General features: G+C 70.1%; 52 protein-coding genes and 4 pseudogenes (2 of these 56 cut by a window edge). 20 read left to right on the forward strand and 36 right to left on the reverse strand.

Going from position 1 to position 57671, the window contains the following annotated elements; translation table 11 throughout:
• Positions 1-355, forward strand: the 3' portion of a protein-coding gene (locus BG418_RS08340; protein WP_188273081.1) for a hypothetical protein. 155 nt of this gene lie to the left of the window's left edge; the window shows 355 of its 510 coding nt (coding positions 156-510); its start codon lies off the left edge, out of view; its stop codon occupies positions 353-355.
• A 756-nt stretch (positions 356-1111) separates the two neighbouring features.
• Here BG418_RS08340 and BG418_RS08345 read toward each other — a convergent pair.
• The gene (locus BG418_RS08345; RefSeq protein ID WP_067156920.1) at positions 1112-1579 is read right to left on the reverse strand and encodes a MarR family winged helix-turn-helix transcriptional regulator; all 468 of its coding nucleotides are present in this window, start codon (positions 1577-1579) and stop codon (positions 1112-1114) included.
• Between the two features lie 248 nt (positions 1580-1827).
• On the opposite strand from BG418_RS08345, the gene BG418_RS08350 reads away from it, so the two are divergent.
• The 6 genes from BG418_RS08350 (at position 1828) to BG418_RS08375 (ending at position 7047) form a co-directional block, all read left to right on the forward strand.
• On the forward strand, positions 1828-2577 hold the full coding sequence (locus BG418_RS08350) for a dioxygenase (protein ID WP_398998119.1): 750 nt from the start codon (positions 1828-1830) through the stop codon (positions 2575-2577).
• A gap of 79 nt (positions 2578-2656) precedes the next feature.
• The gene (locus BG418_RS08355) at positions 2657-3592 is read left to right on the forward strand and encodes an NADP-dependent oxidoreductase (RefSeq protein WP_188273083.1); all 936 of its coding nucleotides are present in this window, start codon (positions 2657-2659) and stop codon (positions 3590-3592) included.
• 300 nt (positions 3593-3892) lie between these two features.
• Complete coding sequence (locus tag BG418_RS08360; RefSeq protein WP_188273084.1) at positions 3893-4684, forward strand: transglutaminase domain-containing protein; 792 nt, start codon at positions 3893-3895, stop codon at positions 4682-4684.
• Positions 4685-5252: 568 nt separating this feature from the next.
• Positions 5253-5750 (forward strand): RICIN domain-containing protein, encoded by a 498-nt coding sequence (locus tag BG418_RS08365; protein WP_188273085.1) that lies wholly within the window; start codon positions 5253-5255, stop codon positions 5748-5750.
• A gap of 264 nt (positions 5751-6014) precedes the next feature.
• Positions 6015-6545, forward strand: a complete 531-nt coding sequence (locus BG418_RS08370; protein WP_188273086.1) for an RICIN domain-containing protein — start codon at positions 6015-6017, stop codon at positions 6543-6545.
• A gap of 82 nt (positions 6546-6627) precedes the next feature.
• Positions 6628-7047: a nuclear transport factor 2 family protein gene (locus BG418_RS08375; protein ID WP_188273087.1), complete on the forward strand. Its 420-nt coding sequence runs from the start codon at positions 6628-6630 to the stop codon at positions 7045-7047.
• Between the two features lie 359 nt (positions 7048-7406).
• Here the strand turns inward: BG418_RS08375 and BG418_RS08380 are convergent, their stop codons facing one another.
• The 3 genes from BG418_RS08380 to BG418_RS08390 form a co-directional block, all read right to left on the reverse strand.
• Positions 7407-8117, reverse strand: coding sequence for a TIGR03943 family putative permease subunit (locus BG418_RS08380; protein ID WP_317453562.1), 711 nt, complete (start codon positions 8115-8117; stop codon positions 7407-7409).
• Entirely contained in the window at positions 8105-9121 is a 1017-nt protein-coding gene (locus BG418_RS08385) for a permease (RefSeq protein ID WP_398998122.1), read from the reverse strand. Before BG418_RS08385 ends, BG418_RS08380 begins: the two co-directional genes overlap by 13 nt.
• A 471-nt stretch (positions 9122-9592) precedes the next feature.
• Positions 9593-10528: a helix-turn-helix transcriptional regulator gene (locus BG418_RS08390; RefSeq protein ID WP_188273090.1), complete on the reverse strand. Its 936-nt coding sequence runs from the start codon at positions 10526-10528 to the stop codon at positions 9593-9595.
• Between the two features lie 333 nt (positions 10529-10861).
• On the opposite strand from BG418_RS08390, the gene BG418_RS08395 reads away from it, so the two are divergent.
• Together BG418_RS08395 and BG418_RS08400 are read left to right on the forward strand one after the other, a co-directional pair.
• Positions 10862-11287: an organic hydroperoxide resistance protein gene (locus BG418_RS08395; RefSeq protein WP_188273091.1), complete on the forward strand. Its 426-nt coding sequence runs from the start codon at positions 10862-10864 to the stop codon at positions 11285-11287.
• Between the two features lie 549 nt (positions 11288-11836).
• Complete coding sequence (locus BG418_RS08400; protein ID WP_223184541.1) at positions 11837-13009, forward strand: DMT family transporter; 1173 nt, start codon at positions 11837-11839, stop codon at positions 13007-13009.
• A 188-nt stretch (positions 13010-13197) separates the two neighbouring features.
• Here the strand turns inward: BG418_RS08400 and BG418_RS08405 are convergent, their stop codons facing one another.
• From BG418_RS08405 to BG418_RS08425, 5 genes are all read right to left on the reverse strand, one after another.
• Entirely contained in the window at positions 13198-13782 is a 585-nt protein-coding gene (locus BG418_RS08405; protein WP_188273092.1) for a hypothetical protein, read from the reverse strand.
• A gap of 797 nt (positions 13783-14579) precedes the next feature.
• Positions 14580-15344, reverse strand: coding sequence for a GDSL-type esterase/lipase family protein (locus BG418_RS08410; RefSeq protein WP_188273093.1), 765 nt, complete (start codon positions 15342-15344; stop codon positions 14580-14582).
• 50 nt (positions 15345-15394) lie between these two features.
• Positions 15395-16090, reverse strand: coding sequence for an acyltransferase (locus BG418_RS08415; protein WP_188273094.1), 696 nt, complete (start codon positions 16088-16090; stop codon positions 15395-15397).
• Between the two features lie 82 nt (positions 16091-16172).
• Positions 16173-16913: a DUF4239 domain-containing protein gene (locus tag BG418_RS08420; RefSeq protein ID WP_188273095.1), complete on the reverse strand. Its 741-nt coding sequence runs from the start codon at positions 16911-16913 to the stop codon at positions 16173-16175.
• 33 nt (positions 16914-16946) lie between these two features.
• Complete coding sequence (locus BG418_RS08425) at positions 16947-18374, reverse strand: hypothetical protein (protein WP_188273096.1); 1428 nt, start codon at positions 18372-18374, stop codon at positions 16947-16949.
• A gap of 209 nt (positions 18375-18583) precedes the next feature.
• Between BG418_RS08425 and BG418_RS08430 the strand changes: the two genes are divergently transcribed.
• Positions 18584-19834 carry an Ig-like domain-containing protein gene (locus BG418_RS08430; RefSeq protein ID WP_188273097.1) on the forward strand — a complete coding sequence of 417 codons (1251 nt, stop codon included), beginning with the start codon at positions 18584-18586 and terminating at the stop codon, positions 19832-19834.
• A gap of 70 nt (positions 19835-19904) precedes the next feature.
• On the opposite strand, the gene BG418_RS08435 is transcribed toward BG418_RS08430, so the two are convergent.
• Positions 19905-20309: a DUF1003 domain-containing protein gene (locus BG418_RS08435; protein ID WP_188273098.1), complete on the reverse strand. Its 405-nt coding sequence runs from the start codon at positions 20307-20309 to the stop codon at positions 19905-19907.
• Positions 20310-20407: 98 nt separating this feature from the next.
• Here BG418_RS08435 and BG418_RS08440 point away from each other — a divergent pair, with 98 nt between their 5' ends.
• The gene (locus tag BG418_RS08440; protein WP_188273269.1) at positions 20408-20647 is read left to right on the forward strand and encodes a hypothetical protein; all 240 of its coding nucleotides are present in this window, start codon (positions 20408-20410) and stop codon (positions 20645-20647) included.
• A 21-nt stretch (positions 20648-20668) separates the two neighbouring features.
• Here the strand turns inward: BG418_RS08440 and BG418_RS08445 are convergent, their stop codons facing one another.
• Genes BG418_RS08445 through BG418_RS08455 form a run of 3 tightly spaced genes read right to left on the reverse strand, consistent with a single transcriptional unit; the run spans position 20669 to position 22477 of the window.
• Positions 20669-21274, reverse strand: a complete 606-nt coding sequence (locus BG418_RS08445; RefSeq protein ID WP_188273099.1) for an acyl-CoA dehydrogenase family protein — start codon at positions 21272-21274, stop codon at positions 20669-20671.
• A complete protein-coding gene (locus BG418_RS08450; RefSeq protein WP_188273100.1) occupies positions 21183-21728 on the reverse strand; it encodes a hypothetical protein in 546 nt (181 codons plus the stop codon). Before BG418_RS08450 ends, BG418_RS08445 begins: the two co-directional genes overlap by 92 nt.
• Entirely contained in the window at positions 21728-22477 is a 750-nt protein-coding gene (locus BG418_RS08455) for an acyl-CoA dehydrogenase family protein (protein ID WP_188273101.1), read from the reverse strand. Before BG418_RS08455 ends, BG418_RS08450 begins: the two co-directional genes overlap by 1 nt.
• 1073 nt (positions 22478-23550) lie before the next feature.
• Between BG418_RS08455 and BG418_RS08460 the strand changes: the two genes are divergently transcribed.
• Positions 23551-23961 carry a RidA family protein gene (locus BG418_RS08460; protein WP_188273102.1) on the forward strand — a complete coding sequence of 137 codons (411 nt, stop codon included), beginning with the start codon at positions 23551-23553 and terminating at the stop codon, positions 23959-23961.
• Between the two features lie 31 nt (positions 23962-23992).
• Here the strand turns inward: BG418_RS08460 and BG418_RS08465 are convergent.
• Positions 23993-24470 (reverse strand): annotated as a pseudogene (locus BG418_RS08465) (IS5/IS1182 family transposase); the annotation flags it as partial.
• Positions 24471-24946: 476 nt separating this feature from the next.
• Positions 24947-25957, reverse strand: coding sequence for an amidohydrolase family protein (locus BG418_RS08470; protein WP_317453563.1), 1011 nt, complete (start codon positions 25955-25957; stop codon positions 24947-24949).
• Between the two features lie 206 nt (positions 25958-26163).
• On the opposite strand from BG418_RS08470, the gene BG418_RS08475 reads away from it, so the two are divergent.
• Entirely contained in the window at positions 26164-26859 is a 696-nt protein-coding gene (locus tag BG418_RS08475; RefSeq protein WP_317453564.1) for a TetR/AcrR family transcriptional regulator, read from the forward strand.
• A 26-nt stretch (positions 26860-26885) separates the two neighbouring features.
• On the opposite strand, the gene BG418_RS08480 is transcribed toward BG418_RS08475, so the two are convergent.
• Entirely contained in the window at positions 26886-27872 is a 987-nt protein-coding gene (locus BG418_RS08480) for an Lrp/AsnC family transcriptional regulator (RefSeq protein ID WP_188273105.1), read from the reverse strand.
• A gap of 83 nt (positions 27873-27955) precedes the next feature.
• Between BG418_RS08480 and BG418_RS08485 the strand changes: the two genes are divergently transcribed.
• On the forward strand, positions 27956-29587 hold the full coding sequence (locus BG418_RS08485; RefSeq protein ID WP_188273106.1) for an FAD-dependent monooxygenase: 1632 nt from the start codon (positions 27956-27958) through the stop codon (positions 29585-29587).
• A gap of 276 nt (positions 29588-29863) precedes the next feature.
• On the opposite strand, the gene BG418_RS08490 is transcribed toward BG418_RS08485, so the two are convergent.
• The 13 genes from BG418_RS08490 to BG418_RS08550 form a co-directional block, all read right to left on the reverse strand.
• Positions 29864-31120 carry an MFS transporter gene (locus BG418_RS08490; RefSeq protein ID WP_188273107.1) on the reverse strand — a complete coding sequence of 419 codons (1257 nt, stop codon included), beginning with the start codon at positions 31118-31120 and terminating at the stop codon, positions 29864-29866.
• A 323-nt stretch (positions 31121-31443) separates the two neighbouring features.
• Positions 31444-32205 carry an SDR family NAD(P)-dependent oxidoreductase gene (locus tag BG418_RS08495; protein WP_188273108.1) on the reverse strand — a complete coding sequence of 254 codons (762 nt, stop codon included), beginning with the start codon at positions 32203-32205 and terminating at the stop codon, positions 31444-31446.
• A gap of 152 nt (positions 32206-32357) precedes the next feature.
• Positions 32358-32597 carry an acyl carrier protein gene (locus BG418_RS08500; RefSeq protein WP_398998018.1) on the reverse strand — a complete coding sequence of 80 codons (240 nt, stop codon included), beginning with the start codon at positions 32595-32597 and terminating at the stop codon, positions 32358-32360.
• Between the two features lie 96 nt (positions 32598-32693).
• A complete protein-coding gene (locus BG418_RS08505) occupies positions 32694-33941 on the reverse strand; it encodes an aminotransferase class I/II-fold pyridoxal phosphate-dependent enzyme (RefSeq protein WP_188273110.1) in 1248 nt (415 codons plus the stop codon).
• Complete coding sequence (locus tag BG418_RS08510) at positions 33938-35908, reverse strand: condensation domain-containing protein (protein WP_317453565.1); 1971 nt, start codon at positions 35906-35908, stop codon at positions 33938-33940. The genes BG418_RS08505 and BG418_RS08510 overlap by 4 nt, the downstream gene beginning before the upstream one ends.
• A 10-nt stretch (positions 35909-35918) precedes the next feature.
• Positions 35919-37181 carry a beta-ketoacyl-ACP synthase II gene (gene fabF, locus BG418_RS08515; protein ID WP_317453566.1) on the reverse strand — a complete coding sequence of 421 codons (1263 nt, stop codon included), beginning with the start codon at positions 37179-37181 and terminating at the stop codon, positions 35919-35921.
• On the reverse strand, positions 37178-38866 hold the full coding sequence (locus BG418_RS08520) for a thiamine pyrophosphate-binding protein (RefSeq protein ID WP_188273112.1): 1689 nt from the start codon (positions 38864-38866) through the stop codon (positions 37178-37180). The genes fabF and BG418_RS08520 overlap by 4 nt, the downstream gene beginning before the upstream one ends.
• Before the next feature lie 5 nt (positions 38867-38871).
• Entirely contained in the window at positions 38872-41529 is a 2658-nt protein-coding gene (locus BG418_RS08525) for an aldehyde dehydrogenase family protein (RefSeq protein WP_188273113.1), read from the reverse strand.
• A gap of 366 nt (positions 41530-41895) precedes the next feature.
• The gene (locus BG418_RS08530) at positions 41896-43287 is read right to left on the reverse strand and encodes an amidase (RefSeq protein WP_188273114.1); all 1392 of its coding nucleotides are present in this window, start codon (positions 43285-43287) and stop codon (positions 41896-41898) included.
• Positions 43274-43483 (reverse strand): hypothetical protein, encoded by a 210-nt coding sequence (locus BG418_RS08535; protein ID WP_188273115.1) that lies wholly within the window; start codon positions 43481-43483, stop codon positions 43274-43276. The genes BG418_RS08530 and BG418_RS08535 overlap by 14 nt, the downstream gene beginning before the upstream one ends.
• Before the next feature lie 139 nt (positions 43484-43622).
• The gene (locus tag BG418_RS08540; RefSeq protein WP_188273116.1) at positions 43623-44555 is read right to left on the reverse strand and encodes an MBL fold metallo-hydrolase; all 933 of its coding nucleotides are present in this window, start codon (positions 44553-44555) and stop codon (positions 43623-43625) included.
• A 48-nt stretch (positions 44556-44603) separates the two neighbouring features.
• Entirely contained in the window at positions 44604-44747 is a 144-nt protein-coding gene (locus BG418_RS08545; protein ID WP_188273117.1) for a hypothetical protein, read from the reverse strand.
• Positions 44748-44825: 78 nt separating this feature from the next.
• Positions 44826-45410, reverse strand: coding sequence for a TetR/AcrR family transcriptional regulator (locus tag BG418_RS08550; protein WP_188273118.1), 585 nt, complete (start codon positions 45408-45410; stop codon positions 44826-44828).
• 188 nt (positions 45411-45598) lie between these two features.
• On the opposite strand from BG418_RS08550, the pseudogene BG418_RS39700 reads away from it, so the two are divergent.
• A pseudogene (locus BG418_RS39700) lies at positions 45599-45745 on the forward strand (TetR family transcriptional regulator); the annotation flags it as partial.
• Positions 45746-45802: 57 nt separating this feature from the next.
• Here the strand turns inward: BG418_RS39700 and BG418_RS08555 are convergent.
• Together BG418_RS08555 and BG418_RS08560 are read right to left on the reverse strand one after the other, a co-directional pair.
• Entirely contained in the window at positions 45803-46681 is an 879-nt protein-coding gene (locus BG418_RS08555) for a ricin-type beta-trefoil lectin domain protein (RefSeq protein ID WP_188273119.1), read from the reverse strand.
• 19 nt (positions 46682-46700) lie between these two features.
• Positions 46701-47681, reverse strand: coding sequence for a ricin-type beta-trefoil lectin domain protein (locus tag BG418_RS08560; protein ID WP_188273120.1), 981 nt, complete (start codon positions 47679-47681; stop codon positions 46701-46703).
• A gap of 478 nt (positions 47682-48159) precedes the next feature.
• Between BG418_RS08560 and BG418_RS39705 the strand changes: the two are divergent.
• A pseudogene (locus BG418_RS39705) lies at positions 48160-48312 on the forward strand (alpha/beta hydrolase); the annotation flags it as partial.
• 253 nt (positions 48313-48565) lie between these two features.
• Here BG418_RS39705 and BG418_RS41120 read toward each other — a convergent pair.
• The 4 genes and pseudogenes from BG418_RS41120 to BG418_RS08580 all read right to left on the reverse strand — a co-directional run.
• Positions 48566-48802: pseudogene (locus BG418_RS41120) on the reverse strand (hypothetical protein); the annotation flags it as partial.
• Between the two features lie 43 nt (positions 48803-48845).
• Positions 48846-49196, reverse strand: coding sequence for a hypothetical protein (locus BG418_RS08570; RefSeq protein WP_188273121.1), 351 nt, complete (start codon positions 49194-49196; stop codon positions 48846-48848).
• Between the two features lie 497 nt (positions 49197-49693).
• Positions 49694-51166: an FAD-dependent monooxygenase gene (locus tag BG418_RS08575; protein WP_188273122.1), complete on the reverse strand. Its 1473-nt coding sequence runs from the start codon at positions 51164-51166 to the stop codon at positions 49694-49696.
• A 340-nt stretch (positions 51167-51506) separates the two neighbouring features.
• Positions 51507-51797, reverse strand: coding sequence for a hypothetical protein (locus BG418_RS08580; protein ID WP_188273123.1), 291 nt, complete (start codon positions 51795-51797; stop codon positions 51507-51509).
• Between the two features lie 88 nt (positions 51798-51885).
• Here BG418_RS08580 and BG418_RS08585 point away from each other — a divergent pair, with 88 nt between their 5' ends.
• On the forward strand, positions 51886-52359 hold the full coding sequence (locus BG418_RS08585; protein WP_317453567.1) for a MarR family winged helix-turn-helix transcriptional regulator: 474 nt from the start codon (positions 51886-51888) through the stop codon (positions 52357-52359).
• A gap of 338 nt (positions 52360-52697) precedes the next feature.
• On the forward strand, positions 52698-54503 hold the full coding sequence (locus BG418_RS40805; RefSeq protein WP_317453568.1) for a DUF4157 domain-containing protein: 1806 nt from the start codon (positions 52698-52700) through the stop codon (positions 54501-54503).
• Between the two features lie 107 nt (positions 54504-54610).
• Here the strand turns inward: BG418_RS40805 and BG418_RS08595 are convergent, their stop codons facing one another.
• Positions 54611-55957, reverse strand: a complete 1347-nt coding sequence (locus tag BG418_RS08595) for a hydrolytic protein (RefSeq protein WP_317453569.1) — start codon at positions 55955-55957, stop codon at positions 54611-54613.
• A gap of 219 nt (positions 55958-56176) precedes the next feature.
• Between BG418_RS08595 and BG418_RS08600 the strand changes: the two genes are divergently transcribed.
• Together BG418_RS08600 and BG418_RS08605 are read left to right on the forward strand one after the other, a co-directional pair.
• A complete protein-coding gene (locus BG418_RS08600) occupies positions 56177-56899 on the forward strand; it encodes a LuxR C-terminal-related transcriptional regulator (RefSeq protein WP_188273125.1) in 723 nt (240 codons plus the stop codon).
• A gap of 140 nt (positions 56900-57039) precedes the next feature.
• Positions 57040-57671: the start of a DUF11 domain-containing protein gene (locus BG418_RS08605; RefSeq protein WP_188273126.1), read on the forward strand. 2539 nt of this gene lie beyond the right edge of the window; only the first 632 of its 3171 coding nucleotides appear in the window; the start codon lies at positions 57040-57042; its stop codon lies beyond the right edge, outside the window.

Raw genomic sequence — 57671 nt, forward strand, 5'->3', positions numbered from 1 at the left:
GCGCCAGCCCGCCGTGATGCTGCATTACCCATGCGTAGCAACGCCGCTCGGACTGCAGGCAGTCGAGATACTCAGCTTCGTTCCATGTCACGGCTCAACGGTAGACCGGTCGTCGAAGGGGCGGCTGTCACTGAAGCAGGATCATTTCTCGGAGCAGGTCGAATCCGGCTCGCCCGTAGAGCTGCCTTTTGATCTTCTTGATGCGGCACACGGTGGGGAGCGTGATGCCGAGGCGACCAGTGAGGATCTCGCCGAAGTCGCGGATGTGCCCGGCGGCCGTGTCCAGCCCGGGGCAGCGGGCCAGGACATCCTTGAGATCGGCGCGATGCTCCGCGCGCTCAGGGTCGTGGGGTGACGGGCGAGCCAGCCCGTCACCCGCCGTACCGACGCCGGCGATGGCGGTGCGCCCGGTGGGGCGGTGCGCAGAGTAGCGATGTGAGCGCGGACCATCTGGTAAGCGACGGGGGCGTACTCGGCAAGCAGTTTGCCGTGCAACTGAGTGACGTTCGTGCATCCTGCGGCGCACCGTCGCTCCAGGTAGGGCTTGCAGGGATCCTGCCTGCTGGGGCCGGGACCGGTTGTCGCGGAAGGTGCCCGGCCAGCGCGCGGCAACCGCATACCGCAACACGGTGTTGAGGCCCCAGCCCAGGTGCCGGGCGATCGCCCTGCGCGAGTGCCCCTGCGCCAGCAGCTCGTGGACCAGGGCATGCGCGGCCTTTCTTGCGCTCGGCCCGTCAGCCGACGGGATCCAAGTCGTCCTGAGGGAGGCCGGGGGCCCGACGCGTCGTCTGCTACAGCGGGTTGAAGGATGATGGGACGCACAGGCAGTCGCGGTACGCGGCGACGCAGGTCTCCACAGCGCGGCCGAGGCACCGTGGCGGAAGCGGCCGGGGACCTGATGGAGCGTCACTCGCATCGGCCGGGCGTCAAGGCGTACGCGATCTCACGCCACCCGGACTTCTCGCAATCGAACACGGGGCGACGCTCCGCGCCCCCCAAGATCTATGCCAGAACCCCGATTCCACCTACAAAGCCAGTGGTACGACGGCCGTTCACTCTCACCCTGTCGTTCTACGACACGGAAGACTCCACCTGGGGACGGCACTCAGCCTCATTCCAGTTCCTGGCGCACCGTTGCGGCGATACGCGTGAGTGCGGCTTCGAGGTGGCGGCGCTGAGCGGCGCTGAGCGGATCGAACACAAGCCGTTTCACCTGCGCCACGTGTTCCGGTGCACTGTCGGCCAGCTTCTGCCGGCCGGCGTCGGTCAGGGTGGCGAGGGTGTACCGGCCGTCGCCGGGGTCGGGGCGGCGGGTGGCCCAGTCCCGGGCCTCGAAGCGGTCCATCAGCTTCGACAGACGGGGCTGGGTGCTGTCGCAAACCCGGGCCAGGTCGCTCAGCCGCATCGTGGCGTCGTCCGCCATGGACAGCCGGGCCAGCACTCCGTACTCGAAGTTGGAGATGCCCGCGTCTCGCTGCAGTTGGCGGTCGAGGGCCGCCGGGAGGGCGATGACGACGGTGAGGAGCTCCTGCCACAGGGCCTGCTGGTCGTCGTCGAGCCAGGGTGACTGGGTGTTCATGAACCCCATCATACTTGCCCGGGCAACTCGAATCACTTGCCTGGGCAACCCAAAGTGGCCTACCTTTTCACTTGCCAAGGCAAGTGAAGGAGTTGATGCCGATGACCACCACCCGCAGCCTGGCCTCCCCGAACGGCCTGACTTCCCCCTACCCGTCGCGCGCACCGGCCGCCGCGTACGACGACCTCCTCGCCCGAGTCCTGCCACAGGCACGCGAGCAGGAGGCGTGGAACCCCTCCGACGGTCCCCTGCCCAGCCTGTTCGTCAGCCACGGGGCTCCGTTCACTCTCGACGATCCGCGGTGGCTCACCGAGCTCTTCGACTGGGCCCAGTCGATGCCCAAACCCCGGGCCGTCGTCGTCATCTCAGCCCACTGGGAACACGCACCGGCCGCGATATCCGCAGCCGCGGCCGGCACCCCGCTCCACTACGATTTCAGCGGCTTCCACCCCCGCTACAAGACCCTCCCCTACGCCACCCCGGACGCCACCGACCTGGCACGGCGCCTGACGGGACTACTGGGCCGCACACCGGTGCACGAGTTCACCGACCGCGGCCTCGACCACGGCGCCTTCATCCCGCTCATGGCCATGTACCCCGCGGCCGACGTGCCCGTCGTACAGCTGTCGATGCCCGGTCTCGACCCCACCGCGCTGCTCCGGCTCGGAACACGCCTGCGGCCCCTGCGCGAAGAAGGCGTACTCGTCCTCGGCTCGGGCTTCATGACGCACAGCTTCGCCGTCTTCCGCCAGCCGGATCTCGCCGCCCACACCACGGCCTTCGACGAATGGGCCGTCGACGCCCTCGGCCGCGGCGACGCGGACGCCCTGGCCGACTACCGCGACAAAGCACCCGGCGCCGCGGTCGCCCACCCGACGGCCGACCACTTCGTCCCGCTGCTGCTCACCGTGGGCGCCGCCACCGACTCCGCCAGCGCCGTGAGCGCCATCGACCGCATGGTGATGGGCAACTCCACCCGTTCCGTGCAGTTGACCTGAGCACCTCGACGTTCCCCACCTGCCCGCCCGATCGCCTCGCCCCTCGGCGACGGCATCAACACACCCTGGAGGAAGTGCCATGAAGGCAATGCGTTTCCACGAGTTCGGCAGCAGCGAGGTCCTGCGCTACGAGGACGTCGACCGCCCAGTTCCCGGCACCGGGCAGGTGCTGGTGCGAGTGGCGGCCACGTCGTTCAACCCGGTCGACGACCACATCCGCGCGGGTGTGCTGGCCGATATGATCCCGATCACTCTCCCGTACGTCCCGGGAATCGACCTGGCGGGCACCGTCGCTGGACTCGGCCCGCGAGTGACGGACCTGGAAGTCGGTGACCCGGTGGTGGCCATGCTTCCTCTCGACTCCGCCGGAGCCGCCGCCGAGTACGTCCTCGCCCCTGCGGAGTCCCTGGCCCCGGCGCCCCGGTCGATCGCGCTGACCGATGCCGCGGCGCTACCTCTGACCGGCCTGGCGGCCTGGCAGACGGTTTTCGAGCTCGCCGAGCTGAAACCCGGCCAGAGCGTCCTGGTCAACGGGGCGGGCGGCGCGGTGGGCAGCCTCGTGGTGCAGCTCGCCGTCGGCGCCGGAGCCCACGTGACCGCGGTGGACGCCCCACAGCACGCCGATCGCCTGCGGGGTTACGGCGCGGACCGGGTCCTCACCCCCCTCACTCTCGCCGCGGGCCCGGCCTCCGTGGGCGGCCCCTTCCACGCCGTGGTGAACCACGTACGCGTATCCCCCGACGAGCTGGCCCAGCTGACCAACTACGTCGCCGACGGCGGGGTCTGCGCCAGCACAGCCGGCCCGATACCCGAAGACACCACACGCAAGGTGCGCAGCGCCAGCCTGTGGGTCCGCAGCGACCGAACCCAGCTGACCGAGCTGGTCACCAAGGTGGACACCGGCAAGCTCCACCTCCACATCGCCGGCCACCGCCCCATCGCCGAACTGGCCACCGTGCATGCGGACGCCGGCGCCGGGCGCCTGCCCGGCAAGACGATCCTGCTCGCTCCCTGACCGCACAGAAAGACACCTGGTGGGCGGCCTCCGAAACGGCCGCCCACCCTCAGTCCTCCCCATGGCCGCCGCCGGACCGGTGTGCCGACGCACAACTCCCTGCCCCGTCCGGCCCCCGGACCATGACGATGGGCGATGATGTCGACTTCGGTCAGCGGGACGGGGCGCCGTCTCGTGCGGGCGAAGGGCGCAGGTCCGCATCGGTGGCGCGACCCGCGCCCTGCCGGGCCGCCAGTCGTACTTGAACGTGTTCAAATGAGCTGAGAGACTGGGCAGCAATCGGGACGGGAGGAGCCAGCCATGGTGAGTACGCTGCTGACGCCGCGGGGGCGGGCTCGGCAGGCCGTGGCCAGTGGCCGTGGTGCGTGCGGAGGAACGGCGCCGACGCGGATCCTCGATTGGGGACATCCGCGTGTCCGTTCTGCCGTGCGGAGTATCGGTACCGCGGCCGAGGACGGGGAGGGGCCAGCAGCGAAAGTGGCGGCCCTTCGACGCGCACACCGGTGGATCTCCGCGGGGGTTCGCGCGGTGTACTCGGTGGAGGAGGCACGGCCGGTATCTCAGGTCCTGCGGCTCGGCCGCGGCTCCTGCAGTCAGCGGATGGCTGTACTGGAAGCGGTTGCGCGGGCGTGGGGCATTCCCTCCCGGGTGCGCGGCCTGGTCGTGGACGGCGCATTCTGGTACCCGCGCTTCCCCCGGCTACGTCGGCTTGTTCCCGACCAAGTAGTGCTGGCCTGGCCGGAGTTCCGCGTCGACGGACTGTCGGAGGCCGATCACGCCGCCGCACCGTGGCTTGCAGTGTCCGAGCTCTTCGCCGGTGCCGGCGAGCCACGTGGCTGGGCCGGCGGCGGCTTCACCAACGCCGGTCCCGAGACTCTTTTCGAGGCGCTGTCCAGGACAAGCGTCGACTGGGACAAAGCCATGGCCTGCCCCGCGTCGGACGGCTCGTGTGACCTCTCGGCGTACCTGCTCACGGACCTTGGGCACTTCGACTCCCGAGACGACCTCTTCGCCCAGCACGGCCAGACCCTGTGCGGCCCGGCGAGATTCCTGGCCGAGCCCGTCCTGGGCCGACGAGCGGCCGGACTGTAGCGCCATGACGGCAACGAGATGCACCGGCGTGCTGGGACCCAGGTCTCGGGGCCCGGGTCTCGTCACGGTTACAGCTGTCGAACGACAGCCGCTTGGTGACACGGTCGTCGCCGAATACGCGCAGTGTCATCGATATCTGGATGGCGAAGTCGGCACCACGACTACGTTGCCGACCAGCCTGAGGGCGGCCGAGCTTCGGGGTGATTCCTGGGGCGGTCCGGGGCTGCTGCTGGGCGCGTGATCCCGGCTGGTGGTGCTGGAGTGTCAGGTGGGCGTGTGGGTTTCGTTTGGTGAGCCGCGTCGCGACCGGGTTGCTGTGCGCCATGGGCATCGAGCGGAACATCGGACGTCCGCGCGCCTGCATCTCCTTGGCTGCCCGAGACGTCCCGCATGGCGTCCCAAGACTCCGATCGGCCGTCTCGGGACGCAGTCGGGATGCGCTCGCTGCCCTGAGACGGCTGACGGTGCACCGCCCGCTGGTACACATTGCGCAGTGCCGTGAACGCCGCCGTGCATACCTCGCGGCGGCCGGCAACCACCTGCCCAACACACCCGGGGGAACACACCCATGCTCAAGCACCGTCTGGCCGCTGTCGCCGTCTGCGCCACCGGCCTCATGGCCACCGGCTTCACCGCCACCCCCGCCAACGCCCTCAGCACCGAGGGCCATCAGATCAAGCTCCAGGACAACCTCTGCCTGGACATCCCCGGCGGCAACGCCGTCATCGGCGCCCAGATCCAGCAGTGGGGCTGCAACGGCACTCCCGCACAGCAGTGGAACTTCGTCCACGTCGACTCCACCCACTTCCTCGTCCAGAGCGCCATCAACACCAACCTCTGCATCAACAACTGGGAAGGCGGAGACAAGACCGGCAACCACATCAAGCTCTACAACTGCGCCAACAGCGGCGACGGCTCCTTCAACTGGGTCTACAAGGGCAGCGGCATCCAGATGCAGCCCCGCAGCGCCGGCGTCAACTGCCTCGACGCCTGGAGCGGCACCGGCCAGGGCAACGAAATCCGCCTCTACCCCTGCACCGACGCCCCCGGCGAGAACTTCGTCTAAACCCCGCCACACCACAGCCCGGCCAACCTCGCACCAGCCGGGCTGTCGCCCATCCGCCGCTATCGGCGACCAGTGAGCGGTGTGCATCGTGAAGTTGCAGGTCATGGGGGCACTCGTCTCCCCGTCGGCCGCGTGCAGATGATCTTCGATCTGGCAATATCCACGGGCACAGCACTGACGACCGATCAGGTTTCGACCCGCTCTTCCAACCGGCGAAACCGTCCCCCCGCGCGCCCCATCCCCATCCCCATCAGGAGAATCCCCATGCTCACCCGTAAGCGCATAGCCGCACTGGCCGCCGCCGCTGCTCCGATCTTGGCCCTCACCGTCGCCACCACTCCGGCCCACGCCGACGGCTACACGGAGATCAAGCTCGGGAACAACCTGTGCCTGGATGTGACCGGCGGGAACTTCTCTCCCGGCGTCCAGGTCCAGGCATGGGGCTGCAACGGCACCGACGCCCAGAACTGGTCGATCGAGTCGGTGGACTCCACCCACTTCCAGATCGTCGCCTCACGCTCTTTCGGCGACAGGCAGCCCCTGTGCCTGAACAACTGGGAGGGCGGCGACGTCACGGGCAACCACCTCAAGCTCTACGAATGCAACCTGTCGTCGCCCAGCGACGTCCAGTTCAACAAGACCTACTACGGCGGAGCCGTCCAGCTCCAGCCCAAGGTGGCCTCGGCCAACTGCCTCAACACCTGGGGTGGCCTGACCCAGGGCGCGCAGATCCGCCTGTTCAGCTGCGGCAGCATGCCGGAGGAGAACGTCTGGTCACCCGCCGGCGCTTTCTAGGCGGTTCTGGTGAGGTCCGCTGCTGGGTCTTGGCCCCTTGCCCCGTATCGCTGGCACCACGCCGCGGCCTACGCTGTACCGCATGCTGCAGCACCCCAATGTCGAAGTCGCCCTGCGCTACCACGAGGCGGTCTCCCAAGGAGCCACCGGACAGGAGCTGGCCCGCTTCTTCCACGAGGAGGCGGTGCAGCAGGAGTTCCCCAACTCCCTTTTCCCCGACGGTGTCCGCCGCGATCTGACCGCTGTACTCAAGGACGCGGAGCGGGGCCAGCAGGTCCTCACCCGGCAGCGGTTCGAGGTGCACAACGCGGTCGCGTCCGACGACCTGGTCGCCCTCGAAGTCACCTGGACCGGCACCCTCGCGGTCCCGCTGGGCGACCTTCCCGCCGGCTACGAACTACGGGCCCACATCGGGGTCTTCCTGGAGTTCCGGGACGGCAGGATCCATGCCCAGCGGAACTACGACTGCTACGAACGCCTGGACCGCGCTGCCGGCACCTGAACTGGCGCCAACGCCCGCATGCCGGGCGGCGCACTCAGCAGTACAGGGCTGTGTCCACGACGGCGTCGAGACGGCACGCGCCCGCCTGCGTCGACCGGGACGCTGCTCACCGCACCGTCGGCGGCCCGGTCGTCGAGGGCGAAGCCCAAGAGCGTCAAAGGATCAGCCGTGGACTTCGCCAGGGCCGCTTGGACACCCGGCCGGCGGACACGCCGTCGCCTACGCCATGGGCTGCGGCCTGTTGAACGCGATCGCCGACTGCGCCGAGCGGAGCAAGCAGTCACAGGCCCACACCCACATAGCTCACTGCTTCTGGCTCGGGGCAATGGGGTGTGGGCCCTCGGCGCCGCCCCTACCGGTCAGGGCCGTACGGCATCCCGGTAAGGGTTCTTGGGCTGCGGGATCCGGTCGAGTCCGGTGGCATCGAGAGCCGGGGCCTTCGCGTCGGGCCGCCACTTCCCGGTGACCGTGACCCAGCTGTCGCCCGGCGGGGCGGCGATCCCGTGGACCTCGACCTTCACCACCCGGGCATCCGCCGCACAACAGCTGACGATCACCCGGCTGAGCTGCCAGGCGTCGGCGCTCTGCGGAGTGACGAACCCGGTGAGCCGGACCGTACGCCCCCGCAACGACCCCTTCTCGTCCCACACGGCGCGGCTGGTGAAGTCGGTCAGGGACAGCGCGAGCGGGCTTCGCTCGGGCAGCGCAGGGAAGGTCGTGCGCTTGGCGACCGCACCGGACCCATCCCGTGCGACGGTGTACGAGCCGAGGGCTGGCGGCGCGAACAGCAGCAGCATGACCGCCGGCAGTCCGAGCAGCCAGGCCGTCTTGGGACCGGCCGCGGAGTGAGTGTGTCCGTGGTCCGTCGCCTCCTCGCCACCGTGACGGCGTACGCGGATGGCCGCCATGAGGCCGAGCAGGGCCAGGATCACCCCTGACGCGATCAGCAAGGGCCGCAGTCCCTCCTTCACGTAACGGAGGTAGAGCTCGCTGAGCAGGCTGATCCGCAGCAGGGCGCAGCCGATGAGAACGAGCAGCGCGGCGGGCAGCATCTTCCTCACAGCAGCCACCCCCCGACCAGGGCACTGGCGAGCACGGCCGAGGCGAACGTGGCGGTGGAGAAGCGGAGGGCGAAGGCGCGGCCGAACGTTCCGGCCTGCAGTGCGATCAGCTTGAGGTCGACCATCGGCCCGACCACCATGAAGGCGAGCCGGGCCGTCGCGGAGAACCCGGACAACGACGCCGCCACGAAGGCGTCCGCCTCCGAGCAGATCGACAGAACCACCGCGAGTACGCCGAGCAGCAGTACCGACAGCCACGGTGAGCCGGCGAAGGACTCCAGTGCCGAGGGCGGGACCGCGATGTTGAAGGTCGCCGCGGCCGCCGCGCCAAGCACGAGGAATCCGCCCGCGTGGAGGAAGTCGTGCTGGAGGGCCTGGGCGAAGGCATCGAGGCGCCCCCGGTGGGCGGTCGGCTGCGGGCGGTCGGTCAGCCGCAGCCAATCGGTGCGGCCGAGCCGGGTCCACAGCCAGCCCATCGCGACCGAAGTGGCGAAAGATGCCACCAGCCGGGCCAGGACCATCTCCGGTCGGCCCGGGAACGCGATCGAAGTGGCCACCAGCACGACCGGGTTCACCGCGGGCGCGGCGAGGAGGAACGTCAGGGCCGCAGCCGGCGCGACCCCCCGCCGGATCAAGCTCCCCGCGACCGGTACGGACGCGCACTCACATCCCGGCAGGAGCGCTCCGGCCGCGCCCGCGACGGGAACAGCAAGAACGGGGTTGGCAGGGAGAACCCGGGCGAGCACACGGTCCGGGACCAGAGTGGTGACCGCGGCCGACACCACCGTGCCCAGCAGCAAGAAGGGAACGCCCTGGATCACCACGGCGGCCAGCACGGTGCACCATGCCTGCAGCGCGGGCTGTTCAAACCGCGCCAGGACGCTGGGCGCCACCAGGACGACGATGCCGCCGATGAGCGTAAGAGCGAGAACGCCGCCAGCCACGTCGAGGCAAACCCGCACAAACCGCCCCAGCACGCCGGATCCGCGCCTCGGCGAGGCTCCCTGCTCCAGCTGTGGTGGAGCATCAGGCGCCGTACTCACACGGCTGGCTGTTTCGTCGATCACGGCTCCCGGCCTTCATCCGCCCGCCACGGTCCAGCGGGGCCGGGCCGGAAGCCTAGCGCCCCTCCCTGTGCGGCCCACCGCACGGGTCCAGCCTGCCCCCGACGCCTTCCGTGCGCATGGATGAACTCACCAAGCAGTGTCCGACGGAACAACCGCAGACCGAGCAGGGGGCACCTGATCAACAAAGACGGCTCTTGCTGGCAGCAACCAGACATCGGCGGCGCCGGAGATACGCAGCGAGCTGCCCACGACACCATGATCTATGAGAACTGGAAGGTGACGTTTGTACCGTCGTAGCGCATGGGCTGCGCGTTGGTGAGGTTGTAGTTTGCGACCAGGTTCGTCGGCGGCCCGGGAGCCGACGTCCACAGCCGAGGTCGACGCGGTGATGGTGGGGGCGGTAACCGCGCACAGTGCCTAGCGTCGGCTGTCCGCCCCGTCCCGTGGGGATCCCGGAGTCTCGGTGCGTCCCGCCTGCCGCGCGGTCGGAACACCGGCCGGAACACCGGCTTGGGCGAGAAGGCACAGCGCTGCCGCCGAGGTGGAGCCAACGTCGGCGGTCGCCACAACTATGCGCTGACCCTCCTCCTGCGGAACGTTGAGAGTCTGGAGGTTGAGCTGCATGCGGCCTACGAGCGGATGGTGCATGCGGTACGTCGCAAGGTCCCACTTCCTGACCCGGTGTTCGGACCACATCGTGGTGAACTCCGCGCTCTTCATGGCCAGTTCACCGATCAGCGCGGCCAGCCGAGGATCGTCCGGATGCTGCCCGACGGCGAGCCGCAGCTTTCCCACCACGTCCCTGGCCTTCTTCGGCCAGTCCAGGTCGTACAGGTCCCGGGTGTGCGCGTCCAGGAAGACCAGCCTGGCCGTGTTCGGGCGCTGGTCGGGCTGATCGGGGATGTTCGGGTCCAGATGCCCGGCGAACAGTGCATGCCCCGTACGGTTCCAGGCCAGTACATCGCTGCGGCGCCCGAGCACGACCGCGGGTGCGTCGCCGAACGCGCCGAGCAACTGCTGGGTCGTGGCACCCGCCCGCTCCGGCACGGGCCTGCGCCGGGTACCGGTGCGGCGCGAGGCGCGGGCCAGGTCGTGCAGATGGGCCCGCTCCACCTCGTCCAGTCCGAGGGCTCGGGCCAGCGCGTCCAGCACCTCCGGTGAGGCGTTGAGCGAGAGTCCCTGCTCCAGCCGCGTGTAGTAGGACAGGCCCACCCCGGCGAGCTGTGCCAGCTCGTCGCGGCGCAGGCCCGGCACGCGACGGCGCTCTCCGAAATCCGGGAGTCCCACGTCCGCCGGCTGCAATTGCGACCGGCGGATCTTGAGGAACTCCCCCAACTGCGGCTTCTTGTCCATGCGCCGAGTATCGAGCACCAGGACGCCAGGCAGCCTGCCCCTGGCAGGGGCAGGCTGCGAGCAGCCGGCGCCAGCACACTTGGAGCCACGAGCAGGACGCAGGGTCGGCCCCGGAACGGAACACGGGCGGGGGCCGACCGGCGTCACCGGCCCGGAGCCCGGTACGGCGACTTCGCCCTCCACACGGCGCCGGCTTCGGCTCGGCCCGACCACTTGGACACGGCATCCCCGCCCACCACGTCCCGGACGCGATGACCGGGCCGGTGGGGACTACCCGCCGTCCGCACCACACCTGCCCACGACCATCCGTGGCACCCACGAAAGGGAAACAACATGTCTGCGCTCTACACCACCGAGGCCCTCTCCACCGGTGACGGTCGCAACGGCGAGGTCCGATCCCTCGACGGCGTCCTGGACGAAGTCCTCGCGGTCCCGAAGGAGATGGGCGGCCCCGGTGGCGACAAGACCAACCCCGAGCAGCTCTTCGCCGCCGGATACGCCGCCTGCTTCCACAACGGACTCCGCCTGATCGCGAGCGGACAGGGGGTCGAACTGCCGGCCTCGACCGTGCAGTCGAAGGTGAGCCTGCTGGCGCGGGAGGCCGGCGGTTTCACCCTGGCCGTGTCGCTGACCGCACACCTGCCGGGCCTGGATGCGTCCACCGCCGACCAGTTGATGAAGGCCACGCATGAAGTGTGCCCGTACTCCAACGCCACCCGGGGGAACATCGAGGTGACCCTCACGGCCACAGTCCAGTAAGGGACTTCGAACGGCCGACGCCCCCCGAAGAGACTCAGTGGCTGCCGCCGCCGCATGGTGGCGGCAGCCGTGCCGCGTCCAGTGACACCGGTGCCGCTCGATCAGGGCGCGGGCCCTGTCCGGCAACCTCACGCGCCTTGCCGCACTCCTGGCGCCTGCGGCCAGCCTGAACGGCGATGCGACATCGGCACCGAAAGGTCTCACCTCCGCTGGCGAAGCCCTGAGTTGCCCCGTTGCCCACGGCACAGAAACCGCGTACCCAGTGACCAATATCGGGCATACCACCGACGGCACGTCGATATCCGCGGCCCCGCGGCAATTCGTGCGAGTACGCCACGGAACACGGCTGGGCCCGCATAGCACGGACGTCTTCGATCGCGGCCGCCGCGGGAGGGACGGCGCGGAGCACCGCCGTGCCCACGCCCATGTTCCGCCGCCGCGTTCCCCGCGCAACGGCATCGGAACCCCGGAATCCGCCGCCGCTCGGTCCACTGCGGACGGCGGTACGAACGCGTGAAGTCCAGGCTCGATCCGCTGTCCATGGCGGCGATGGCAGTCACCGTAATCTCCGTCTCGGCCACCGCCCCGCTCACGGCCGCGGCCTCCGCCTCGCCGCCCGCCATGGCCTTCTGGCGCAACTGCCTGGGCTTCGCCGTACTGGGCCCGTTCCTCTTGATGATCCGGCGCCGCGAGGTGGCGCGCGTCGCGCGGGGCGAGCGCGGCCTTCTGCGCCGGGAGCAGTGGCGGCCCTTGCTCTTCGGCTTCCTCGCGGCCACGGCGCTCGCCCTCCACTTCGCGGCCTTCATGACGAGCACCCGGCTGACCTCGGTCGCCATGTCCACGGCACTCGTCGCCACCCAGCCCGTCTGGCAGGCCCTCATCGCCGCGGGCCAGGGCGTCCGGACGCCCCGCCGGACATGGGCGGGTCTCACGCTCTCCGTGCTGGGCGCGGCCGCGGCGGGCGGTCTCGACATCAGGTCCGGCGGCACCGCGCTGCTGGGGGACCTGCTCGCCCTTGTCGGGGCCATCGCCCAGGCCGGGTACACCGCGCTGAGCGAACGGTCGCGCGCTGATGTGAGCACATCGCTGTACTCGACGTTCACTTCGCTGGTCTGCGGTCTGGAACTCCTCGCCGTCTGCCGGCTGGCCCACATCCCGCTGACGGGCTTCGACAGATCCACCCAACTGTCGTTGCTCGGGCTGCTCATCCTTCCCCAGATCCTGGGACTCGGCTCACTGAACTTCGCCCTGGGCAGGACATCGGCAACGACAATGAGCGTCCTGCTCCTACTGGAGACCCCCGTGGCGGCGCTCGCCGCGTGGTGGTTCATGGCGCAGGGCATCAAGCCCGCGACCGTGCCCGGGCTCATGTTGATCATCGTCGGCGTCACGGTCGTGGTGACGAGCGGCGTCGCGGAACAAGCCACGGCACAGCAACGCAGACACCGCAGTACAGGAATACCGCCGTACCCGACCTACGCCCCCAACCCACCCCAGCCTCCGCCCGCACCACAGCACCCGACGTTCCCGGACACCGCAAGACAGGACCCCAGAGTGGACTGGTCACAGCACACCGGGGACGAGAGCCCAACCGTCACCCTGACCTATCACGGTGCGGGGGCGTTCGACACCCTGTTCTTGCGCATGCCACGCAAGGAGGAAGTGGATCCCAACCCCGACAGCCCCGCCGAGGCATTGGCGGACCGCAGTCGGCAGCGGTAGACCACCCATCCGATCGCAGGGCCGGCACCGTCCCTCAAACCGTTCTGACCGCAGCCGGATGCCCCCCCATCCGGCCACCCCGCCGCTTCAACCAGCTCCGAAGCCGTCTCGGACTCCGTACCCCTGATCGGCACCGGCGATCTCGACACCTACTGGCGCTTGCCTGCCCGCCGCGAGCACCAACGTCTCTACCTGGTCTCCGGAGGTGGCATCGCAGCACGAAGGAGCATCCGCAAAATTCGCTGCCTCATCAACTGCGCAGCGATGACGCCGCCGAGCAACAGCACCGTATACGCGGAGATGAAGTACAGGTACGGGTATCGAAAGTCGGCCGACACCCACACCCCGAGCAACGCTGCAGTCCACCATGAGACCGTGGAGACGACTCCCGTGGTGAGGATGAGCTTGGCCGTCTTCTCCAGGTGCTCGTCGACGAGTGGACGGTCGACGTGTGCCTCGAAGATCGGGATCACCTTGTGATGAATTACAGCCCCGTTAATGCCAATAAGGCTGGTTACGGTCAGGATCGCCCAGAACTTTCCATCATGCCATTGTTCGGGGGATGCCACGGCGAACAGCAATCCGGTGGGCACGATCAAGGCCAGGCCGGCAACAACGAGCAATGACACGAAACGTAGCGCCCGTAGTTCACCGTGATCCAGGACGCCATCCTTGATGAAGCGGGTGAAGAGATAGTCGGAGACCACTGCCGACCCCAAACCAATCGCTACTCCTGCAACGTGGAAGAACGTGATGACTTCATGGATTTTCACGACGCGCATATTCCACGGGATCACGGTCGGCTAACCCCCGCGCGACCCCCAGCCCAGCGCATCGACAGGTGAATCGCCCTGATGGACCATCAGGGGCCATCGACCACATCGAGGCTGCGTTCAGTTCAGGAATCGTGCCCGGCTCCATCCCATCCGGCGTGCAACAGCTCGCCGCCGTGTGGGCCTCCAGCGACCACAGCCTCGCCACGTATGCCAGAGCGGTAGCCAAACGGGCCGCAGCCCTCGGCCACGGGGACGTGACGCGGCGGGCACCGCGGGACCCGGTCCTGCGTGGTGCCAGTCGCCGGTGACCGCGTTCGTCGCCGCCGAGCACCGTGCGCTCTTCCACCACTACGACCATGACGGCGACCACTTGGTCGACGGCGCGGATTTCGCCCGCACCGCGCTGGCGATCGCCGCCGCTTTCCGGCATCCGCCCACTTCCCCCCCAGGCCACCGCCCTCACCGAGGCGTTCACCACCTGCTGGCAGCAGCTGTGCCAGGCGGCCGGCGTGCGCGAGAGGCCCACCTGGATCCCGCCGCCTTCGCGTCCGCCCTGGCGCGGGTCGCCGGAAACGTATCCGCCTCCACCGTTCGCGGGCGTCTGCCGCGCGTTGAGCGCCGCTCCCGTACGGAGGGCCACCGGTGGTGTCACCGCCCCGACGGTAACGCCGTAAGGCACTCCGGACGAGCGTCACGGGCGTACGGACCAGGCCTGCAAACCCTTGGGCCGCCGCCCCGCCCCGCCAGGACCTCCTGGCAGGCGATGCGCCCGCTCCGGATCGGGGATCACGGGCTCAGTCGATGCTCGCCTTGGCGGCCGGGGCGATGGGAGGTACGTCCGGATAGGGGCGGCGATACCTGGCCCCGATGCCGAAGCGGTCGGCGAGGGCGTCGGCGAAGGCGGCGGCGATGCGGATCTCGCCGTTGGGATTGGGGTGGGTGCCGTCCCAGGTGTGATCCGCCGCGACGAACTCGGCCGCGGTCTCGGCGACCACCACCGGGGAGGAGGGGTTGGCGAGGTTCTCGGCCACGGCGCGCAGCCGTTCGTTGCAGGCGTCGACCCGGGCGCCGAAGTCCGGGTCGTCGACCGCTTTGCGGCACTGCAGGATGGTGCCGAGCACGATCACGAGGTGCGGGTTGGCCCGGCGGGCGCCGGCGAGGAACTCCCGGAGGTTCACCTCGAACTGCGCGGGTTCGACGCCGTACCAGAACAGGTCGTTGATGCCGAGCAGCACCAGCAGGTAGTCGGGCCGGTGCTCACGGACCTTGGCCTCGATCTCGTCCTTCTCGGTGAGGTAGGGGCGGCCCCACTGGGCGTCGTGGTCGGGGTCGAACCCCGCTTCGGCATAGGTGGCGTCGTCGTCACCGACCTCGGCGGTGCGGATGTTGTCGAGCGTGTCCTTGGGACCGACCAGGTCGACGCTGACGTGGTGCTCGTGCAGGTGCTTCCAGAACCGGTAGCGCCAGGTCCAGTCGCCGCTGCTGCCATGGCTGATCGAGTCGCCGACGATCATGATGTTGATCATGTCGGGGGTACGGGCGGGGTGGGCCAGGGACATGATCCCCTCCTAAGAACTCGGGACCGTCATCGAGAAACCCGGGACCGTCGTCACCGTGTCGCGGACCGGGCCCCCGGGTCCTCGGCCGCCGGGCGGGTCCAGCCCGCTTCGGGGTCGTGGCACCGCAGGATCCGGGCGGGCACGCCGCCGACGAGGCAGTGGTCGGGGAACTCGCCGCGGACGACGGAGCCGCCGGCCACCGCGACGTTGCGCCCGAGGCGGGTGCCCGGGAGCACCACGGCACCGGCGCCGATCCAACAGCCGGCACCGATCACCACCGGCTGGTTTCGCGGGGGCTGACAGCCGATGGGGCGGTCGAGTTCGGTGTAGGTGTGGTTCTGGTCGGTGATGTAGGCGTACGGAGCGACGAACACGTGGTCGCCGATCGTCACGGACTGGTGCGCCACGACGTGGCTCCCCCAACCGATCAGACAGCCCCTGCCGATCCGCAGGACCGGGTCCGGCCCCAGGTCGAGCCCGGGCAGCAGGCCTGCGGTGAGGGTCACCTGACGCCCGATCAGCGTGCCGTCCCCGATCTCCATCCACGGCTCGCCGTAGAGCGAACCGACCGGGAAACCGATGCACACGCCGTCGCCCAGGTACCCGAAGCGCCGGCCGCCCGGGGTCTCGGACGTGATCCGCCCGTGCCGCTCCACCCATGACCACGCGCCGCGGGCCACGGCGGCTCGCAGGCGGCGGGCTTCCAGAGCGAGACGGCCATGGCGCCGATCGGCTGTCCGGAACATGCCCTCACGCTAAGCAGACCACCACGGCCGCGCCCCCGGAGACGGCCGCCCGGGTGACAGCCGGGAGGCACCCGGCGGGTGATCAGAAGTGGCGGGTGAACGGTGTGGCGTTGATGGCGAACATGCCGGAGAAGGTGCGGTCGAGCTGGTAGACGAGCAGCACGATGAAGGTGATGAGCGCGGACAGGCCCATCACCATCACCACATGGGTGAAGCTTCGCCGCACCCCGAAGAGGAACATGAACCCGACGGTGAGGAACGCGCCGGTGATCAGACCGACCCACAGCACCGGGGACAGGCCGTTGCCCACGTCGGCCTCCCGTCCGCGCCGGGCCTCGTCCAAGGTGCCCAGCTGCGCCACCACTTCCTGACCCACGATCTGCTGCGCGGGGCTCGCACCATCGGGCGCCTGCCCGGCGGCCCGCACCTCGTCCAGCAGCCGCCAACCCTCCGGGCCGGGGGCAACGCCGTCGACCATGGCGGGCCACTCCGTGTCGGTGACGTGCCGGACGTACGTCTCGACCGCTGTGCGCATCCGCGCGCCCTGCGCGGCGGGCATCGAGGCTGCCAGCACATGGATCTGGTGGGCGGCGCTCGCCTCCGCCGCGGTGTGCTCCTCGGCGCCGGAGCGGTCGTCCCACACCGTCACCAGTGCCAGGCCCAGGACCAGGGCGTAGAGCACGCCGACCATCATCGAGATGTACTCGGCGACGTCCTCACGCGGTTCGTCGCCCGGTTTCGGTGGCCAATAGCGGTGCTTGAGCAGGACGACGGCTGCGGCGAGCATCGCCGCGCCGAGCACGATGGCGATGGTTTCGGTCACTTCTTCCGCCGGTTTTCTGTAGTGCCGATGTGGTCAGTGCCTGCGGTACGCGAGGATCGCGGCCGCGACGGCGGCGGGGACGAGGACGAGGAGGAGTGCGGACATCAGCCCAAGGCCGGTGGGGTGTCTGCCGTTTCGGAGGAAGTGGCCCAGGATCGAGGGCTGGTTTCGACGCGGAGGCTCGGTCGGCGCCTTGGGCACGGTGCCGGCGGTCGCCGCTTCCCCCACCCCCTGGGGCGCCGCCCCCACCCTGCCGGGCGCCGCCGGTGCCATGGGTGCCACCGGTGCCGCCGGGGCCACAGGTGGCGCCGGTGCCACAGGTGGCGCCGGTGCCACAGGTGGCGCCGGTGCCACAGGTGGCGCCGGTGGCGCCGGTGGCGCCAGGACCATCGGGGGCGCCAGGGCGAGGCCGGGTGCGGCGATACCCGGGGGCGGGACAGGCGGCACGACAGCACCGGGCAACCGTGCCAGGAACGGCGGCGGCGCCAACCCTGGGACAAGAGCCCCACCCGGGGGGAGGAGAGGCCCGGGGACCGGGCCCGGCGCGACCGGGGCACGCAAGCGGGGCCGTGAAGGGGCAGCCGGAAAAGCGCCGGGGAAGGGGCCGGGCTGGGGAGCGGGGATCACGAACCGGGCGGAGGAACGCGCGGTCAGCCGCGGCGGCACCACCATGTCCCCATGACGTCCGAGGGTGTTGATCCGGTCGCTGCCCTCGGCGTACCCACCGCTCACGTACGTCCCGGGCGCGCGGCGCACCACGGCGGTGCACTGCGTGGATGTGCCCGGATCCAGCCGGGCCACCACCGCCTCCGTGCCCGCGCAGTCGATACGGGGCGGCGCGAGCGGCACGTCGGCGATCCGGACGCCGAAGGCGGGCCGGTTGCCGGTGTTGGTCAGCACATAGCGCAGAACCGCCGCCTGCGACAGGCCCGTCACCTGTGCCGTCTCGTCCAGCGCCAGAGCGGCGCCCACCCCTGTGTACCCCGACCACTGCGCGGCGCCCACGGTCGCGCGCAGGTAGGGAAGTCGGGCGGTGGCCACGACCTCGCCGCTCCAGGTGCCGGGGCGCGCAGGAGTCTCCGCCGTGCAGGTCACCGCGCGCAGGCCGGTGAGTACCGGCACATGGTCGCGCCCGCCCGGGCAGTGGACCCCGACGCCCGGCATGCCGGGATCAACCACGCGTACGTCGTAGAGGTCGGCCCCACCCCGGTTGGTCAGTCGGTACGTCTTGACGACGGGATCGGCCACCCGAATAACGGGCCCCGGTACGGCCGGTCCGGGCCACTCGTTCACGGTGACCGCGAGCACCAGCCCCTGCGTGCCCGCCCCGTCCGCAGCCGCCGGATCGGACGTGCCCCAGCCCGCGGCGGTCAACAGCAGTACGGACAGCGGCCACAACGCCCGGCGGCGTCGCCGTCCGTTCCTCCCGCTACCCGCCGTGCCGTCACGCCTTCTCCTCACGCCCATATGCTGAATGAACGTTCCTTCGCACGTCGTCCGGAGCGCCGCCCGCTGCGACATCCGGTCCGTCGAACCACCCGGATGCGCCAGCCGGCGAGACCGCCCGACCGGACGGGAGCCTCGTCGCGCCCCACCGGACCGCGACATCGGCGGACGGCCGCGACGCGCCTCGCCAGTACGCGGCACCCATTGTGTGACAATCGCCCCCGATGTCCCGCCCCACAAAAGCAGCAGTCCTCGGCGGTGGAGCGCTGTTGGCCGCGCTCCTCGGCCAAGTTGTGACGGCCTGTGGAGGTGCGCAGGGTGTGCCGCGCGCGGAGCCGCGCCACGGCGAGCTGCGGATCTCGATCCACGGCCACAGCGAGGGGCAACGGGTGGACCCCGGACGGCCGCTGGAGGTGACCGCTCGCGGCAGCGGTGGCCGTATGACCGACGTGACCGTCGTCGACACCTTCGGCCGCCGACTTGCGGGCAGGCTCGACGCGGACGGCACCCACTGGCGCGCTGCCACCGCACTGGCCGCCGCGACGCACTACACCGTGCACGTCGCCACCGAGGACGACGGCGAAGCCATGGCTCGCAGAACGCTGCAATTCGAGACATCCCCCGCAGGCCGCGTGCTCAGCGTGCGGTTCGGTCCCGGTCCGGGCACGTACGGGGTCGGACAGCCCATCACCGCGAAGCTCGGCACACCGGTTCGCGGGGCGCGGCTTCGTGCGCTGGTCGAAGGCGCTCTCAAGGTCGAGTCCTCGCCCGCGGCGGAGGGGGCCTGGCACTGGGTGGACGACACGACCCTGCACTACCGGCCCCGGACGTACTGGCCCGCCCACGCCGTCATCCAAGTCCGCGACGAACTGAACGGGGCCCCGATCGCGGACGACTTGTACGGGGGCGAGACACCGCCCCTGGTCATCACCACCGGCGCCCGGATCGAGGCGGTCGTCGACGCGGCGGCGCACTCCATGACCGTCAGGCGCGACGGCACAACCGTCAAGACCGTGCCCGTCACCACGGGCAGGCCCGGCTTCGGCACACGCAACGGCGTCAAGGTCGTCCTCGGCCGCGAGTACGTCGCACGGATGCGCGGTGCCAGCGTCGGCATCCCCCCAGACAGCCCCGACGCCTACGACCAGTCGGTGCGCTACGCCGTACGGATCACGCTCAGCGGTGAATACCTGCACGCCGCGCCCTGGTCGCAGGGCTCCCAGGGGCATGCCAACGTCAGCCACGGCTGCGTCGGCATGGGCACCCGCGACGCGGCCTGGTTCTTCCGGACGGTACGCGAGGGCGACATCGTCCGGGTCATCCACAGCCACGGGAAGAAAATGCCGGCCTTCGGCAACGGCTTCGGCGACTGGAACCTGTCCTGGAACCAGTGGCGCCGAGGCAGCGCGCTGTCGGAACGCCCCACCGCCGACCCCCAGCCGACCGGCTCCGGCCGACTGCGCCCACAACTCTGATCCGGCAGCGGGCCCTCGACTCGGGGCCCCGAGCCTGTTGGTTCCTCATCGCGCGCACGGGGCCCGGACGTCACTGCTCGGCGCCGTCCTCGATCAGTCGGCGGTGGAGTTCCTGGGTCATGGAGTGAATCGCGCGCGTCAGTTCGGTGTTGGTCTTCAGCTCCAGCTCCTCCTCGACGAAGTCATGGTCGGCCTTCATCTGCTGGAAGGCCGCCTGCCGGTTCTGGCCGATCATGACGAACGTCGACAGGAAGATCGCTTCCAGCGACACCACCAGGGTCAGCGTCGGCCAGGGACTGGACTCGAAGAACAGCATCCACACCGCGAAGACGACAGCGTGCACGTAGACGAACGGCATCGAGCCCGCGAACCGCGTGATGGCGTCGGCGACGCGCAGTTGGACGTCCTCCGTACGATGCTTGCGATGCGCCACCACCGCTGGGTGGTGCCGGTCCATGCTGTGCTGCTCGTCCATCTCGGCGCGCCTCTCGCGTAGCGGGGTAGGCGGCTCGGAGCCCTGCCGACGGCAGCAGCGGGAACCGCCTTTCCCGCAGCCTAAAGCGGCGACATGCGGTGGCCCACGGGCTGCTCGGCCTCGACGACCGTGACATCCCCGGCATCCACCACGCCCTTGCCGATCCGGAGACCGCCTTCACGGTCCTCAAGGCCGCGCTGAGCGACACGGACGAGGCCGTCACCGCCGCCGTGCCGTCTGTCGGCGAACGATGCAGCGCTCAAGTGGTCGGCGCATCAACGCTGTTCAGGGGAGAACTGCTGGGCCGCCGACCGGGTTGGGCCGGTCGGCGGCGGTGAGGAGGGTGCGGGGGCGAGGGGTCAGGGCTCGGTGGTGAGTGTGGGCCAGAGCGTGGCGGCGGTGAGGGGCCGGGCCAGGCGGGGTGCCCAGTGGGTTTCGTCGCCGTCTTCGTCGCGCCAGGACCACAGGCGGGTGGTGGCGAGGTGGAGGGGGTGAAGCCGGGTGATGCCGATGGCGCCGTGGAGTTGGTGGGCGATGCGGGTGATCTCGGCGGCCGAGGCGGATGCCTGGGTCTTGGCGGCGGCGACGGCGAAGTGCGCGGCCGGGCCGCCGGTGTCCAGCGGGGCTGCGGCGGCCTGGACGGCGGCGCGTACCAGGGCGGCTTCCTCGATCAGCCGTGCCTCTTCCTGCTTGACGGCCTGGAAGCGGCTGAGCGGACGGCCGAACTGGGTGCGGGCGGTGGTGTGGGCGACCGTCAGTTCGACACAGCGTCCGGCGGCACCGGCGATCAGGGCCGACCGCGCCATGGCCGCTCGGAGCCGGGCCTCGTCGAGCAGTTCAGGGGAGATCCGGCCGACGTGGCAGGCGGGGATCTCAAGGGCGGCGAGGTGCAGGTCGTCGCGGGGTTCCTCGGCGAGGTTGCCACCGGGGGTGAGGACGGTCCGGTCCGGGGTGAGGGTGAACAAGACGGGGCCGAAGGGGGCGGTCGCCAGGACGACCACGGCGCCGGCGGCGCGGGCCCAGGGGACGCGGCGCAGGGTGCCGGTGACCAGCAGGGTGTCGTCCTCGCCGAAGCAGCCGGCCGATCCGACGCCCGAGGTGGGCGTAACGGATCGTCAGGTCGGGGGCGATGGCGTAGCTGAGCGGGCCTTCGGGGACGGGGAGGCCGGCGCGGCGCAGCAGCGGGCGGGCGACCAGGGCGGTTTCGGCGAACGGGGCGGGGACGGCGCGGCGTCCTGCCTCCTGGGCGGCGGCGAGGAGTTCGGCGGTGGCGGCGTCCGGGGACGGGAGGGCCACGGCGTTTGGGGCGGTGGTGTTGGTGACGGTGGCGATGGCGTCCGGCTCGGTGAAGAAGGCGGTGGTGTCGTAGTCGTCGGCGGCTATGACGGGGGCGCTGGTGTCGATCGTGTGGGTGTTCATCAGTGCTGCTCCAGACCGCGAGTGATGATGCCGCGAAGGATTTCGTTGGTGCCGCCGCGCAGGGTGTAGCCGGGGCTGTGCAGCAGGGCGAAGGCGAGCAGTTCAGCGTGGCTGCCGGGGGTGGCGTGCGGGGCGGCCGGGGTCGGCAGGACGCTGCGGACGGTGTCGATCAGCGTGCCCTCCAGACGGGTGCCGAGGTCCTTGACCAGAGCGGCCTGGGTGTCGGGCGAGGCTCCGGCGTCCAGTGCGGCGGCCACGCCGAGGGAGAGCTGGCAGATGCTGTGCAGACGGGCCGTCAAGATGCCTATCTGGGTGAGCTGTTGGGCCGTGGCGGGGCGCTGTTCGAGTTCGCGGAGCAGGGAGAGCAGCAGGGGGAAGGTGGACAGGTAGCGTTCCGGGCCGCTGCGCTCGAAGGCGAGTTCGCCGGTGACCTGCTTCCAGCCGCCGCCCCGCTGCCCGAGCAGCATGCCGTCGGGGACGTCGACGCCTTCGAGGTGGAAGGCGTTGAAGCGGTGCTCGCCGCTCATCAGCCGGATCGGTTCCACCCGTACGCCCGGGGCACGCAGGTCGACGATGAACTGGCTGAGTCCGGCGTGCTTGTCCTCGGCGTCGTCGGTGCGGGCCAGCACGATGGCGTAGTCGTTGACGTGGGCGCCGCCGGTCCACATCTTGGTGCCGGTCAACCGCCAGCCGTCGGCGGTGCGTTCGGCGCGGGTACGCACCGAAGCCGTCTCGGCTCTTTGATTCATCCTTCGGATGCCGAGCACAGCTGCAAGGCCGAGGATTGAGGCGACGCGGAGCGTCGGTGATTGACGACAACGCGGCGAGCGTGCGGGCCGGGGCACGCGCGCCCCGGCAGGACCTATCGGGCAGGCCCTAGGCGTATCCCATAGGTCCTGTGACGGGTCTGGCGGTGGATCCGTTGGTGAGAACGAGGAGGGAGAACAAGCTCAGCGCGTGAGCAGGCAGCCTGCCGCGACGCCGAGGAAGATCATGGCTCCGAAGGACAGGCCGACGATCTGATGTAGGCGGTACTTCCGGGTGAACACCCGTGCGCTCTTCGGCATTTCGGGCAGGTAGGCAACCAGTACATGGGTTCCGAGGGCCAGCCCCGTCGCCGTCGTGGGGGGGCCGGAACCTGACGGGCCGGCCCTGCCGGTCGGTGAACTCGATGACGGGCGTCGAAGAATCGTCCCCGGGCTCATGCTCCTGGTCCACCACCCCCTCGGCGCGCAACCCGTAGCGGCTCAGCCGCATCTGCAACCGTGCCTCCCGCGCACTGGCCCACAGACCCACCAGGCCCACCGATACGGCCAGCCCGATACCGATCGTTTCACCCGTCATCCGTCCCCTGCTCTCCCTCGCACAGCGCCCGCCGGGCACGGGCCGCGCATCAGGAGGACGCGGCACGCAGCCCGATGGTTCACGAAGTGCGCGGGCACACCGGCTCCTCGGGCTTACGCGGTCGTGGCTGGGGCCGCGATGGGCCGATCGTCGCCCTTCGCCGTCGGGCACGCGGATGCCGCCCCTGATGAGCCTTCGCTGAGTCGAGCCAGTCAACTGACCAAGCACGGCAGGCTCGCCGACCCATCGGACGGGCCCTAGGGCCCGTCCGATGAATCACGTCCGAGGTGTGGCGCGCCTTCGCGTACTTGGGCAACCGTCACCGCGCGCTCGCACTCGATCTGGCCCAGAAGCGATCCCCACGGGGCCCTTGGGAATGGATCACGGCATTCCGTGGCTGTCCTGCATGGATCACCATCGAGCTGGCGGCTGCCGCCACTCGGCTACGCACAAGCAGTTTTGAAGGAGTGTCAGCACCATGTCCGTGACACCGCCCGCCGCTGAGCGTGTACGCGTCTCCGCGGAGCCCGACTGGTACGAGTCGGCCGGCATATCGCTCGGCATCCGCGTCGGGAATCTGGTCTTCACCTCGGGTCAGGCCCCGATCGACGCCCAGGGGGCCACGGTCGGCGCCGGGGACTTCGAGGCGCAGGCCCGCCAGGCGCTCGCGAACCTGTCGACGGTATTGACGAATGCGGGCTCCAGCCTCGCCGACGTGGTCAAGGCGACCGTGTTCGTCACCGACATTGCACAGCAGGACGTCTTCGCCAAGCTGCGCGCGGAACATTTCCCCAACAAGCCCCACCTTGCGGAGTCGTTCGTAGAGGTCTCCTCACTCGCCGACCCCGAGTGGATGATCGAGATTGAAGCCATCGGCCTCGTCCGGTGAAGTGAGGGACCAGAGCCTGTGCGGCGGACCATCAACGAACCCACAGCCGGATCGCGGCGAGGGTGATCGTTGCGTGAAAGACGTACGTCGTACCGGGTCACCACGGCGGAGCCCTTGAGAGCGTTGAGGGTCCGCTCGACTTCGTTCCTGCGGGCATGCGGTGCCCGGTCGAAACCAGCGGGGCGACCGCCCTGACTGCCGCGCCGTCGGCGGTTGGCTCGTTGGTCCCGGCGCTCGGGAAGCGTGTGCCGGATTTGCCGTCGCCGCAGGTAACAGCGGTTGCGGCGCGAGCTGTACGCCTTGTCGCCGCGCATGTGATCCGGACGCGTCCGCGGGTGACCGCCAGCAGGACGCGGAACACGGATACGGTCCAGCACCAGACTCAACTGCGGCGCGTCACCCCACTGTCCGGGCGTGACCAGGATGGCCGGCGGACGGCATCCGCCATCACTCGCCAGGTCAATCCTCTTCGTGAGATCGCCGTGAGAATGGCCGATCCCCTCGCCACGACAGGTGGTCCGGGTGGCACGCGAGCGCGGCGTTCGCCCGCCGGACCTTCTGGCGCTCCCGCGCGTCCCGGGCCACCTCACTGCTCGCGCGCCACGCGTCGCAGCAGTCGCACCCCAGCGCGCCGACCGGCTCAAGGCCGTACGCCGGGTCCACAGCCCGGCCGACCCCATGTGCTGAAGCCAGTCCCGCCTGCAGCCTCCCGCAGAAGTTCGCCCCCGGACGGGATCACACCCGAGCACCGGCCGCTGTTTGACCGCATGCACAGGCTGATCCTGGACGCATTCCCCGACGCGAGCCTGGCGCTGTCCTACGGGATGCCGACCTACCGGGCTGGCAACCGCAAACAGCGGATTCGGGCGCTCGCCCGCTCCAGATGCCCATTTCCCCGCTCCGGTCATCTCCAGGACCTGGTGCAGAGGGCCAGGGACGCAGGCCACGGACGGCACCGCCTCCTCCCCCGCCCGGCTGATACGTGTCAAGTCGACTGTCGATGTCCACGGTGTGCTGCGAGGTGTCCGGTCAGGCTCTCCCAGTTGCCGGAGCCGATGGCGGCCTTCTCCGCCTCGGTGAACGGTGCTTGTTCGAGGAATGACCGGGCGATCCCGCCGCTGGTGTCGAGGAAGGGGAACCCGCCGGGCCGCGTCCCGAAGGTGTAGGGGTAGTCGGTCGAGTACAGCATGCGCTCGGTGCCGACGACCTCCGCCGTCCATCGCAGGTAGCGTTCGCTGACCGTGCCGCTGCCGGCTACCCAGAAGTTCTCGCGGAAGTAGGCGGCCAGCGGCCGATCGAGCTTCGCGTTGTGCGCCATGATCCCCGTGTGGTCGAGGTAGAACAGCACGACCTCGCCCCAGTGCCCCGCGATGACCTGCAGCCCGGGGTGGCGGTCGAACACGCCGGAGAAGATCATCCGCACGTACTGCACGCCGAGGTCGTAGTACCAGCCCAGCCCGGCGGTCGCGAGTCCCATGCCGACCTGGCCCAGGCCGGAGTAGTAGGCGTCCAGGACCGCGGGCACGGGGGTCTGCGGGTGGAAGTGCAGCGGGACTCGCAGCCGTTCGGCGGTGGCGTAGAGGTCGTCGAACTCCGGGGCGTCGGCCAGCTTGTCACCGGTCCGGCCGTAGAGCATCGCACCGCGGAAGCCGAGCTGGGTCACCGCGCGCTCCAGTTCCGCCGCGGCGGCCTCGGGCGCCGGCGTCGGGATGGCCGCGAACGCCTGGAACCGTTCCGGGTTGCTGTTGACGACGTCGGCCAGGGCGTCGTTGGCTTCACGTGCGACGCTCATGGCGTCCGCGGCCGGGAGGTTCTGCACGCCGGGTGTGGCCAGTGACAACACCGCAACGTCCAGGCCCTGGTCGTCCATGTCGGCCAGCCGCCGTTCGCCGACGTCCCGCAGTCGCTGGGCGATCGGCTCGTCGCCGTAACCGAGTTGCGGGATCTGCGGTATCCCCGCCTTCGCCCAGGCGTCGAGCAGCACCGGCAGAACCACGTGTTCCTCAAGTCCTACGATCCGCAATTTCTCTGGCACTAGATGCTCCTTGTTCCGGCGCGGGCGAGCTGCACCCACCAGTCCATGTTTCCAGTGAAATCACTTTGACGGTATCACTGATATTTGCAGCGGTACAGCCTCGCCGATATCGTTGATACATGCCTGCTGGGACGAGTCATGACGCGTCTGCCCCCGAAGCGAGGGCAGTGGACGCCAGCCGTGAGCTGATCCGCCGACGCGTGGTCGAGGCCGCCGCGGACCTGCTCGCCCGCGAGGGGCGTGACGCGGTGACGACCCGCGCGGTCGCGGCGGCGGCCGGGGTGCAGCCACCGGTGATCTACCGCCACTTCGGCGACAAGGACGGGTTGCTGGAGGCGGTGGCCGAGCACGGCTACGCCACGTTTCTGGCGGCCAAGCACCTCGACGCCGCTCCACGTGACCCCGTCGAGGATCTGCGCGCGGGATGGGACCTCGCCGTCGAGTTCGGGCTCGCCAACCCCGCGCTGTACGCGCTGATGTACGGCGAACCCAAACGCGGCACGACGTCAGCGGCGTTCGCGGCCGGCATGCAGATCCTGACGGGACGCATCCGCCGCCTCGCCGCCGGCGGCTGGCTGCGCGTCGAGGAGAAACTCGCGGCCGCCCTGATCCACGCGACCGCACGCGGCGCCGTGCTCACCTGGCTGTCGCTCCCCGACGATCAACGCGACCCGGCCCTGCTGGCCGCCATGCGCGAGTCGATGGTCACCGCTGTCACCAACCAGAAACCCGCCGTGCACGACCCGAGCCCCGCCGGCGCCGCCCGAGCGTTGCGTACCTTGCTGCCCGAACAGACATCACTGAGCAGCGCCGAGCAGCACCTCCTCGGCGAATGGCTCGATCGCCTTGCCACCGAGGGATAGCTGAGCGCCGACTTGCGTCGAGCCGCTCACGTGTCGGTGGCGGGGCCGTGGAGGCCGGCGGCGCCCTTGAAGGTCTGCAGCACCGGGGCACTGTCGACGCTCCGTACGCCGCGCAGGGTGGAGATCTGCGTACTCAGGTACGTGTACAGCGCGGGGATGTCGCGCGTTGCCAGTGAGGCGTGGAGGTTGGAGGACCCGCTGGTGGCGGCGACGAAGGCGACCTCGGGGTGTGCGGTGAGGGCGAGCCCGACGCGTTCCAGGTGTGCGGGTTTGACCGAGAGCCAGAGCAGGGTGCGCATGCCGAGGCCGAGCAGGGGCCACCGGGCGTCGACGTGGAAGTAGAGCGCTCCGGCGGCGCGCAGTTCGGCGATACGGCGCTGCACCGTGGAGCGTGAGGCGCCCGTCTGCGCGGCCAGTTGGGCGGTGGCGGCGCGACCGTCGTCGCGCAGCAGGCCGAGCAGCTGCCGGTCGAGATCGTCGAGCTCGACGGGCTGCCCCGGATCTGTGGCCGGCGGGTCCGCGGGGCGCAGTTGTGCGACCTGCTCGGGCGTGAGGGCGTTCAGCTTGGTGACGATCCCCGAGGCGCGTCCGGAGTAGATGTGGAGCAGGCAGTGGGCGCTGACGTCCAGGACGCGGGCCGTCTTGGGCAGTTCCCGCAGGAGCAGGCTCTCGCCCGGGGTGGCGGCGGAGGTCACGCAGACCAGTTCGGTGCCGCCTGACGTGCGGCTGATCCACGAGGTGTCGTCCCGCCGAGCCAGTGACCGCGCGATCGCCTGCGCCGAGTCCGGCGTGCAGCGGATGCGCACGAGCCACTCCACATGGCCCAGTCTGGTCCGATCCACCAGGCCCCACACGCGCAAGGCGTTCGAGGACCGCAGGCGGCTGTAGCGGCGGGCGACGGTCTGGTCCGACACGTCGATGACCTGGGCGATCCGGGCGAACGGAACGCGTCCGTCGATGTGGAGTGCGTGCAGGATCTGCACGTCGATCCGGTCGAATCCAGCTGTCTGCATCACGAGATCCTTCGCTACGTCGGATCTGCTCACCGTATGCGGGCTGGATGGAGGCCCGGCATCCGTGCGCCGACGATCGGTTCATGAACCAGAACACTTCGACTTCGTCAACGGCCCCGCACAGCGCGGCCCCGGACCGCGCGTCGGTACTGATCGTGGGAGGCAGCATCGTGGGCGTCTCCGCCGCGCTCTTCCTCGCCGCACGCGGCGTCACACCGATCCTCGTTGAACGGCACACCGGCATCTCGCCCCGGCTGCGCGCCAAGCTCTTCTACCCCCGCACCATGGAGGCGTACCGGGCCGTCGGAGCCGCCGACGACATCTACGCGGTCGAACGCGACCGTCCCCGCAGCGAGTTCGCCGCCGTCGTGGAGTCACTGTCCGGCGCCGAGATCCGACGCTGGCGCCTGCCCGCCGCCGACGACTACAGCGCCGTCTCCCCCTGCCAGGGCGCCATGGTCAGGCAGGGGGACGCCGAGCGCGTGCTCCGGATGCGGGCGGCTGCCGACGGCGCGGACCTGCGCTTCGGGCACCACTTCGTCGCATGGGAGCAGACCGGGCAGCGCGTCACGGCCCGGGTGCTCGACGACCTCGGCGTCCCTTACACGGTTGAAGCCGACTACCTCTTGGCGGCGGACGGGAGCGCCAGTTCGATCCGCGAGGGCCTCGGCATAGCCCGCAGCGGTGACCATGCCCTCGCGTCCTCCATGGAGCTCACCTTCACCGCGGACCTGCGCCCGCTGCTCGACGGCCGCGGCCTAGCCCTGGCCTTCGCCGAACAGCCAGGCCGCCCGTTCATCTCCTGGACCACGGGCCAGGACGCCGGAGCCGTCTCCGTCGGCTACGACCCCGCGACCACGGATCCGGACACCGCGTTCACCCCCGACCGGTCCCAGGCCATCGTCTCCGAGGCGCTCGGGCTGCCCACCTCCCGCTTCCGGATCACCGGAGCCCGCCCGTGGCGGACGGCTGCCTGGGTCGCCGACACCTACCGCGCAGGGCGGGTGTTCCTCCTCGGCGACGCCGCCCACGTCTGCCCTCCCGTGGGCGGTTTCGGCGCCAACACCGGCATCCAGGACGCCTGGAACCTCACCACCAAGCTGGTGTCCGTACTGCGCGGAGACGCCGGAGAGCGACTGCTCGACCGGTACGAGGCGGAACGCCGTCCCGTCGCGGAGCTGACGGTACGACAGGCCGCGGCGCGATCGGCAGGCGCCCGCGAACTGTCCGCCGGACACGGGCAGTTGCTCAGCGAGGCCGCCGTGGCGGTCGGCTACCGCTACCCCGTGCCGGTGCCCGACCCCGTCACGCCCCGCGCCGAGGCGCCGCTGCCACCGGCCGACGAACCCGAGCGCTGGCGCGGCGAACCCGGTACCCGACTGCCACACCTCCCGCTCGCCGAGGGCACGGACGCGGGCTCCTCGACCCTCGACCTGGTGCGCGGTGGACGCCATGCACTCCTGATCGGCCCGCAGGGCCGAACCTGGGCGCAGACAGCCCAGCGCCTCGACCCCGGCCATGCCCTCCTGGACACCGTTGTCGTTACCCCGCAGACCCTGGCGCCCGGTGCGAGCTTCGCGGAGCGCTGCGGCATCAGCGAGGACGGAGCCATACTGGTGCGGCCCGACGGCGTCGTGAGCTGGCGCTCCACGCACCTCACCGACGCGCCGCGCGCGGCACTGGAGGCCGCGCTGCGGCAGGCAATGCAACGCTGACATCGCCCACAAACCCGGCCCGCCGTCGGTCGCGGGGCTGCTCACCGGTGAGCTGAAGGATGCGATTTCCGGTGAGAGGCATCTGGTGATCGTGGGCAAGGAACACCGGGACCCCGGCGCTCAGTTGCGGTTCATCGACCTGGACGGCTACCGCTGCACTGTGCAATGGTCCGGGCGGGGGGGGTCCTCGCGCTGTACTGGGCCTGTCCGCCATAGCCGGTGCGGGGCGGCCCCTTTGCTGGCCCGTGGTCGACCGATGGCCCGCGGTCGGCACGGTCAACGCAACGAGCGGATCGCTGGGTTCGCGGCGACCAGGCCGGCGCACGTCAAGACGGCGCTGCCACAGACCAGAAACAGCGTCGTCGTGCCGTACGGGAGCAGGACGCCCGCGATCACGTAAGAGAACGGGTCGAACGCCACCGTGGCCAGAACGACGAGGCTGAGCACTCGGCCCAGCAGGTGCTTGGGCACTCGCTCCTGCAGCGTGGCCACGATGACCACTCCGAGGAACCCTGACCCGAGGCCGACGAGTGAGACGACCGCCGTTGCGGGGACGACATGGGTGACAGCGGCGAGTCCGACCATGCCTGCGCCGATCGCCGCGACCCCGCCGACCACCGTCCAGCCGCGCCGTGCGGGCGGCCGCCACCCAGCCACGAGCGAGCCGACCAGTGAGCCGGCGCCGAATCCGGAGAGCACGATCCCCAAAGATCCGGCGCCACCGAGGCGTTGGTCTGCGAGCACCGCGCCGCCCACGAGCACGGGGCCCACGACCGTAAGGTTGATCAGGGCGATGGCTGCCAGCATTCCTCGCGCCAGCGGGTCATGCCAGGCGTATCTCAGGCCGGCGCCAAGGGCACGTGCACTGCTGAACTGCTCGCCTTCGATGACGTCCGGACCGGCGTCGTCCCCGGCACCTTCGCCACGTCGTATGGCGCGGACGAGCGTGCTGAGGGTGACGGCGGCCAACGCAGCCAGGGCCACGATCACACCGAGCGTCGCATCGAAGCCGACCGCGGCGATGGCTCCGGCGGCCACCGCCGGGCCGATCAAGTCGCCCCCCGACTCCGCACCTTGCACCAGCGCGTTGACTCGGGAGAGCTTCTCGGTCTGCACGACGGCCGGCACCAACGCCAGGGCCGCCGGGAAGTATGCGGCGTCGGCGGCGCCGAGCAGCCCGCCGAGCAGCGCAACCGTTGTCACCGATGGTGAGGTGAAGGAGACCAGGGCGCCGAGGGCGAGCAGGACGGCGACCCGGAGCCAGGCGGCGCCGGCCACGACACGCGCCGGACCGAGGCGGTCGACCAGCACTCCCGCAGGAAGCAGGAGCGCCGCCCGCGGCAGCGCCACGGCCACAAGAACCAACCCTGTAGTGATACCGGGTTCCGACAGTTCGAGCACGAAGAGCGTGAGCCATATGAGGAACAGCGCATCCACCACCGCCGCCAAGCCTTCGCCCAGGACCAGGCGGCGCAGATGCGGATCTCCGAGCGGTTCGCGCGGAAGAGAACGGGCGGTCGGTTCCGTCGTCATCCCTCGCTCCCCAAGCCGCCGAGTGGATCGGTCCCGTACGAAAGGCTCACCGGATGCAACTCCGCGGCGCGCGACATCGCCATGCGCAGCATGCACCGGGTTGTACCGAGCCGGAGACCGCGTCGCTCGCTGATCGACAACATGAACACATCCGCTCGCAGATTCCGGTGGAACGCGCTGCTCGGCCAGAGGAGACAGCAGCCGCGGGGGGCTTCTTCGCTGGTGATCGGGATACACACATCACAGGAGCTGTGGTGCCGGTCGACGGGGCTGCAGGTATGGGTTACCAGCCGCTGCCCCGCGGCGGTTCACACCGCGGGGCACTATGCGACGTGCGTACCTCCATCGACCACCAGGGTGGTGCCGGTGACGTAGGACGCCGCATCGGAGACGAGGAAGAGCAAAGCCGCAGCGAGTTCCTCGGGTTGCCCGATGCGGCCCGCGAGCACCCGCGGCATCATCGCCTCGACGTAGCCCTCGGCATAACCGTCGGTCATCGCCGAGGTGAAGAGACCCGGCGCGAGGGCGTTCACGCGGATGCCCTTGCTCGGGGTCCACTGCTGGGCGAGATCGCGGGTGAGCCCGAGGATCCCGGCCTTGGACGCCGAGTAGGCAGCCTGCGGCAGACCGCCCGTGACCAGCGCGAGGACGCTGGAGACGTTGACGATGGAACTGCCGGGCAGCATCACCGCGCCCGCGGCCTGGGCCATCCAGTAGGAGCCGTTGAGGTTGATGTCGATGACCTCACGGAACTGCTCCGGTGTCTCCTCCGTCGCGGGTTGTTCACTGCTGATCCCGGCGTTGTTGACCAGAATGTCCACCCGTCCGAATGCGTGGACAGCTGCGTCGATCAGCGCGCGGCAGTCCTCCGGCTTGGCGATGTCGGTACGCACAGCGACGGCTCTGCGGCCGAGCTTCTCGACGGCCGTGCGGACAACCTCCAGTCTCTCGGCGCGCCGTGCCCCGAGCACGACATCGGCGCCGGCCTCGGCCATCGCGGTCGCGAAGGCGATACCCAGCCCGGAGGAGGCTCCGGTGACCACGGCGACGCGACCGTCGAGCCGGAAGCGATCGAGAACGCTCATGGCCGCCTGCCTTTGTGGAGAACCATGGTGTGCACGGCACATCTCCCGAAGTGAGTCCTGTTGTGTTGCGCGGGAACGGTCCTGCGACCGATCGAGCTCTCGTTGATCACTTACGTGCCGAGCGGTGGTGCGGTGGGACCGTCCGGCAGCAGTCACTGGTGGTTGGCGAGGTAGCGCACCACGTCGCCGACGGTTCTCAACTCCGCGACCTGGTCGTCGGGGATCTTCACCTTGAACGCGTCCTCGACCGCAACGGTGATCTCCACCATCGACAGGGAGTCGATGTCGAGATCGTCGGTGAAGGACTTCTCGGTGGTCACCTCGGCGGAGTCGACTCCGGCGACCTCTTCGACGATATTGGCAAGGGCGTTGAGCAGACCGGTGCTGTTCACCACAGGTTCCTCCTGCTGGGGATGGGGTCGGCGTGAGTCGGCCACCGCGCGTGTGGCGCTCGGATCCTCAGCGCGGGGCGAGCCTCGGTGGGGATGTCAGACCCCGAGGCGCCGTCGGTAGGTGAGGAGGGTGCGCAGGAAGCCGTCCATCTGCTCCTCGGTGTGGCCCGCGTGCGGGAACAAGCGCAGGAGCGCCTGGTTGCGTGAAACGGCCGGGTAGGAGAAGACGGGTACGAGGTAGCCGTCTTCGACGAACCACTCCCGCATCTGCAGGGCGGCGGCATCGTTGCCGATCGGCACCGAGAGCATGTAGGAATCGGTCGGCGTCGTCGGCGTGTCGGCCTCGTGCATCTGCCGGCGAAGGCGGGCGGCATGCGCCAAGTAGTCGTCGACGATCCTCGGGTTGCCGGCGAGGGCGTCGATCGTGCGCTTGGCCGCGTAGGCGGTGGGTGGCTGGATGGCGGCCGTGAACATCGAGGTGCCGGAGAGCAGTTCGAAGGCGTCGATGGCCTCCGCGGGACCGGCGATCGCGCCGCCTTCCAGACCGATGGCCTTCGAAAGGGACACCATGACGAAGTCGGCCCGCTCCCGGATCGCGGCCGCCTCGCGGGCGTAGGGACGGTTCTCGGGCCCGTACACCATGAAGCCGTTCGCATCGTCGATCATGCTGATGGCGCCGTGCCGGTCGCACTCGTCGAGGATCTCCACGATCGGCCCCATGGTGCCGTCGGCCGAATAGATGCTCTCGGCGATCACCACGGACTTGCGGGTCCGGACCCGGTTCAGGATCCGTGCCAGGTCGGAGACGTCGTTGTGCCGGAACGCGTGGACACTGCGGCCGTAGCCAAGTCCTTCGAGGCCCTTCCAGATACTCCAGTGGACATCGCGGTCGACGACGAAAACGGTGTCGTGATTGCGCACCTCGATCCCGGCGTCGAAGTGTGCGGAACTGCTCATGGCGTGGACGAACCCGATGTTGGCCAGTAGCCCCGTGGCGAAGCTGATGGCCTGCTCCTTGCCGGTGTGGCGGGCAATCGTCTCCTCAAGGTCCTGGTGCGGGCGGCAGATCCCCTGGGTCATCCTGGATCCACTGGTGCTCAAGCCGTGGATTCGCGCCCCCTCCGCGAAATGACGTTGTACCGGAACGTGGCGCTCCAGGTCGAGGAAGCTGATACTGGCGAAGTTCACCAGCTCGCGGCCGTTGCGGACGATGGTCGGCCCGACGGGACCGTCCACCACGGGTGGGCGGTATGCCGTGTCGTGCGTGTTCGCCTCGACGAAGGCGCCGAACGCCCAGGGGGCCAGGCGGTCCACGGAGGGCGGGGCGGTGTGGGACGCGGTCATGGTGAGGTTTCTCCTCCACGAGGGGCGCGGGGCGGTAAGGGCTCCAGGGCTGCGGCAAGGTGGCCGAGCGAGGCTGTTCCGGCCAGCTCGTCCGACGTGATCCCGGTGAAGCCGAACTGGTGGAGCAGCGCCAGTAGACGAGGGACGGCGACCAGGGTGACTCCGTGGTCGGCGAGGCAGCGGTTCATGTCCAGGGCATCAGGGCTGTCGAGGGAGCCGACCGGAAGATCGCCGGGTCTGACAGCGGCCACGGCGGCGGCCAGCGCCCGTTCGGCGCCCGGGGCGGGCGGGCGCGACGGGATCTGCGGGGTTTTCGTGCCGTCGGCGGCGGTGCAGGACTGGTCGGACAGACGGCCGGAGTCAAGGCCGTCCGGGGACAGGACGTAGCGGTCCGGAGCCATGATGCCGGGCACTTCGCCGAGGTGGTCCAGAACGTGGCGGTGCAGGTCGGCGGGGGTGACATCGGGGGCGACGCGGACGTGTGCGACGAGGTGGGGTTCGTCGCCATCCCCCGCGGTGTCCCCGCTCGGCGCCACCTTCACGTCGAGCACTCCGGCATGGTCACGCAACAGGTCTTCGACCCGCGGCAAGCACACCCATCCCTGCGGGGCACGCCACCACCCGGAGGCCGCCGGGGTGAGCGAGCGTGCCGGAACCGGGCACTCGGCCCCGTCGGCGAGCGTTCGCAGGAGACCGCACAAACGGGCGGGCAACGCCACGGCCTGCCCCGCGTCCAGCAGGTGGTCCCCGACGGTGACATCAAGGGTGACGAACCCCTCGTCACGGCTGAGGTCGACGTACAGCGTCTCGCAGGGCTCGTCCGGCACGCTGGTGATCCAGGTGGCGGACCCGCCCGACGGCGTGTTCTCCGTGGGGACCAGGTAGTCGCGTGGCCACGAGTAGCAGTTGTACTCGATGGTGGGTACGGTCACGACACCGCGGCGACGGTCCATACGGGCCTGGGCGGCGACGAGTTCCGCGGGGCGCCACTGACCGTGCCGGTAGGCCGCGGTGGAGGCGGCCGTGATGGAGGCGACCACCTCGCCGAACGCCGCGCCCGGGCGGAGATCGATCTGGACGGGAACCGTCAGGGCCCGGACGCCGATGCTGCTGCGCAGAGCGGCCCGGGCCCGGTTGGAGACCACCACGGACGCGAGGAACCGGTGTTCGCCGGTGCGGGTGGCGACGTCGTGGGCCAGCGCCGCGAGCACAACGACCTCCGGGCTGGCCCGATAACGCCGGGCGACACGGTCGAGGTCGTCGTACGCGCCCACCGAGCGGTACTGGAGGCGGTAGCGCCCCTCGCCGTTGCCGCTCCCGCCGAACGGGGCCAGCACGCCGGTCGGATTGCTCTCCAGACGCGTGAGCCACTCACGCTCTGCTGCGACGGCGTGTCCCCGATGCTGGGCGGCGACCGTGTCGAGCGGGTGCAGACATGGCTCCACCGGTGCGTCGTCGCCGAGCAGTTGATCGTGCAGCTGGTTGATCAGTACCGCCAGCCCCCATCCGTCGATCACCACGTGGTGGGTGGCCATCAGGACCGCGCGCGGCTTTCCTGCCTGGAGCACAACCCGGGCGCGCCAGGGCGGATTCCGCTCGGGATCGATGGGGAGCGCAGCCAGCGCTGCCGTGGCAGCCTCCAGGGTGTCGGCATCGACGACGGGGACCTCGACGCAGTCGACCGGCAGCGGGGCCCAGTCCGCTCGATGGACACGTTGTACCGGGCGGAGCGGGTCGATGGTGGTGCGCAGCGCCTCGTGGCGGGCGGTGAGGGACGCGAGCGCGTCGTGGATGTCGGCGAGGGTTGCCGGGGGCGGGACGTGGCAGTGGTCGGCGAGCGGCGTCGGGTTCACCCGCCGTGGTGGAGGAATGGTGCGTTCGAACCAGTGCCACTGCTGGACCCAGGTCAGCGGCCCGCTGCGGATAATGGTGTCGGGGCTCGGGATCGGTTCCGGAAGGTTGTTCACGGCCGGGACCTCATACGGCTCGCACCACGAGAGCGGCATTGTGGCCGCCGAAACCGAATGAATTGCTCAGAGCGATCCGCATACGTTCGTGGTGCTGCGGGTGGTGCGGCACGAAGTTGATGTCCGGGTCGATCGGCTCGTCGCAGTTGATGGTCGGCGGGACGTCACCCGTGCGGAGGGCCAGGATCGACGCCACGAGCTCCACCGCTCCGGCGGCACCGATCATGTGCCCCGTCATCGACTTGGTGGAGCTGACCGGGATCCGGGTGACACGATCTTCCAGCACCTTGCGCAGGACGGCCGTCTCGATGGCGTCGTTCAGCAGCGTGCCGGTACCGTGCGCGTTGACGTAGTCCACGTCCGACCCCGATATCCCCGCGTCGCGCAGCGCCGCCTCGACGGCGAGGCACGCACCCCGTCCCTCCGGGTGCGGAGCGGTCCAGTGATGAGCGTCGGAACTCGCTCCGTAACCCGCGAGTTCGGCCAAGGCCGTCGCCCCTCGCCGGTCGGCCACCTCGGCGGCCTCCAACACCACCACGGCGGCTCCCTCACTCATCACGAACCCGTCGCGGTGCACATCGAACGGGCGACACGCCGCGGTCGGGTCGTCATTGCGTCGGGACAGCGCGCGGGCGTTGCCGCTGCCCGCGAGGTCGACGGCGGTGACACAGGCGTCGGCACCGCCGACCAGGACGATGTCCACCTCCCCATGGCTGATCATGCGCATCCCCGCGCCCACCGCGTCGGCGCCGCTGGCGCACGCCGTGCTCTGGGCACGGCTGGGCCCCTGCGTGCCCAGACGCATACTGATCTCGACAGCGGCGCTGTCCATAGCGGTCGTGACCTGGGTGAACGGACCGATGGCCCGTGGCCCCTTGTCGCGCAGCGTGTTCGCGGCACGGTAGATCGACCCCACCGGGCCATAGCCACTGCCGATGATCACGGCGACCCGCGGCGCCAGTTGCTCGTCGACGACGAGTCCGGCGTGCTCACAAGCCTCCAGAGCCGCGGCGAGGGCGAACTGCGCGTACGGGTCGGCACGCCGGCTGACCGGCGGGGGCATGTAGCGATCGGGGGTGAACACGCGGACCTGGCCGCCGATCCGGACTCCGAGACCGGTCACGTCGATCGCGTCCACGGTGTCGATGCCGCTGCGCCCGGCCAGCATCGCCGTCCACGTCTCCTCGACGCTGTGACCCAGCGGCGTCACTGCCCCGTACCCGGTGACCATCACCCGGCGCCTGGCGTCACCTGGCCTCCTTGCGTCGGTCACTGGGGAACCACCTCGGCATCGCGCAGGGGTGGGGGGATGTCGTCGGGGGCGACCGGCACCATGAGTACGGCCGTGCCCCCCTGCGAGCAGAACCGTCGCGCGGCAAGAATCTCATCGGCCAGCGCGGCCTTGTCGCGCAGCACTCGACAGCGGATGTCCGGCCCGTCCACCACCGGCGGCGGCGCTCCCGGGCGGATGAAGGGATAGCGCTCGGCGTCGAGTCCGAGGCGGGCGCGTTGGGCATCGAGCCAGCCGTAGCCGCCGTTGCACAGCACCACGTACAGAACGCCGCCGTGGGCCGGAGCCGCGGCGGCGATGTCCGCGCGGGCCGCGAGGAACGCCCCGTCCCCGATGAACGCGGTGACCTCGTGGTCCGGGGCGGCCCGCTTGACCCCGATGGCCGCGGCCGCTCCGAAGCCCAAGGGGGTCTGCTCCGACGGCACGATGGACCCGCCACCGACGTGGAAGGGGAAGCAGTAGGACCACATGTCCTGCAGCCCGTTCTCCTGGACCAGCACATGATGCTCGCCGGCGGTGGCGTCCAGCGCGGCGAGCAGCTCGGCGATGCGGATTCCTGGCAGCGTCGCCGCGCGGGCCAATTCCGCTTCCACGCCGAGCGACATGACCTTACGGGCGACGGCGATCACGTTCGCCCACACCTCGGTCGCGTCTGCGGGCTCGCCCTTGCCTTCTTCATCCAGCGTCCGCGACCAGCCGAGCACGGCATGCCGGGCGTCCCCGAGCACGCGCGGGCCCGCGAACTCGGCCGACAGCCCGCCCGGATCGACGTTGACCTGGACCACCGTGACCGGGGGCCACGGTGTTCCGCCTTCGACGACTGTCTCCTCAAGCCGCCCGGCGAGCGACACCACCAGGTCGCAGGATGACCACAGCTCACGGGCGGGGGCCGTGGCGTAGAGGCCGGCCACCCCGCAGAACAGCCGGTGGTACTCGTCGACGGCACCACGGCCGGACGCGGTGGTGAAGAGCGCCGCGCCAAGGCGTTCGGAGAAGCGCTCGACCACACCGTCGTCGTTGCGGTGCCGCATTCCGCCACCCACCAGCACCACCGGACGCCGGCTCGCGCGGATCGCCGCCAGGGCCGGTCCCGGCATCAGGGGAACGGACTCAAGGACCAGTGGTTCGGGCAGCGTTGGCTGCGGTCCGGTGACGAGGATCTCCGCCGTGCGGACGTCATCGGGCATCTCCAGGTACACGGGTCCCGCCGGCGGCCCCACGGCTCGGGTCAGCGCCGTCACCGTCGCGGGGACGACCCGGTCAGGATGTCCCACCCGGTGCGCCCACCGCACGAGGGGCGCGGTCACAGCTACCTGGTCGAGTTCCTGGAATCCACCACTGCCCCGGCGCCGTTCGGACACGCCGGCGGCGAGCACGAGGACCGGTGCCCCGGACTCCCGCGCCTCAAGCAGCCCCGTGGCCGCGTGAGTGACAGCCGGCCCTTTGCCCAGGGCGCATACGGCCAGCCGACCCGACTGCAACGCATAGCCGGTCGCCATGTACATCGCGTTGCGCTGGTCACGGCACGGCACGAGGTCCAGGCCGGCAGCGTCGAGGGCACGAAGCAACTCCAGATCATCGCCGGGTAGCCCGAAGCAGGTGTCGACCCCGTTCGCCACCAGTACGTCGACGATCGCGGACCACGCGTCGGCGTACCGTTTGCCCACCTGGGTCACCTCCCACGCACCGCGGCAGGAGCAGCCGTCGGGAGATTCCGCGCCACGGCCTGCGATATGAGCAGGGGTTCGGCGTGCCGCTCGCCGCCGTAGGAGAGGTAGTTCGCCCTCAACCCGAATCCGCCGAACGGGCGGTTGCCGTCGTCGGCTTCGAGCAGCGTGTGGTTGACACAGGTGTGGTGACGCTTGGACAGAACATCCACCGTCTCCGGATCGTTTCCGTAGACCATCGCACCCAGCGCGCGCTCGCTGAAGTAGGGGCTGGACAAGCGTTCACGCAACCGCCTCGCACTGGGATAGGCCACGACGTTGAACACCGGGGCGAACATCTCGGCAAGGGGGATCTTGTCGTCGAAGCCCCAGAGCAACACGGTCGGCTCGATCTTGCGGGACAGCAGATCGATGTGCCCGCCGTGCCGGATGTGACGTAGATGCCGCACCAGGTAGTCCGAGCAGTTCACCAGCGCCGAGTCGTAGTAGATCGGACCGTAGTCGGCGGCAGGGTCGCTGTTCTGCCCGAAACTCAGTGAAGTCAGCTCGGTGGACAACAGGTTGACGAAGTCCTCAGTGCGGCCCTGCGGCGCGAACACGACGTCGGGGCCGAAACAGTCCTGGCCCGAGTTGTAGAGCCGGATTCGCGCGACGTCATGTGCGGCACGCTTAAGATCGGCATCGGGTGCGATCACGAAAGGGTTGATGCCGCGACCGAAGAAAAGGAAGAGCTGGTCGTCCGCCAGCCCTTCGCGGATGATCTCGGCATTGGCGTAATCACCGGTGAAGACGATGAGGTCCGCCTCGCGCACCGGACCCGTCAGGAACTTGCGCTGACTGAGGTCGCAAAGCTCGACGGGTAAGCCGTGCACCGGCGCCAGCAGGGCGTGTAATCGCCGCATCTGACTGTTGATCTGCGAGGACGGCCGAAAGGAGATTCTGTCGACGTAAAGGGACGCCACCAGCATGTACAGCGCGTAGGAATAGAGCGGAATATTGGAAGGCATGAAAACTGCAGCCCGAGGCACACAGCCCGGCCGGACCCGGCGAATCTCCTCCTCCGCGCCGTCAAGGGTGGCGAGGAACGAACGAATCTCCGCGCCGGCAGTGTGGTGGGGCGAGATTTCGGTGAGAATCCTCATCACCGCCTCTTCGTTGTCCGCCACGTACCGGCGCACAGCGCGCAGCGCATCGACACGGTCGGCGAAGGGGATGCGGGAGTCGGTCGCGCCGACGGCCGAACCGGACGCGATCGCGTCGGTGGTCGTGCGGTACGACGCGGGCAGCGAGGTCATGGCGATCTCCTCCAGAGCGGTCAGGTCGGGCTTTCCCGTGCTCGTGAGAGGCAACGCCGGAAGCACGACAATGTGGTCGGGCTGCTCGTAACGGGCCAGCACAGGGCGCAGCACCCGTTTCCAGTGCGCGGGCTCGTGATCGTCCGGGTCCGCGATCACGAACACCAGACGACAGCCCAGACGCTCGTCGGGGACGGCGACGACCTCCGTCTGCGCACCGGCCGACTCCGCCCGCTCGGCGAGGTGGTCGGGATAGAGGGTGTGGCCGTCACGGTGCACGGCGCGCTTGCGCCCGACCGGGAAGACGCGGCCCGCGTCGTCGACCAGGCCGATGTCGCCGGTGCGGTGAACGGGACCCGGAACCGGAACAATCCCACCGTCATCGCCCAGATGACCGGTCATCAGGCCCTCACTGCGTACGACGAGCTCGCCGAGCCGGCCGTTGGGAAGCGGCCTGCCCTGGTCGTCGTGGACCTCGACGACCACGCCGGGCAGCGGCGTGCCGCACCCGACCGGATCGGCATGCGACGCCAGCGCGATGTTTCCCAGCTCGGTCGCTCCATAGCCGTCGAGCAAGTGCCGGCCTGTGCGGGCGTGGAACCGAGCAGCCAGGTTGCGCCCCAGCGGCGCGCCGCCCACGCACCAGGCCCGTACCGTCTTCAGTGCGTCTGCGAGGGCGGGGCGACGGTCGAGCAGGTTGAGCAGGCTGTAATAGGTCGACGGGGCCCCATCGACGATGGAGAGGCCATGGTCCACGCCCACCGCAAGCGCACGGTCCAGGCGCGTGGTTGGCCCGTACACCACAAGCGTGCCGCCGCCCAGCCACCAGCAGAGGACCAGCGACAGACCGTATTGGTGGGAGTACGGCAGGACGGGCAGGAAGACGTCGTCGGGCCGGTACCCCATGCGTTCCGCGCTGAGCGCGAGGTTGTCCAGAATCGAACGACCGGAGCGGACAATGCCCTTGGGGCTCCCTGTCGTACCCGACGACCACGAGATCGCGGCGTCCTGGCGCCGCGCCCAGGCCGCGACATCGGGCACGGCCTCCGTGTTCGATACGGGCCGCGGCACCGCGATGTCGGGCGTCCCCTCACTGATGTCGAGCACCACACGCGCCTGGGCACGGATCCGCGATCGCTGTGACGGGGTCACTCGGTGATCGGCCAGGACCACCGAGGCATCGAGATGAATGAGCGCGAGCAGAACGACGACCCATTCCGGTGAATTGGCCCCGCTCACCATGACCCGCGACCCGGGTTCAATGCCGCGGCGTACAAGAAGTTCAGCGCAACCGAATACGCGGGCCGCGATATCGCCTGTCTCCCAGATGCGCCCCTCGGGCGAGATCAAGCGTCTTACGACGGGCAACTCCTGCTCCTTGAAGCTTATTCGCGGGCCTGGCCCGGCGCGTTCCAAGGGCTGTGGCCGGCCACGATGCGAGAGGGCTAAGGGCGCCGCGAATGTACCTCCTTGGTGTCGGCGGGCGTGCTCAGCTTCCTGGACATGCGCGTTCGCAGACTCTTGATCCCGCGATAGCGTCTACTTCCGTTCAAGAAGATCCGTCTCACAGGACTATCCCATACCTGCATCACCGTCGATGATGCCTATTGAGCCGAATTCCTGGTGGGCGAGGTGACGGACAAGTGGCCGGGACGCGCTGCTGTTCCGTCCGCGGGGACTGCGGGCGGGTGACCAGCGATAAGCCCACCTCACCCTGCTTCGCGGCTTCCGCGATCAGGCCGCTGTGGCGAGCGCCCGGGCGGGCTGTGTCTGCTCGTAGGCGTGCCCGACCCGCAGGAGGGTGGGCTCGCCGAGGGGTCGGCCGAGCAGCTGCATGCCGATGGGCAGGCCCGCCGCGTCGTGGCCGACCGGAACGGTCAGGGCGGGCACTCCGGTGATATTGGCGGGGGCGCAAAGGCGTACGTAGGCGTCGGAGACGCTCTCGGCCGTGCCGTCGGGCCAGGTGACCGTCTCCTCGTCGGCCCCGACCGCGGGCATCGGGACGCTCGGGGCGACGATCACGTCGACCTCCTCCAGTATGCGGGCCCACTCGGCGCGCATGAGTGTGCGGGAGCGTTGAGCGCGTACGTAGTCACCGGCACTCATCAACTCGCTTGCCTCCAGAAGGATGCGGACGTCCTCCTGGTACAGCTCGGGGACCGTTCGCAGGCTGCCTTCGTGGTAGGCGCCGGCCTCCGGCACCATCAAGCCCCACTGGGTTGCCTGGATGTAGCGGGTCATCGGGATGTCGACGTCGACGAGCTGTGCGCCCAGGGCTTCCAACTGCCCGATGGCGTGCCGGACAGCGGTCTCCACCTGGGGGTGGACGTTGTCGAAGTAGTAGGTGCGCGGCACGCCGATGCGCAGCCCTGTCAGGTCCGTGCCGGCACCGGGCCGGTAGTCCGCGACGGGCACCGACAGCGAGGCGGGGTCGCGCGGATCATGTCCGGCCAGCGCGGTCAGGACCAGGGCCGCATCCTCGACAGTTCGGGTGATCGGGCCGACGTGGTCCAGTGACCAGGACAGGGAGGTGACGCCGTGACGGGGGACGAGACCGTAGGTCGGCTTGAGGCCGACGACACCGTTGAGCGCGGCTGGCACCCGGATCGACCCGCCGGTGTCGGTGCCCAGGGCGAAGGTCGCGGCGCCCGACGCGACGGCGACCGCGGAGCCGCCGCTGGAGCCGCCGGCGACCCGGCCCAGGTCCCAGGCATTGCGGGTCTGCGGGGTGGTCAGGCCGAACGCGAATTCGTGGGTGTGGGTCTTGCCGAGCAGGATCGCGCCGGCCGCGCTCAGACGCGCGGCGACGGTGCTGTCCGCTGTCGCGCGGTGGTCGGCGCGGACCCGGGAGCTGGCCGTGGTGGCCATCCCACCGACATCGATGAGGTCCTTGAGCCCCATCGGGATGCCGTGCAGCGGTCCCCGGTAACGGCCCTGCGCCACTTCCTGTTCGGCTTCGCCCGCCGCCCGGCGGGCCTGCTCCGCGGCGACCGTGACATAGGCGCCGAGGTGCGGCTCCGTCTTCTCGATCCGATCGAGGACGGAGTCGACCAGTTCGAGGGGGGACAGTCGCCGGGCCCGGATCGCGTCCGCGGCGGCGGCGAGGGACAGCTCATACGGCTGCATCGTGCTTCTCCTGTCCGGCGTGGTAGGCGGCAGCGGGCGGGGCGTCCGCGAAGTCCAGCTCGCGCAGGACCGAGACGACGCTGTGGATGTGGTTGGCGACCGCGGCGACCGCGGCGTGCCGCTCGGCGGGCAGCTCAAGTCCGGCGCGGGCGGCCCAGCGGGCGGCCTCTGGCGGTGTGAGTTCGACGGCGGACATGGATGTTCTTCCTCTCGGTGGAGGTTGGAGCGGCGGTGTGACCGACGCCCGGAAGGCCAAGGATTCGCTTTAGCCAGCTACAGACGCCGCGGCAGCTCGGCAGCCCACGCGGGAGCGGCCGAGGGGGCCGACCGCGCGGTCAGGCCGCGGTGGCCGGGATCTCGGCGCCGTGGTCGCCGAGCAGCCGGTAGCGGCCGTTCTCCCGGCGGACGGTGCCGGCCGTGGGCCGCGGGAAGTGGGTGCCCATGAGCAGCGTGTCCGTGTCCGCCAGGGTGTCGAGCAGCCTGGCACGGGTGCGGATCGCCTGGGCGGGGTCGATGTCGACGCAGCTGTGCACGTGGGGGTGGGACAGCTGCACGGGGTGGTGGATGCTGTCGCCGGTGATCAGCGCGCGGCGGTCGCTGCCGTGCAGTTCCACGGCGACCTGCCCCGGGGTGTGGCCCGGGGCAGGGACCAGCAGGACGCCCGGCGCCACCTCGTGCCCCTGATCGGGCACGTCCACGAGGTCGTACTGTCCGGCGTCGCGTACGGGGGTGACGGAGTCGCGGAACATCTGGCGTCGGGCCTCGTCCAGGTCGGTGGCGGCCCAGTGGTCCCATTCGGTGCGGCTGGTGAGGTAGCGGGCGTTGGGGAAGGTGGGAACCCAGTCCTCACCGGCGAGGCGGGTGTTCCAGCCGACGTGGTCGGTGTGCAGGTGCGTGGTGATCACCAGGTCCACGGACTCGGGCGGGAAGCCGGCCGCCGTCAGGCGCTTCAGGAAGTCGGTGTCGAGACCGTTCCAGGCCGGGTTGGCGCGCGGCTTGGCGTTGCCGATGCCGGTGTCCACGACGATCCGCAGCCCGCCCGCCTCCACCGCGAAGCTGTGGCTCGCCAGACGGGGGACGTCGGCGTCGGCGAAGTCGGGGCGCAGCCACGACGCTTCGTCCAGCACCTCCTTGGTGGCGTCCGGCAGCAGCCAGGGTCCGGTCTGGCGCGGCAGTTCGATCTCGTCGACGCGGCGTACGGCGATGTCGCCGAGGCTCCATCCCATGCGTGGGGAAGAAGTGGCTTGACGGGGCGTGGCGTTACTCATCGGTGGGTTCCTTCGGATGGGGCGGTGCGGCGGGAAGGCAGGATCCGGTCAGCCGGTGCTCGGCTGCCGCACGGCGCGGACGAGACCGATCAGGGTCAGCAGAACGGCCGTCACGGCGTAGAGCGGCGGCCCGCAGGCCGTACACGTCGGCCAGGAAACCGACGAGGACGGCGGGGCCAGGACGCCGAGCATGGAGCACCCCTCACACCTAAAGGCAAACGCTTTGCGTTAGACAGAGAGTAGGCCCCGCCCCACCCAAAACGCAAATCTTTAGCTTTTGGCCGCTGAAGGGAGCGGACCCCGGCCGAGCACCGACGCCACGAGCCGGTCGGTGTAGGCCGCCGACAGATCCGAGGGACGAAACAGGATGCGGTACATCAAGGGGGCGACGACGACGTCCAGCAAGGTCTCCACATCGGGCACGGCCTCCCCGCGCCCGGCCGCGCGCACACCGATGACCTTCAACTGCTCGACGGCGTAATCGGAGCAGCGGACCGCATTGCCCTGCTCCGGGTCACCCAGCAGGGCGTCGCGGATGTACGTGCGGCCCGCCGTCGAGGACATCTCCTCCGCGAACTGCACCACCCACGCCTCCAGGTCCGCCCGCAGGCTGCCGTGGTCGGCCGGCGCACCATCGGGGCGCAACCGCTCGACGGCCACGTCGGACAGCAGCTCCCGCAGGTCCCCCCAGCGCCGGTAGACGGTGGACGGCGTCACCCCCGCGCGGGCGGCGATCAGCGGCACGGTGAGCGCGTCCCGCCCCACCTCTGCCTCCAGGTCACGGACAGCCTGATGCACGGACTGCTGGACGCGGGCGCTGCGCCCGCCGGGGCGTGTGGTCGCTCGGGCACTCATGCACCCACCTTAATGCGAAGAAGTTGCGTCCGGGCCGACCAGACCCCGCAGACTCTGCCCGTACAGAACATCGCGGAGCCAGTCGCCCCGCCGGCACAGCACCGCCCTGGACCGGGCACCACGCACGGCCGAACCCCCACCCGTCTCGAAACCGCGCGCACAGGCTGGCCGGCGACGCGGTCACCACCGCCTCCGCCGCGGACGGCCCGCGCGGACGGGCCACCGCCCTCGCCGCGCCTACCGCGACTTCGCCGCACGCAATCCGGCGGTCTACGGCCCCTTGTTCCAGCTCGACGGCGGCCTGGGGTTCGCGCGGGAGGGATACCCCAGAGCCGCCGACGCGTGCCGGACGCGGACCGCCACGGCCCCGCGTCCGGCACGCGTCGGGGTGATCAGTCTCCGGGGATCGTGAACCGCTGCCGGTCGGACCCGTCGCACGCGGCCATCTGGAGCCGACTGCCATTGGACGTATTGCCGTTGGGCACGTCCAGGCAGTACCCCCACTGGGCGTTCCGCAACTGCCCCGACTCGTAGGACCACTGCTGAGGCGGCGTGCTGTTGCACACCCAGAGCTGGGCCTGTGCACCCGTGGACGCACCCGCCGCGTCCAGGCACCAGTTGCCCAGGTCACCGGCGCGCAGCGCCGAGCCTTCGCGGCGCCACCACTGGGCGTTGGTGTTGTTGCAGTCGTACGTCTGGACGGCCCGGCCGTTCTCGGCCCGGGAGCCTGCGACGTCCAGGCACTTTCCGTCCTTGCCCTGGATCTCGCCGCCGGGCACCCGCTGGAAGGAGACGTTCCCGCCCGACCGGCTCCCGTGCCCGTAGAAACCCCAGTTGGACCAGCCTCCGTCGCTCTGGAGCTGGAAGTCGCCCGATTCGAAGACCCAGATGTTGTAGTAGACGCCGCTCGACTTCCGTACCAGCGCCCGGAATCTGAACCCGGTGAGGCTATGGGTGAAGCGGGCGTCGGAGACCGTCACGAGCAGGTTGTAATGGCCGTTCAGGGACGGGCCCAGGCCGTTGACCAGGCTCTGGACGTAGTCGCCCCGGCTCTTGGACTTGTTCTGCTGGTGGAGGTCGCGCAGCCGTTGGTCGAGCCCCCAGACGGGCTGCCCCTGGGTGATGTTCACCTCGTCGTCGGCGGTGGCGTGTGCGGCCGCCGGGCGGGCGGGCGCGGCCTGGGCCGGGAGGACACCGCCGACTCCGAGCGCGAGTGCCGTGCAGGCGAGCAGCGTGATGCGCGCGCCGCGCCGGACTGCTGTGGTCGTCATCTTCGTCTCGTCTCCGGGGCTAGGGAAGGGTGAACCGCTGGGTGGGACCGTCGTTGCACGGCATCATCTGGAGCCGGTTGCCGTTGCCGGTGTTCCCGTTGGGGATGTCCAGGCAGTAGTTCCATTGGCGGTTGCGCAGGGAGCCGTTGCCGACGTAGTCCCACTGCTGGGGCGGGCTCCCGTTGCAGTCCCACAGCTGTGCCTTGTCGGTCCAGCCGGCTCCGCCCGCGTCGAGGCATTTGTTGCCGGGCAGGCCGGACCTGAGCGCGAGTCCGTCCCGGTACCACCACTGGGCGTTGGTTGCGTTGCAGTCGTACATCTGGATCGGGGTGCCCTTGTTGGTGGAACTCGACTGCACGTCCACGCACTTGTTCTGCTGGTCCTGCTTCTTCAGGCTGTTCCCGTCGGCCTGGTGGAAGACGACCTCGGGACCGTTCCTGGTGAAGCGCCCGCAGAAGCCCCAGTTGCGCCACCCGCCGTCGCTCCTCAGACGGAAGCTGCCGGATTCGAAGATCCAGTAGTGGTACGTGGCGGAGCCGTCCCAGCTGTAGTGGAGCCGGCCCTCCCAGCGCACGCCGTTGAATTTGGTGTCGTAGGAGGCGTTTTCCTCCTTGACCATCAACACGTTGTAGTGGCCCTGGACCATGGCGCACGAGTCGTTGATCACGCCTTGGACGAAGGCCCCCTGGTCCTTGGCCTTGTGGTTGTCGAAGATCTGGAACAGATAGGTGATGATGTCGATGAGCGCCTGAATGGCGTCGACCGGCCCTGCCGCGGCCACGGCGCGCGGGCTCGGCCCGCGCACCCGCAGCGCCTCGGCCGTACGTTCGGAGATTGGCCGCAGGGGCGCGTCCTGGCTGTCGGTACCCATGCGTACGCCCGCCGTCGGGGCCGGTTTCGCGACGGCCGGCGCGGCGAGGGCGGACGCCTCCATCCCGCCGGCCAGCAGTACGGTGGCCATGAGGGCGGCGATGAGTCCGATTCGCGATCTTCGTAACATAAGCGTCTCCTGTGGGGTGTGGGACGGGATTCGTTCGTCACGTGACCGTAGGTGTGTCCAGTCAATATTCGATAAATACGGAATCGATGGGTGGGCGGCGTTCTCGGCGGTGAGCGGCGTTCACGCGGTATGGGCCGGTCCACCGGCCGCCCGCCCTACCGCGGCACCCGCAACGGCGAACGCCGAACCCACTCCGTCTCGGCCTCCGCCGACCGGCCACCCGCGGGCCCTCCGACGGAGCGGCTCGATTCCGCCCTTACCGGGTACCTAGTACTGCGTTCCTCATAGGGCGTACACATAGCGGCGCCTGTGTGTCCGGGTGGGAGGTGCTGGTTGTCCCCAGATCCAGGGGCGGGCACGGGTGCTGAGCTGGGCGGTGGCCAGCTCGGTGGCATGGGCGATGTCGTGGGGGTTGCAGAAGGAACGGCCGTCCAGGGCGGTCTTGCGGTCCGGGGCCCCGGCTGCCGCACAGTCGCTGGCATTGGGTCCAGGCGGGGCGTCCCCGCAGCTCCGAGACGCGATCAGCCCGGAACCCGACGCCTCGACCAGCCTGCACCCCGACCGGGCTGTCGCCACCCTCTACACAGGCTGCCCCGAACCTCTCGCCGCCTGGGCGGTTGGCCTACTGCGCAGCTTGGTGGTGAACCCGCCGCGCGATCGTCCCAGTCCGTGATCACCAGGCTCGGCGAACACGCCACCCGGCAGTTCCTTCTGCAGGTCGCCTGCTTGCGGACCCCGGCTGCATGCTGATGGGCGCGGCACACCGTGGAGTCGACGCTCAGGTCCCACGTGATCGCACCCTCCGCATCGGCCAGGGACTGGAGCCGGGTGAGGATTCGATGCCAGGTTCCGTTCCGCTGCCATCGGCGGAACAGGTCGTAGATCCGTCCCCACCGTCCGTACTCGACGGGGACGTCCCGCCACGGAACACCTGTCCGGACACCGCGGCGGCCGCCGGTCCGGACCGACCCCCGTCCGGACCGGCCGACGGCACGCACGTCGCGAAGGCACGAGGCGTGCGCCACGGGCGAACTCTCAGGGCTTGAGACACCCGTGGCGCGGACAGGGCACCCGTCGCCTGACCAACGGCGCCCCGGCTCTTCAGTCGCACCGGGCGTCACGAAACGACCGACCGCGGGAGGGCCGGCCGTTCGCCGAGCCCGGTCAACTCTCGTGCCGCAACTGGACTGTCAGGCAGCCCCGGCCGTCTGCTACGACATGGAGATGCGGCGGGAAATCATCGCTCTCGCAGACGTTCACGCACCTGTGCTTCCCGCTCCATCGCAGGCGGAGAACACCTTGGCCGACCACTGGGGCCGACTCGGTCCGCGCCCTGACGACGATCTGAACGTCCTCCTCCGGCATGCGCTGCCCCAGCTCAAGCGGCAGGACCGTGTAGCCGGCTCCCGACGTGACGTGGGCGACCGTGGCGCTGTTCAAGGGAATGACCTTCAACTCGTAACTACCAGGAGTCTTCCCCAGCGAGTCGACGAGCCGCACCTTCGTTTCGTACATGGCGGTGAACTCCTCATGACGGCCAAGACAGAGGCAGCGGCGCCCAGTGCACACTGCTGGCCCGCATGTCGTACCGCACACCGAGCCGGACAGCGACCGCCCTCCGCAAGGAATCCACCCCAACACGACCGGCACACATCGACGACGCGACGGACTCCCCCATTCCAGATAGAGCCCCGGTGTTCCGCACCCCACCACGCCCGCCCACCTCACCCATCCGCCCCGACCGTCGACCACGCAACCCCCTTTCTCCGTAGCCCTGTTGGAACCTTTGGAGGAGGAACCCACCTGGCCATCACGACCACCTCAATGGGACTCCGGGCGAAAGCCAGTGAAGTGGTCAGGCGTGACGCCCACACGATCGTTGCGGTCAGGAGGCGTTCGGCGGTGATGCCGTGGGGGCGAACCAGGCGGTGGCCCGCTGGAGGAAGGCCGCGCATGTGGGGGCGGTCCCGTCTGGCCGAGCGGAGTCGGCGGGTGGGCTCGTCGAGCCGCGTTCAGCGGCACAGGGTGCGCAGAGTGGTGAGGCAGTCTGCGGCCCGGCGCTGCGGGTCGGTGTCGGTGCTGGCCCAGGCGATCCGGGCGTCCGGCCGGATGAGGACGGAGGTGACGTTCCGCCAGATCGGCTGCGCCGCCTTGGTGTTGACGGTTCCTGCCCGTTGCTCCAGGCCATCGGTGCGGCACGGTGTCCGGGTCCCGCCGAGGTCCAGCAGTAGTGGTCGGCCATGGTGCATCAACGGGTGGGCAGTGGGTGCGTCGGCCGTGTCCAGGGCGAGGCCGGCCAGTCGGGTGCCGTTCAGCGGGTGCGCGCCGGGTGTGGTGTCGGCGGGGATCGGGGCGTCGAAGCCGGCGATCCGGCGGGCCCACTGGCGGTTGGTCTGCGGTTCGGCGAGCGCGGCGGACCAGACCCCGCGCAGGGCGATCTGCTCCGGGCTCGCCGCGGCGAACAGGGCGAGCTGCGCGCGGGTGTTGTCGATGACGGCGCGGGCGGCCGGTCGACGCTCCGTGTCGTAGGTGTCGAGTAGTCCATCGGGCGCCCGGCCCTGGAGGGTGGCAGCCAGCTTCCAGCCCAGGTTGGTGGTGTCCTGGATGCCGAGGTTCATGCCCTGCCCACCGGCCGGGAAGAACATGTGCGCCGCGTCCCCAGCCACCAGCACCCGTCCGGCCCGGTACCGCGCGGCCTGGCGGGTGGCGTTGCCGTAACGCGACAGCCACCGGGGGTTGCGGATACCGAGGTCCCGTCCCAGCAGCGTGCGGGTCTGCTCGCGCACCTCCTCCAGCGTCAGCGGTTCGCCGGTCCCGCGGTGCATGGTGGCTGTGGAGAGCCCCGCCAATCGGTGGACGCCGTCGCCGATCGGGGCCGCCAGGAACGAACCGGCCGGCCCGGTGGCGGCGAGCGGCGCGGTGGGCGGATCGTCGAGTTCTACGTCGGCGAGCCACCCGGTCAGTGTGGTGTCCTGACCGGGGAAGTCGATGCCGACGGCCTGTCGTACGGCGCTGCGGGTGCCGTCGCAGCCCACCACCCAGCGGGCCCGCACCGTCCGGTGGGTGCCGTCGGCCCGGATCACCACCTCGACGGCATCCGGCCCCTGGGTGAGCGAGACGACCTCCTGCCCGCGCAGCACCAGGGCGCCCACGGCGACCGCGTGCTCTTCCAAGAGTTGCTCGGTGACGGACTGACCGAGCGCCAGCATGAAGGGGTGGACCGCCCCGACGGTGGAGAAGTCCAACCGGGTGGTCGCCGCCCCGAAGTGGCCGGTCGGCACCGGCGTACCGCGTTCGATGAACCGTTGCGCGAGGCCGCGGGTGGCGAAGGTGTCCAGCGTGCCGGCCTGCATGCCGACCGCGCGCGACCGTCCGTCCGGCGCCGCCCGGCGTTCCACGACGGCCACCTCCACCCCGTGCAGGCGCAACTCCGCGGCGAGCCAGAGCCCCACCGGGCCGGCCCCGGCGATGAGCACGTCGAACATGGCAACCACTTCCTCTCACTCGTGTCCCATTGCGAGTTCCCCGCTTGCCGCTTCAAGCGCCGTCACATGAGACAGACACCGACGCACTGTGCAGCAGCGGGGAGTTCGGGCATCACCCGGTTTCACATGCCTCGACCGGCGGAGCTGACCGTGACCTCCTCCGGGGCGGGGCGGCGTCAGAGCGATCGCAGGCCATGTGAGGCCAAGCCCGGCTGGACAGCCCCGGAGGAAAAGCCGTGATGACCGGGCCGCCACCGATCAGCGCGCCGCTGGTCGACGATTCGACGCCCGCCCAGTGCGCAGTGTTCGCTTCCCCGGACGGCCAGTTGTGCGCGCTGCGTTACGCGGCTTCGGCGAGGATCCGCTCCACTGCCGGGGAGCGGGGCTGGAAGACGTCGTTGAGGCCGATGGCGCGCAGGGCGGGAGCGAGTTCTCGCATCTGGGCGACGAGGGCGGCGTATTCGGGAGTGCCCTCGGTGAGGTCCTCCAGTCGAAGGGCGTTGGCGACGAATGCGGCCACCGAACCCTTGCGGACGGTCAGCCCGCCCATCGCGGTCGAGTCGACGCCCTCGGGCAGGACATCTTCCGGGCGTACGGCGGGCTGGTGCTGGTGCGTAGACGACTGCGTCATGACTGTCCTTTGCGTGCTTGATGTACGTGCTTTCTGCACGCTGATTACGTTAGCAGGACTCCGTGCTTTCTGCACGTACCATCGGAGGGTGAGTAAAACGACACGTGACAGCACCTCCGCCGCCCGCGTAGCCGCAGCCATCGGGGCACTGACCCTGCGCGCCACCCGCGCCGGGCTCTACGGCCGACTGACCTCCGGAGTGGAAGGTGTGGACGCCACGACCTACCCCGTACTCTCCGGACTCGCCCGCACGGGACCCGCCACCGCCACCCAGCTCGCCGAGACCATCGGAATGGACCGCACCGTCACCACCCGCTACGCGACCAGACTGCAGGAAGCCGGACTGATCACCCGCCACCCCGACCCCACCGACGCCCGCGCCACCAGACTGGCCCTCACCGCCGAAGGCGAAAGAGCGGTCACCACGTTGCGCGAGGCAATGGAGTCCTTCGTCGCGGAGGAGATGGCGACATGGCCCTCGGATGAGGCCACCGCCTTCGCCACGCGCCTGGAACGTCTGACGCAGTCGATCGCCCAGGGCGAGGCGGACCGGTCACGCTGATGCGGGCTCAGATGGAGCGAGCGGCCCAGTGGGTCGGCCGACTGGAGGCCCCACGCTCAGAGTGACGGCAGGTGCGAATCGCCAGGATCCGCGTCAGGCCGCCGCCTCGCCGGGGCGTCGTGTGACCCGTCACGGCGGCATTGCGGGGTTTCAGCCGTCGTCTCCCTCACCCGCTCACGCACCCCTGTGTCACCACAGCGCCACCGACCGCTGAAGGCAACCGTGTTGCCCGACGGGGACGCCGGACTGCACCTGGTGACTCTGGTCCGGCCTCACACGCACCGGCACTATGGAGAGATCGGTTTCACCGTCGACGGGATCACGCAGGGAGGCGCCCCGTGCGCGTCGTACATCAGGTACAGGGCCCGACCGCCAAGACGCCACGGCGGGAGCCGCCCGTCCAGCGCGCGGAGCACGAGACCGAGCGCCCACCCTCCGGGCTGCTGTCCCCGGCCGCCCTGCTCGACCTGCAGCGCTCCGCCGGGAACGCCGCCGTGGTGCGCGCGCTGCAACGGCGCGCCCGGCCCCCGCAGGACAGCTACGACCGGGGCGCGGTGCCACCCTCCACGGTCCCCAAGGTCCTCGGGAGCTCGGGCAAGCCGCTCGACGGGACCGTGCTCAACGATATGGAGGCCCGCCTCGGCGCGGACTTCACGGACGTACGGGTGCACACGGGCGCCGACGCCCGGCGCTCGGCGCAGGAGCTGGGAGCACGCGCGTACACCTCGGGCAACCACGTGGTCATCGGTGACGGAGGCGGCGACCGGCACACCCTCGCCCACGAGTTGACCCATGTGATCCAGCAGCGTCAGGGTCCCGTCGCGGGCACCGACCACGGCAACGGGCTGCACGTCAGCGACCCCCGGGACCGTTTCGAGCGGGCCGCCGAGGACAACGCCCGCCGCGCCCTCGCCCGCCCCCTCCCGGCCACCGCCGACGCCTCGCACGAGGGACACGAACACGACGGCGCACCCCACGGCCACGCCGCGCACGACACGAGGCCGGCGCGGACGACGGCCGCGAACCCGGTGCAGCGCTTCGTCGTCGTCAACCCCGGCGACGCCAACTACCCGCACATGGGCACCCTCAACAACCAGGGGCAGCCCGGCCCCGCCGCCCCTGACTTCTTCCCCAGCCAGGAGGCCCGTCCCCGCACCGTCCAGGACCCGCACACCGGGCCCCGGCAGGCCGACAGCTACGTGGCGGCCGACGGCAGCCTCAACGTCGTGTACAACGGGCCGGTACCGCTGCGCCTGGCCGACAAGATGGACCTGGCGGTGGAGGACATCACCGACGGCCGCCAGGCCAAGACCTTCTTCGCCACGTCCGAGCGGATCGAGCAGGCCAACGCCCAACTGCGCGGCAAGGTGCGTCTCGACCAGGCGGAGGGCTTTCTGACGCTGCGGCGCACCAGGCGGTTCCTCAACATCAAGGTGATGGACCAGCACCTGACGCTGTGGCAGGTCGAACCCGTGGTGCAGAACCCCGGACGCGGCCAGGCGCCGCAGCGCGGTCTGGAAGTGCGGCTCTCCCAGCGCTGCAACGAGATGGCGACGGAGGTCACCGCGAAGCCCGCGCCGCACTTCACCGGTGAGGACCTCTACTTCGAAGCCATCTTCAAGGTCATCGGCGAAATGGCGGGCTCGGCCGCGGCCAACGCCATCCGGACCCGCTACGAGAACGCCAGGAACGTGGTCATACGCGACCGGGACCAGCTGCCGCTGCTGGCGGCCGTCATCAGCGAGATGGTCCAGCAGGTCATGGCGTACCGCGACAACCCCGCACAACTGCCCCAGCTCCAGGCCGCGTACGAGAAGTTCAAGGTCAACGAATTCACGGCGAAGGCCGGCGTCGGGGACGTCTTCATGATCAAGGCGCTGCGCGCCGACTCCACCTCCGGCAGCCTGGACTTCCATCTCGCCGGCGTCGTGGCCAAGAGCGGACGCGACCACGTCACGATGGAGAACTTCGCACGGCACGAGGAGCTGGAGACCCTGAGCTCAGGTGACCCTCAGTGGTTCTTCCAGATGTACGGTCCCGCCCAGAGCATGCAGAGCTTCCACGAGCAGTGGGGCTGGGCGACCAGGTTCACCCCACAGAGCGGGGAGAACCGCCTCGTGCTGACGATTCTGATCCAGGGCTGAGCACGACGGTGCGGTGCGTTCACGGAACGAGGTTCCGTGAACGCACCGCACCGTCGTGGTCAGGGGAAAACGCCGGTCTGGCCGTCATCCCCCGGAAAGCATCCGTCTCATCGTTTGACGTCGCTCAGGACCCCGCTCACGTTCAACACCTCATCGCATCCGGATGCCTGTTTCCCGGTGGCCGGCGTGCCGGGCTTCGCGCACGTCACCTTCGCGGTCACCGTGGCGTTCTCGGGAATCTCGATAGGTGTCACCCAGTGGTAGTCCTGGTTGCGGAAGGTCTCCAGAGCTATCGTGGTGATCTTGCGGTCTCCGAAGGTGATGATCAACACCCCTTCGTCGCCCTGGAAGTTGGCCACGACGATGTCCGTGATGCCGAAGGTCTTTCCGGCCGGTACCCGGTAGCCCCCCGTCTTCGTCGCGCCACCGTCCGTCTGGACGTCGATGGTCGCCGAGCTCTGCTGGCCGACGCCGTTGACTGCGCCGGGCGCCGAGCCCGATCCGCTGCCGCCGCTGCCCGCCCCCGTCGCACCGCCGCCCGCGGGCTTGTCCTGACCGCCGGCTCCGGTACCGGTACCGGGCGCACCGCCCTGCTGGGTACCGCTGGGGCTCGGGCCCGGTGTCCTGACAGCCTCGTTGGCGGCCTGCTTGGCGGTGCTCCGTACGGCGGGCCGCACCAGTGCGAACCACGCGAGCAACAACGCCAGGAGCGCGGCGAGCACGGCGAGCAGCCACTTCGGGAAGACCGAGAGCTGAACGAACTCACCCTCCAGTGGCGGGCGTTGACCGGCGACGGCCCGCTCGCTCGGCGGCCGCCCCTGCCCCCTCCCGTCCGGGTCGCTCTCCTCGGCGTGCGCCACAGCGAGCTGGAACGGCCAGGTGACGGGCTTGCCGAACCAGATCACCTTGCCGGTCCGCACCCGCAGGCGAACCTCGGTGGACTCTCCCGGCTCCAGGTGGGGCCGGCTCGGCGTGAGGCCGAACCGCAGTTCCTCGCCCGCCTGTTGTCCGGTGATGGTGACGTCCGTGGCGGTGTTTCCCTGGTTGCGCACGGCGATCCGGTAGCGGGCGCCGAGCCAGCCGCGTCGGCGCCGTGGCTGGAGTTCGTGCTGCAGCTCCCGGAACGCCTCGACATGGACGGTCGTCTCCGGGACCCGCACCAACTCCGGGTGCTCCACGGGCAGTACGCGCACGCCGAGCGGGATGTCCCCCGCGCGGACGTCGGGCGAGCGGGGCGGGGCGAGATGTACCGTCACCGACTCGGACGTGCCCGGGTACAGCGAGACCCTGGCCGGTTCGACGGTGCTCCACGCGGCGCAGTCACCGACGATGTCGAGGGCGTAGGCCTCGACGATGTCGCTGTCGTTGCGGACGGTCAGGGTCGTGGTCGCCTCACCGCCGGGCGTCACCGTCACCGGCGGGATTTCGATTTCGGCAGATGCAGATGCGGTCACGCGGTGAACCTAAATCCCGTGCCGTCCGTAGCGCGAGAGACAGGAGGGCAACGGACGGGCAGTCAGGGTGCCCCCATCGTGCATCCCGGCGCTGCCCCCTCTGCACGGCTCACCACCCGCACGACGCACGCCACCACACCAGGCCCCGTGCCGGCCCCGTGCGGACGGCCTGCTCGCGCAGGTCAGGACTGCAGGATCTCCAGAAACGAGTACGCATCAATGGCATTACACGACGAGCAGCGCTCGGTCATGGTCCCGGCGCAACTCCACAGATCGCCCGACCTGAGGGCGACAGTGCCCTCCGTCCCCCACACCACACCTCGCCGCACCTCCGTGTCCGTGTACGCGGAGGACCTGATCCTGCACACCGGCGTCGTCCAGCAGCTGCGCCAGCGGCCCGAGGTGGAGCTGCTCACGGACGCCGAGGCCGACCGGGCCCAGGCCTCGCTCGTCGTGGTGGACACCGTGGACGACGATGCCGTCCAACTGCTGCGCCAGCTGCGCCGCAACACCGCCACCCGCACCGGGCTCGTCGTCGGCACCTTCGGCCTGACAGGGCTGCAGACCGTCGTGGAGTGCGGGGTCGCCGGGGTGCTGCGGCGGGCGGAGGCCGACCAGGACCGGCTCCTGCACCTGATCAACACCCTCGCGAACGGGGAGGGGATGCTCCCCGGTGACCTGCTCGGCAAGCTCCTCGACCACCTGGGTGGCCTGCAGGGCGCCGCCCTTGGCCCGCGCGGGCTCGCCCAGTCCACCCTCACGGCGCGAGAGGCCGACATGCTCAAACTCGTCGCGGACGGCCTCGACACCGCCGAGATCGCGCAGAAGACGTCGTACTCGGAACGCACGGTGAAGAACGTCCTGCACGAGGTCACCACCCGTCTTCAGGTGCGCAACCGCGCCCACGCGGTCGGGTACGCGATGCGGCACGGGCTCATATAGCAGGCGCACCGGCGGGCCGCTCGCTCTTGCCCGAAGGCGCAGGAACTCTTCCCCCGGGACAGGCCCCTGCGGCCTGTCCCCGGCCCCGTCCGGCCGTGAGGGTGGTGCCCGAAGACCGTTCCCAGACTGCGAGGTGGACCGTGATCGGCACCGCTGGCCCCACCGGGCGGCACCAGCTCGGCAGAATCGGTGCCGCCGTCCTGCTGCTCGGACCGCTGCTCGCGGTGAGCATCGCGGTCGGACAGGGCCTCGGGGGCCGGGCCGAGGCCGACCCGGGTCGCGCGGCCGCGTCGGGCGCCGGGCGGATCGCGTACGCCGGTACGGAGCACCGCAGCCTCGGCGAGGTCAGCACGACCACGTCGAGCACACCACTCCTCGGCGCCGGACCCGCCCATTTCGACCAACAGCCCGCCGCGCACGGCGATATGACGGTCTTCACCAGCCTGCGCGACGACGTGAAACCGCAGGTCTACCTGCGCGATGCGACCGGCGCCGTACGCAAGCTGACGACCGGGCGCGACGCCGCGCATCCACGCCTCACCCCGGACGGGACATCGGTGGTGTTCGACTCGGCCGAGCCCGGCGGCCCCGGAGGCCGACCGCAGCGGGACCTGTGGCTGGTGCGCACCGACGGCACCGGGCTGCGCAGGCTCACCGACTCCCCCGTCGACGAGGTGTCGCCCACCGTCTCGCCCGACGGCACCCGCCTCGCGTACGCGTGCGACTCCGACCCCCTGCGCGGCCTGCAGATCTGCACGCGGGCACTGGACGG

Source organism: Streptomyces sp. CBMA152 (genome assembly GCF_014596475.1).
Taxonomy (GTDB): Bacteria; Actinomycetota; Actinomycetes; order Streptomycetales; family Streptomycetaceae; genus Streptomyces.

Coding starts and splice junctions, on each gene's coding strand:
- BG418_RS08390 (WP_188273090.1), bottom strand. CDS start 10,528: ATGGACAAGAAGCCGCAGTTGGGGGAGTTCCTCAAGATCCGCCGGTCG.
- BG418_RS08555 (WP_188273119.1), bottom strand. CDS start 46,681: ATGACGACCACAGCAGTCCGGCGCGGCGCGCGCATCACGCTGCTCGCC.
- BG418_RS08530 (WP_188273114.1), bottom strand. CDS start 43,287: ATGCAGCCGTATGAGCTGTCCCTCGCCGCCGCCGCGGACGCGATCCGG.
- BG418_RS08395 (WP_188273091.1), top strand. CDS start 10,862: ATGTCTGCGCTCTACACCACCGAGGCCCTCTCCACCGGTGACGGTCGC.
- BG418_RS08435 (WP_188273098.1), bottom strand. CDS start 20,309: ATGGACGAGCAGCACAGCATGGACCGGCACCACCCAGCGGTGGTGGCG.
- BG418_RS08370 (WP_188273086.1), top strand. CDS start 6,015: ATGCTCACCCGTAAGCGCATAGCCGCACTGGCCGCCGCCGCTGCTCCG.
- BG418_RS08355 (WP_188273083.1), top strand. CDS start 2,657: ATGAAGGCAATGCGTTTCCACGAGTTCGGCAGCAGCGAGGTCCTGCGC.
- BG418_RS08430 (WP_188273097.1), top strand. CDS start 18,584: ATGTCCCGCCCCACAAAAGCAGCAGTCCTCGGCGGTGGAGCGCTGTTG.
- BG418_RS08540 (WP_188273116.1), bottom strand. CDS start 44,555: ATGAGTAACGCCACGCCCCGTCAAGCCACTTCTTCCCCACGCATGGGA.
- BG418_RS08490 (WP_188273107.1), bottom strand. CDS start 31,120: ATGACGACGGAACCGACCGCCCGTTCTCTTCCGCGCGAACCGCTCGGA.
- BG418_RS08415 (WP_188273094.1), bottom strand. CDS start 16,090: ATGTTCCGGACAGCCGATCGGCGCCATGGCCGTCTCGCTCTGGAAGCC.
- BG418_RS08575 (WP_188273122.1), bottom strand. CDS start 51,166: ATGTTCGACGTGCTCATCGCCGGGGCCGGCCCGGTGGGGCTCTGGCTC.
- BG418_RS08450 (WP_188273100.1), bottom strand. CDS start 21,728: ATGAACACCCACACGATCGACACCAGCGCCCCCGTCATAGCCGCCGAC.
- BG418_RS08550 (WP_188273118.1), bottom strand. CDS start 45,410: ATGAGTGCCCGAGCGACCACACGCCCCGGCGGGCGCAGCGCCCGCGTC.
- BG418_RS08345 (WP_067156920.1), bottom strand. CDS start 1,579: ATGAACACCCAGTCACCCTGGCTCGACGACGACCAGCAGGCCCTGTGG.
- BG418_RS08480 (WP_188273105.1), bottom strand. CDS start 27,872: ATGCAGACAGCTGGATTCGACCGGATCGACGTGCAGATCCTGCACGCA.
- BG418_RS08455 (WP_188273101.1), bottom strand. CDS start 22,477: ATGAATCAAAGAGCCGAGACGGCTTCGGTGCGTACCCGCGCCGAACGC.
- BG418_RS08545 (WP_188273117.1), bottom strand. CDS start 44,747: ATGCTCGGCGTCCTGGCCCCGCCGTCCTCGTCGGTTTCCTGGCCGACG.
- BG418_RS08360 (WP_188273084.1), top strand. CDS start 3,893: ATGGTGAGTACGCTGCTGACGCCGCGGGGGCGGGCTCGGCAGGCCGTG.
- BG418_RS08460 (WP_188273102.1), top strand. CDS start 23,551: ATGTCCGTGACACCGCCCGCCGCTGAGCGTGTACGCGTCTCCGCGGAG.
- BG418_RS08485 (WP_188273106.1), top strand. CDS start 27,956: ATGAACCAGAACACTTCGACTTCGTCAACGGCCCCGCACAGCGCGGCC.
- BG418_RS08570 (WP_188273121.1), bottom strand. CDS start 49,196: ATGTACGAAACGAAGGTGCGGCTCGTCGACTCGCTGGGGAAGACTCCT.
- BG418_RS08535 (WP_188273115.1), bottom strand. CDS start 43,483: ATGTCCGCCGTCGAACTCACACCGCCAGAGGCCGCCCGCTGGGCCGCC.
- BG418_RS08600 (WP_188273125.1), top strand. CDS start 56,177: ATGGCATTACACGACGAGCAGCGCTCGGTCATGGTCCCGGCGCAACTC.
- BG418_RS08400 (WP_223184541.1), top strand. CDS start 11,837: ATGGCAGTCACCGTAATCTCCGTCTCGGCCACCGCCCCGCTCACGGCC.
- BG418_RS08375 (WP_188273087.1), top strand. CDS start 6,628: ATGCTGCAGCACCCCAATGTCGAAGTCGCCCTGCGCTACCACGAGGCG.
- BG418_RS08580 (WP_188273123.1), bottom strand. CDS start 51,797: ATGACGCAGTCGTCTACGCACCAGCACCAGCCCGCCGTACGCCCGGAA.
- BG418_RS08505 (WP_188273110.1), bottom strand. CDS start 33,941: ATGACCGCGTCCCACACCGCCCCGCCCTCCGTGGACCGCCTGGCCCCC.
- BG418_RS08410 (WP_188273093.1), bottom strand. CDS start 15,344: ATGTCCCTGGCCCACCCCGCCCGTACCCCCGACATGATCAACATCATG.
- BG418_RS08365 (WP_188273085.1), top strand. CDS start 5,253: ATGCTCAAGCACCGTCTGGCCGCTGTCGCCGTCTGCGCCACCGGCCTC.
- BG418_RS08560 (WP_188273120.1), bottom strand. CDS start 47,681: ATGTTACGAAGATCGCGAATCGGACTCATCGCCGCCCTCATGGCCACC.
- BG418_RS08495 (WP_188273108.1), bottom strand. CDS start 32,205: ATGAGCGTTCTCGATCGCTTCCGGCTCGACGGTCGCGTCGCCGTGGTC.